Below are 57671 nucleotides of genomic sequence, written 5' to 3' on the forward strand. Positions count from 1 at the left end.
GACCTCACCAAGTCCTGGAGCTCCTCGCCGAGCACGGCCCGCAGCTTCTCCAACGCCCGCAGGCTGCGCACCCGCACCGCGCCCGGCGACACCCGCAGCACCCGGGCCGTCTCCTCCACCGAGTGGTCCTCCCAGTAGCGCAGCACCAGTACCGCCCGGTCCTTGGCCGCCAGCCGGGCCAACCCCTGCAGCAACGCGATCCGCAACTCCGGCTCACCCGCCCGCTCCGCCATCTCCGGCACCGCTTCGACCGGCTGCTCACTGGCGCTGCGCCTGCGACGGTAGGAGACGAAGGTACGGAACAGCACGGTCTGGGCGAAGGCGGCCGGCGATCCGTTCTGGTCGATCCGGCGCCAGGACCGGTACATCTTGGCCAGCGTCTCCTGGACCAGGTCCTCGGCCAGATGCCAGTCACCGGTGAGCAGGCAGGCGGTGCGGAAGAGGTGCCCGCTGCGTGCGTGTGCGAACTCCATGAAGTCCGCGGGTACTTCCCCCACCGGGTTGCCCTCCCCCTGAAACGATGTCACTCCTGATACGCCCGAACCCCCCGGGTGTGTTACAGGATGGGGCGGCTGAGCAGCCGCCGCCAGGGCGCGAACGCGGGGCATGCAGAACCGCCGGCTCGCTGGGTACGGGCAGCGAGCCGGTCGGCGGTTGCGGCTGTCGATGACGGGCCTGGCGAAGAGTCGTGTCCTACCGGCTCGAGGCGCGGCCGACCACCCCTGCCACGTCCTACTCCTCCGGCTCCCAGGCGCGGAGCAGGTCGATCAGCCCGGCGTCTCCGTCAACGTGCAGTGAGTCGGCCGGGATACGGTCGTAGCAGAAGAGGACCAACTCACTGGCCGTGCCGTGGATGGAGGCGTCGGCTTCCGATCCCTCGCCGGTCGTGGCGGCGGGCGCGGGGATGCGGGTGGCGCGTGCGCCGTCGCCGTCGACCGTGAGGCGCCAGCAGCGACCCTCGGCTGCTCAGGTGCCACTTCCTTGATCGGAGTTACACCGTTCTTCCTCACGGACCCTCGTCTGGCGCGGCACTGGCGACTGGCCCGCTCCGTTTGCGCTGACACCGCTCCGTGCGCTTGCGTGTGTCACACACACGGCCGCAGCGGCCGCGTGGACGCTTCCCCAGCCAGCCACGGAGACAGCATGACCAGGGTTCAACTCGAAGAACTGCGCGGTGTGGTCCACCCGCCCGGCAAGCTCGACAGCAGGGCGGAGCACTGGGCCGGGCGCCTCTACATGCGCTCCGTCTCGCTGCGGGTGACCCGTCTGCTGCTCAACACCCGCTGGTCGCCCAACCAGATCACCGGTGTCATGGTGGTCGCGGGCGTGCTCTCCGGGGCCGCGCTGCTGATTCCCGGACTGGCCGGGGCCCTGCTCTGCGTCCTGTTCATGCAGCTCTATCTGCTCCTCGACTGCGTGGACGGGGAAGTCGCCCGCTGGCGCCTTCAGTTCAGCCCGCTCGGGGTCTACCTGGACCGCCTCGGCGCGTATCTCGCGGACGCCGCCGTCATGATCGGCATGGGGTGCCGGGCCTCCTCGCTCGGGCTGTCGCCCTACCTGGTGGCCGGTCTGGCCGCGGCCATCGGCGTCCTGCTGCTGAAGGCCTCCTCCGACCTGGTCCACGTGGCGCGGTCGGACAGCGGGCTGGCGAAGGCCACCGACCAGTCGGTCGTGCCACGTTCCTCCGGCCTCGCCCGCCTCCGCCGCCTGGCCTCCGCCGTGGGCATTCACCGGCTGAGCAACGGAATCGAGTGCACGCTGCTGCTGCTCGTCGCGGCAGTGGTCGACATGACACTCGGCCACCTGACCGCCACCAAGGTCGCGGTCACCGCCGTCACGGCGATCGTGTGGGTCCTCGTGCCGGCGCACATCGTCTCGATCGTCGCCTCGTCACGGCTGAAGTGACGACCGGGATGAACGACTGAGGCAGCGACCGCAGGAGTCGCCGACCAGCGTTCTCGGATAGGGCCGTCGAGCCGGAGCCCGCGGATCGCTCCCGTGATCGGCCCCGGGATGTACATCCGTGGGCCGATGCCCGCGCGAGTGATCAATCGGTGGGCTGATGCCGGGTCGGCGGAGCACCTGACAGCGTTCCCCTGTGCCCACGGACTGTCCGTCGCGGCACGATTGACGATCCGTCAACGAGGAGGAACCGTGACCACCACGCCGTTCACCGGCTGGCAGGGCATGCCGCGCCGCCGCATGCTGGGAGCCGCGCTGGCCGCCGGGGCCGCCGTGCCGCTTGCCGCCGTCGTCGCCGCCGGCCCCGCGTGGGCGGACCCGGGCGCGCCGGCCGCTCCGGCCGCTCCGGGCGCGCCCGCCCCCGCCCCGACGCGGCTCACGCTGCCCGTGCCCACCGGACCGCACCCGGTGGGCACGGTCCAGCTGCACCTCGTCGACCGGTCGCGCCCGGACGCCATCGCGGGCCCCGGGCACTTCCGCGAGCTGATGGCCACCGTCTGGTACCCCGCCCGGGACGTCGAGCGGTACCCGGTGGCGCCGTGGATGCCGGCCGGCGTGCTGAAGGCGTTCCTCGCCGACGCGGGGTTCAGCTCCCTGGTCGACCTGGCGCCGGTCACCTCCGGTCACGTGGGCGCTCCCGTGCGGCGGTCGGGCCGGCGGCTGCCCGTCCTCGTGTACTCGCACGGCGCGCACAGCCACCAGGGCGACCACACGGTCATGGTCCAGGAGCTCGCCAGCCACGGCTACGCGGTCGTGACGGTGGCCCACACCTACGACACCTACACGGAGTTCCCCGACGGCCGGATCGACGTCCCGAGCGGCGACCCGAAGGCGCCCACCGCACCGAGGGACTTCGCCGCAGACCTCCGCTTCCTCCTCGACTGCGTCGAGCAGCTCGCCGCCGGGTGCAATCCGGACGTCGACCGCCGGGAGCTGCCGGCCGGGCTGCTCGGCGGCCTCGACCCCCACCGCATGGGCGCGTTCGGCTGGTCGAAGGGCGGGTCCGCCGCCGCCTGCGCGACGCTCGAGGACGAGCGCATCCGGGCCGGACTGAGCCTCGACGGCCCGATGCAGATGAACCCGCCGCTGACCGGAGAGCTGGATCGGCCGTTCATGATGATGACCGCCGTGTTCACCCGGGCCCAGGATCCGGCCGCCGCCCAGTTCTGGTCGCTCCTGCGGGGCTGGCGGCTGAACATCCAGGCCCAGGGCGCCGTCCACGTGTCGTACGGCGACGACGAGGCGCTGTTCCCGCAGGTGGCCAAGCTGTTCGGCTGGAGCGGGCAGCAGCTCCAGGACACGATCGGCACCCTCGATCCCGACCAGGCGGTGAAGATCCAGCAGGCGTACCCGCCCGCGTTCTTCGACGAGCACCTGCGTGGCCACCGTCGGGGGCACCTGCTCGACGGCCCTTCCCCGGCCTTCCCGGCGGTGACGTTCCTCCCGTGAGCTCCTAGCCGGCGGCGCCGCGGTCCGTCGACGGACCACCGCCTCAGCGCCGGGGCTCAGTGCCACCCTCGGCTTCCGCACCGCCTCTCCCGCCATCGCGGCCCGCGCCAGCAGGAGCGGCGGTGCCGATTGCCCTGAGCCAGGAGTCGAATCGGTCTCATCTACTCAGAACATCCCCTGACACCTAAAGCGGTCATCCGCTCCAAGCCGGACACGCACCGGCATTCAGGAAACCGCACCACGATGCCCCCGCACCGGCCGACCACCCCTGACCGGGCAGCACGCCCGAGGCATCACGACAAACCGCTGCAACCCACCACGAAAACAAACCGAAACTTCACCGCACACCAGCCGCCGCCCAGTACCTGACCAAAGGTGGACTGGATCCGCACCCATCCGAGTTGACGTAGTGCGGGCTGGCTCCGGGCGTTACCTGTCGGCCCTCAGTGGGCGTAGTTAGCATCTTTTAGGCCGGGCGGTCAGCGCTGCCGAATTCGGGTGGCAGATATTCTGGCCCGCACCGGCCGACTGCTGATGCCAAGGCAGTTCGTCGCGAAACCGGACGCTACGCGGTTTGAATCATGAAGAGGGCAGGTGAAGCGCTTGAGTTCGGCTTTCGAATTCAAGGATTGAATTTTCCGTCTTCTCCGGAGCTGGACTACAAGGAAACCTATGAGAATCCTTGCGCTGAGCCACGTCCCCGCCTATGGCTCGGGAAGCGGCATCTACGCCGCGCAGGTGGCAGGGATGCTGGCCCGGCACGGCCACGAAACAGCCCTGCTGACACCGGCGCACTCTCCCTACGACGTTCCTGAGGGCGTCCGGCTCAACTGGATCGGCACGCCCGGGCATGTCGGCCGGTGGACGTTCGCGACTCCGTTCCCCAGCTTCTCCGGGCACCGTGAGAGCACTCTCACGTACGACGACCTGACCCCGGGCGAGATTGCCAGTTATCTGGCCGTCGCAAGGACGGCCGTCAATGACGTGGCAGCGGAGTTCAGGCCGGATGTGATACACGTCAATCACGCGTTTCTGCTCGCCATGGTCGTCGCCGAGGCCGCCCGCTGGCCTTCGGTCGTGGTGTCCCACGGAAGCGAGTTCATGCGTCCGATGAACGGCCACCTGCAAGCGCTGCGGCAGCGGGCGCTGGACGGAGCCGGCGTCCTGGCCGCCGTCAGCGCCGCGAGCCGGGACGAACTGGCCGACCATACCGGCCGGGCACCGTCGGCGATTGCGCTGGTGCCGCCTGGATACGACCCGGAGATCTTCAGGCCGACCAGCGTCGACCGCTCGGCGGTACTGAGCCGACTGGGCATGGATCCACTGCGGCCGTGTGCCGCGTATCTCGGGCGGCTCGTCCAGTACAAGCGCGTCGGTGACCTCCTGCGGGCGGTGGCCGCCATTCCCGTTCACCTCCGCCCGGATGTCCTGATCATGGGAGACGGACCAGAGCGCGGGAAACTGGAGGAGCTCGCTGCAGCCCTGGGGCTGGGACGCATCAGGTTCCACGCGGCGACGCGCGATCCCGGACGCGTCGCCGAGGTCATGAATGCCGTGGATGCAGTGGTAATTCCGAGCGAAGACGATCCCTTTCCGATGGCCGGCATAGAGGCCATGGCCTGCGGCACGCCCGTCATTACGAGCGATCGGTGCGGGACAGCGGAGCTTGCCGCGAGCGGTCCTGGCGCGAGCTATCGGACCGGAGATGTCGACGCACTGGCCGATCTGCTGCGTGAGGCGTGCGCCGAGGACTGGAAACATGCGCGCGGCATGCTCGGCCCGGCGGCTGTCCGAGAATTCACCTGGCGTCATGCAACAGACATGCTGACCGCGCTCTACGAGCGCGCCGCCGGAGGGGTTGGCAATTGATTACTCGGTCGATAACAAACGACCAGAGGCGCGGTCTGCTCAAGGGCCTACTGCGCGGGGAGCAGTGCATACGCGTCATGGAGACCCACAACCCGATCTCCGCGATGATCGCGGAGAACGCATGCGTGATCGACGGGAACGGGCAGCCGGTTGAGTTCGATGCGTTCTGGTCGAGTTCACTCACTGATTCGAGCTCGCGCGGACTGCCGGACATCGAGGTCCTGTCTCCGCGAGCCCGCCTGGCCGGCATCGACGATGCGTTCTCGGTGACCTCGAAGCCACTGATGATGGACGCCGACACCGGCGGTCCGAGAGAGCATTTCGAGTTGTGGGTGCGCGACATCGAACGGCACGGTGTCTCGGCATTGATAATCGAGGACAAGAGCGGTCTCAAGCAGAATTCTCTCCTCGGCGCGTCGAGCCGTCAGCGGCTCGCCGACGTCGGCGAGTTCTGCGAGAAGATCGGCGCCGGCAAAGCCGCTCAGGCCACCGACGACTTCCAGATTTTCGCGCGGCTGGAGAGCCTGATCCTCGGCCATGGCATCGACGACGCGCTCATGCGCGCCGATGCCTATCTGGATGCCGGCTCGGACGGGATCATGATCCACAGTCGCAGGCACGACGGTGCGGAAGTACTCGAGTTCACGTCGCGGTTCCGCGACCGGCACCCCGAGGTGCCGCTGATCGCGGTCCCGACGGCCTACCCCGGGCTGCGCGTCGATGAGCTGGCCGAAGCCGGCGTCAACGTCGTCATCTACGCGAACCACATGCTTCGCGCGTCCCTGAAGGCCATGCAGGAGGTCTGCGAGACGATCCTGCGACACGGGCGCGCCTTGGAGGCCGAGGAGTTCTGCGCCGGACTGGAAGACATCCTCCACTTTGATCCGCCCTTGCCCGTCGATCGTGCCGGCCGGCTCACGACCTAGGTAGCGGAAACCAGCGAAGGGCGAGACAGATGAAAGCTTTGTCGGGGGACCTGCCTGAGTTCATGGGAACGCTTACGGTCGGCGGGCTGAGAGAGGCCATGCGAGCCGACGGCTTCGCCACGTTCGCCTGTCCGGACGAGGGGGCGGTTGTCGACATCGCGCAGCAGTACGGCACCGTCATGATGCACCGGGACAGCGATGACCGGGGCGTCACGCCGATCCGGGAGACCCCTGGACGCGATCCGGCGCGTGACATCGGGCTCACGACAGCGGAGCTCCTCCCCCATACCGACCGCCCCGCGATTGCGGAACCTCCCCGCGTCCTGCTGCTGTGGTGCCAGGACGCGGGGGCCGAGGGCGGCGAGGCGGTGGTCGTGCGCGCGTCGGACGTCGTACGGCACTTGGGCGAGCGGGACGCGGGCGCCCTGAGGGCGCTGTGCGATCCGGAGGCGGTGATCTTCCGGACCGGCGGCGATCAGTTCGTCAGTCCGGTGTTCAAGGTCGAGGACGGCATCGTGACGGAAGTGCGGCTCCGGTTCGACCCCTTTGTGCACTTCTCCTGCGCCGCGGCCCGCGCCCTGCCGTCGCTGGAGTCCGCCCTTAGCGACGTCGCCCTGACGTTCACCCTGCGGCCGGGAACGGGTTATGCGTTGCGCAACGACATCTGGCTCCACGGGCGGGCCGCTTACGCGGGTCCCCGTGAGATGTCGAGGGTGATGATCGCGTCATGAGCCGCTCGTCCGGATCGTACGACTACATCGTCGTCGGAAGCGGGTCGGCGGGATCAGTCCTGTCCTACCGCCTGGGACGTGCCGGGCATTCGGTGGCCGTCATCGAGGCGGGTGACCGGGGCGACGCCGAGCTGGTCGCCGACCCGCTCGCCTACGGACGATTCCGCCGGACGCGGCACGACTGGAACTACGACTCCCTCCCGCAGGCCGAGACCGACGGCCGCACCCACGTCTTCCCGCGCGGGAAGCTCTGGGGCGGATCCAGCAGCGTGAACGGCATGGTGTACATCCGGGGCGCCAGAACGGACTTCGACGCCTGGGCGCGAGCCGCGGGCGAGCAGTGGGGATGGGATCGAGCCGTCCGGGCATTCGAGGAACTCGAGGCCGAGCCGGGACAGCTCGCCGCCACGCTGCCGGGACCGGAACGGACGCTCTGGCACGAGGCGTTCCTGGCGGCATGCGCCCGGCATGGTCTGGCGGCCCGCGGGACCTTCGACGACGGAGTCCTCGACGGGGCCGGCTGGACGAGACTGACCATGCGATCGGGCCGCCGCCGCGGCGCGCATGAGGCCTTCTTGCTGCCGGCGCTCGCCACCTCGCAGGTTGACATGAACGACGAGTGCACGGCGCTGCGGGTACTGTTCGACGGCGACAGGGCCTTCGGTGTCGAATGCCGACGCGGTCGGGAGACTGTCCGTCTCACGGCGGAGCGTGAGGTGATCGTCTGCTGCGGGGCTCTCAACTCACCCCAGCTTCTGCTCCGTTCTGGCATCGGGGCGCCGGACGAGCTTTCCCTGCTCGGTATCCCGGCCGTGTCCGCGGTACCCGGGGTGGGCAGGAACCTCTCCGACCACCTGGTGACCGGAGCGGTGTTCACCGCCGATGAGGGTGTACCTGCGGGGCCGACGGCCGTGGCGGCCTTCGCGCGGTCGGGCGGCCAGGTGAGCGGCTCGGACCTTCAGCTCTGGCTGAACCGGCGCCGCCACTCGGCGGAGCACGACGCCGGCGACAGCAGCTTCACGATTCTCTGCGCCCTGGTGCGGCCGGCCAGCAGGGGGACCGTTCGGCTGGCGCCGGGTGGCGGGCACGCCCGGCCGGTTATCGATACCGGGTATCTCACCGACAAGGCCGACCTGGACGCGCTGGTCCAGGGCGTGCGACTGGCCCGCGAGCTCGGGAGGGTCGAGAGCTTCTCGTCGGTCCGCCCGGTGGAGGCCCAGCCGGGTGGCAGCCTGGTGAGCGACGACGAGCTTGCCGGGTTCGTGCGTCGATCAGTCACCGGCCAGCATCATCCGATGGGCACCTGCCGGATGGGCAGCGATGACGAGTCCGTGGTCGACCCATGTCTTCGCGTGCGCGGCGTTCATGGGCTGCGTGTCGCGGATGCCTCGGTTTTCCCCTTCCCCGTCGGGACCGGGCCGGACGCCAGCACCCAGATGGTGGCGTGGCGAGCCGCCGACCTGATCCTCAGCGGCGACTGACCGCTGTTCAGCGCAGTGACCGTCACGGCGGGCGCCCTGGTGGGTCTGCCGGTGCGGCATCAATTTCCGAGGCCGAGAGAAGGGTGTCCAGGATGGGCATGCGGGAAGCCGACCGCGATCACAATGGGTCCCTCATCATCACACTGCCGCCGGACACCGTGCGGGCGCTGGCCGCCAAAGGCGAGCGGCAGATCAGCGAGGCGGCCGACCTGTGCCGGACCGCCGAGGCTGCCCTGGAGAGCTTTCCCGGGTACGTCCGGGTCCGCGGCCTCGGCATCCTGCCTCCGGACCAGTTGGGGGACGCTCTCACCGCGCTGTCAGCCCTGTTCGGGCGCCTGATCGAACAGGATCGCGAAGGTACCGTCGTCCGGCGCGTCGAGGATCGCGGGACGAAGATCGGCGAAGGCACCCGTGCTCGGTACGCCGACTCCCGGTTCGGCGGGAGCCTGCACACCGACGGCGCGGAGCTGCCCCAGCCGGTGCCCGGCCGGTTCGCGCTACTGTGCGTCCGGCAGGCGCCCGTCGGGGGCGAGCTCAACCTGGTCCACCTCGCGCAGCTCGAGCCGCGCCTCACCGCCGCGGAACGGGCGCGCCTGCGCAGGCCTTTCCACTTCGATCGCAGGGGTGACCAGGATCCGACCGAAGCCCCGACGACAGAGAAGGCGATCCTGTTCGACGCCGGGGGAACGACCGGTGTCACGTACCTCCGTGAATATGTCGAGCTGGGCCACGAGCACCAGCACGCACCACCACTGGCGAGCGCGGATCGTGCCGCGCTCGACGCGCTCGACGCCGCCCTGGGGGCGGACGACCTCCGGCTGACGATCCGCCTGGAAGCCGGTGAGGCCGCCATCTTCGACAACCTGCGGCTGCTGCACGGCCGCACGACCTTCGAGGACGACCAGCACCGGCGCCGCCTGCTGCTGAGGACGTGGATCCAGCCCGACGACCGCGGCGAGCGGAGCAGTGCGTGATCCCGGCCGCGCGTGACGAATCGACCGGCGGCCGGCCGGCCCTTGCCGGCGCTCTCGACCGGGAGCAGCTCGGGACCGCCACCGGGTACCGCACGACGCGGTTGTGCCGATCCGCGGCGGAGGCCGAGCAGGCACGGCCCGAGCTGAGCGGCGCCGCGCCACAGGTCTTCGGCACCGGCAGGCTGCCCGAAGTGGCCGGGATCGTCGCCACCCACGGGACCGGCCGGGTACTCCTGGTGGGCAGTGACGCGGCGGTGCGGCGGTCGGGGATCGAGCGCTTCCTGCCTGCGGGGACGCGCAGGTTCAACGGCTTCAGCCCGAACCCGCGACTGCAGGACGTGCTGGACGGCTGCGACCTCGTCGCCCGCTACCAGCCCGACGTCGTGGTCGGCGTCGGCGGCGGATCCGCCATGGACGCGGCCAAGCTGGCACGCGTACTGCCGCCCGGCGACGCGGGTCGGCACGCGGTACTGCACAGCGACGTCGGCCTGCTGCGCACGGACGCGCCGGCGCTGGTGCTCGTGCCGACCGTCAGCGGATCGGGCAGCGAGGTCACCCGGTTCGCGACGGTCTACGACGACGGCCGGAAGTACTCCGTGGACCACGCACGGGTGCTCTCCACGGTTTCGATCGTGGACCCCGATCTGGCCGCGACCTGTCCACCCGCTGTGGCCTTCAGCTGCGTTCTCGACGCGCTGGCGCACGCTGTCGAGTCCTACTGGTCGTTGCGGTCCACCGCCGACTCCCGGGCACTGGCCGGCGAGGCGCTGGTCACTCTGCGGCAGATCGCCGCCGGGGGCCGCCGGCGACTGGACTCCGCGGCCCGCGTCCACATCGCGCTGTCCGCGATCCGCGCGGGCCGGGCCATCGACGTGACCCGGACAACGGCCGCCCACGCGTTCGCCTATCCGACCACGGTCCGCTTCGGTGTCCCACACGGCCTGGCCTGCGGCCTGCACCTGATCTGGCTGCTGGACCATGTGGCGTCGCTGGTGGAGACCGACTGCGTCGACCCACGAGGGGCGGAGTTCGTCACCGCCCGGCTCGACGAGATCGCTTCGCTGCTCGGAGTGGAGCACCCGAAGGAGAGCGCGCACGCGCTGGAAAGCCTGGTTGCAGCTGCCGGCTTCGCCACGCGGTTGGGTATGTACGGGGTGACGGGAGCCGACACCGCCGCCATCGTCGGTGACGGTCTCGGGTCGGTCCGAGCCGGCAACCTCCCCGTCCGCCTCCCGCCGGACGCCGCCCTCACCGCCCTGCGCGACCGGCTCTGATATGGGCCGCCGTGGTGACGGTGGGCTGGGTCCGTACCCGACCGAGTTGACACAGTCCGGGCCGGCTCGGGGGAATCCCTGTCCGTCCCGAGTGGGCGTGGTTAGCGTCTGCGGGTGTGTGGTCGCCATTCGTGGCTTCGGGTGGATGGAGGCGGGCTGTAGCGCCTCCATTGGCACTCGGTTCTTGGATTCTTCGTTGCGGCGACGCGTTTTCCCGGGCAAGGCGAGAGGTGGAGGTGATGGCCGGTGAGCGACACGAGCCTCGAGGTCGGCCGCGTTGTGGCGGCTGCCTGGAGCAGGGTCCTGAAGGTCGAGCAGGTTGATCCGGATGCGGACTTCTTCGAGCTGGGCGGCGACTCCCTGGGGGCGGCGCGGGTGTGTGCCGCGATTCAGGCCCGCACCGGCCAGTCGCTCACGCTGCGGCAGTTCGTCGCGAACCGGACGCTGCGCGGCCTGAGTTCCCTGCTGGCCTCGATGCCGCAGCGCCCGGTCTCCGCGGTCCACGTCAACGCCGGTCAGGCCGAGCAGGCCGAGCAGGCCGAGCAGGCCGAGCCGCGCACCCTGCCCGTACTGCCGGCCCAGGAGATCTACCTGCGGCGGGAGGCCTGGTCGAAGAAGTCCGGAGTGACCGACAACGGGCATGCGGTGGTGGAGACCCTGCGGTTCACCGGCACGTTGGACACCGACGCGCTCGGCACGGCGGTCACCAGGGTGGGTCGTCATCATGCGGCACTGCGGGCCAGGTTCGGCGTGGGCTCGCAGGACGACGACTACGTCATCTGGATCTCCGACGAGGACGTGTGGCTCCGGATCCACGAGACGAACGCCATCGAGTACGCGTGGAAGGCCTTCGACCAGGCCCACCGGGTCCGGCGAGATCGCCTGGCCAGGCTTCCGCTGTGCGGATTCGACCTCTATCCGCTCTCCGAGGACGATCACATTCTGATCATCTGGGTCGACCACATGGTCTCCGACAGCTGGTCTTTCGCGGTGCTGGTCGATGACCTGGCCATCCAGTACAACGCCGCGCTGAAGGGACTGGACGAGCCGCTGCGCGGTGACCTGACGTACGAGCGCTTCCACGCGGACAGGCTCGCGTGGCAGCGGTCCGACGAGGCCGCTGCCGCCCGGGCGTTCTGGCACGACGCGCTCAAGGAGGTCGGTCCCGATCCGGAGGTCGACTTCCTCGGTGCCCCGCGCGGTGACCGGCCGCCGGCCGAAGGGCAGGACGAGATTCGCGTTCCCGTCCCCCCGGCCGTCTACGCGCCGTCCGCCGCGCTGCCCGGCGCCACGCCTTATGCGGTCTTCTGTGCGGCCATGGCCATGGCGCTGGGGCGGCACAGCGGTCGGACCCACATCGGGATCATCGCGTCGGTCGCGCTGCGGCGGGATCCGGCGCTCGAGCGGCTGGTGGGCTGGGTCTCGAACTCGATCGTCATCCCCGTCGAGCTCGACCCGCGGGCCACCCTCGGCGAGTTGGCCGGCCAGGTCAGCTCGTTCGTGATCAGCGCGCAGGACTACGGCACCTACGGCCGCAACAGCCTCATTCGTGAGCTCGATCCCCTGAAGAGCGAGGTTGTCCGGCGGCACTCGGGGGCGTTCGTGGCGACCGTGTCGAGCCAGGCGGATGACGGTGACGAACCCTTCGACGGCCTCCGGACGCAGTCGCTTCCGTGGACCAGGGGCTTCTCCCGGCACGGGATCACCTGCGTCCTGTACCCGTCGGCGGCGGCCGTGGCGACAGTCGGGCTGGAAGCCGGCTGGCTCAGCGAGCAACGCCGGCGGCAGCTCGGCGACGATCTGGCGATCGCGCTGCGGATGCTTCCCGGTGAACCCGCCGCCACCGTGGGGCAGGCGTTGTCCGCGATGAGCGGCCCGGACGACTGGTTCGCCGAGGAAGCGTGAGTTCTGGGGAGGAGGGCAGGGCCGTCGGGGCCGGGACCTGCCCGCGCACGACAGCGGATCGTTGACGAGGGGTGGACAGTTATGGACGCATCTCCGGGCACGGAGAGCGAGTCCGGCGAGGGGCGAAGCGGCCCTCTTGGAGCGGTGGCGAAGATCCTGGGCACCCCGTTCTCCGCCGATCCGGTCCGCATCATTCAGACCAACTCGCTTATCCAGATGACCGGTTACGGGCTCTATACGGCGGGCAGCGCGCTGTACTTCGTACGTGCGGCCGGTATCCCCGCCGAACGCGTCGGTCTGGGCTTCTCACTGGCAGGGCTCGCCGGGCTGGCTCTGAGCGTCCGGATGGGGAGACTCGCCGACCGCCTGGGCCCGCGCGATGTCGGCATCGCCTTCGCGTTCGCCCGAGTCGCACTGCTCATCACCGCCGTACTCATCCACGGGACGGCGGCCTTCCTGATCGTGATCGTGTGCTTGGGCATCGCGGAGAACGGCAGCAGGGTCGCCCGCGGCGCGCTGGTCGCGCGTCTCGTGCCGAAGTCGGGCCGGGTGCGCACGCAGGCCATGACACGTGTGCTGACGAACGTGGGTTTCTCGATCGGCGTCGTGGTCGCCGGCGTCGCGATCGCCTTCAACACCCGCGCCGCCTACGCGTCGCTGATCCTCGGCATGGCCTTGGCGGCCTTGCTCACCGCGCTGCTCAGCTTCCGTCTGCCGCGGACCGTGGCCGACCCGGCCGGCAAGGGCGCGCGGAGCGGGCGCACCCGGTACGACTTCCCCTACATGGCCGTCTCCTTCGTGAGCAGCATGACCCTGATCGGCGACACGGTGCTCACGGTGGGACTGCCGATCTGGGTCGTCACACACACCGGCATACCGCGACCGCTCGCCGCGTGGGCGATCCTCGCCAACACGGTCCTGGTCATCGGGCTCCAGGTGAAGTTCTCCTCGCTGGGGAGCACCGTCGCCTCCGCCCGCAAGATCCAGCGCTGGGCGTTCATCGTCCTCGCGGCGGCCTGCTGCGCGGCGGCGGCCACCGACGGCCGCGGCGGCCTGCTCGGCAGCGGCCTGCTCCTGGTAACGGTCGCCCTGCTCACCCTTGGCGAGCTATGGGGAGAGAGCGCCAACTGGAGCTTTCGCTACGGCTTCGCCCAGGCCAAGGCCCAAGGGGCGTACGGCGGGATGTTCATCCTCGCCGGCTCCGCCCCGACGGTGATCGGTCCGGTTGTCGTCACGTCCCTCACCTCGCGCTTCGTCCCGGGCGGCTGGTTCGTCCTCGCGCTGCTCTTCATCGTCTGCACGGCCTTGAACGGTCCGGTGATCTCGTGGGCGGAACGCACCAGGATCCCCGACGAGGACGAGGACGAGGACGAGAGCGAAGACGCCCGGCCGGCAGCAGAGACAACCGCGGCCCCGTCCATGGAGGCGAGCTGAGATGACGGAAGACGGGCACCGCACGGAGCGGGCACCGGCGGAGCTGGCGGAGCTGGCGGAGCTGGCGGGCACCGTGCTCGGGGTACCGCCGCACGCGCTTGCCGGCTCGTCCTTCGCCGCCCTGGGCGGAACCTCGCTGCGTGCCGTTGATCTGGCCGCCCGCGCGCAGGCGGCGGGATTCGGACTGGACCTGCCCCGGCTGCTGGGGCGCGAGCCGCTGGCCGAGGTGCTCGCAACCGCGGTTCGCGTCCGCCCGGTGACGGACCCCGAAGCCGGCTGCGTGGCGGCGACCCGCACCGGGTCGAGGCCCGCGTCCGCGCTCGAGCTGCACATGCTCCTCGGTGAGGAGACGGGTACTTCGCGCGCCTGGAACCTGCAGTTCAGCGCGGACATCCGAGGCGAACTCGACCAGGGCAGGCTGGAACGCGCGATCCAGGACGTGGTCGACCGGCACGACGCGCTGCGGACCGTGTTCGAATCCGGTGACGACGGCCTGCGGGCTCGGGTGATCCGGCGGATGCGGGCACGGATCCTCTCCGGGAACCTGCCCCCGCTCGAACCCGCGGCTGTCATCGACACCGTGCACGCGATGACGAGTCGGGACGCCAACGCCCGGCTCGCGCCGTTCGTGGCCCCTCCCGTGGTCTTCTCCGTCTACCGCGCGGCTGCGGCCCGCCACATCCTCACCATCCGGATCCATCACGTCATCACCGACGGCTGGAGCATCGGCCTGCTCTGGCGCGAGGTGTTCGCCGCGTACGTCGACCCTGGCGCGGTTCATCCGCACCCGCGGATCCCGCGGTTCGGCGAGCCTCAGGAGGCCGTCGTGCGAGCGCGAGTCGCCGAGCTGGCCGGCACCCCGACCGTGCTCGAACCGGTCTGCGACACTCCCCGACCTGCGGAGTTCGACCACGTCGGAGTGCGGATACCGTTCGCGCTGGACTCGTCCGCGCGCGCCGCCTGCGAGTTGCTGGCGCGCAGCTGCGGCGTGACCCGGAACACCGTGCTGTTCGCCGCCTGGAACCTGGTGCTGGCGCGGCGCACGGGCTCGACCCGGTTCCTCGTCGGCCTGTCCTGGATGGGGCGCGATACCCCTCGGTCGCGAGAAGCCGTCGGGCTCGCGACCGCGCTGCTGCCCGTGGTCCATGACACCCAGGGCGTTCGCACTGTACGGGAGTTGCTGGAATCCACCGCCGGCCGGGTGCAGGACGCGCTCCGCAGCGCGGAGGTTCCTTTCGCCCGGCTCGTGTCCGGTCTCGTCGTGGACCGCGATCCACGACGTCCCACCCTCGTGCAATCCGCCTTCGCGGCACACGACGAGATGATTCCGCACGCTCTGTCGGTGCCCGGCCTCGAGGTGCGCCTGCATGAGGGCCACTGCGGCGGATCCGTCTTCGACGCCTTGCTCTACGTCCAGCGCTGGGAGCGGACTGCGCGGCTGTGTCTGGAGTACAGCTCCTCCGTGTACTCCGCCCGGGAAGCGGCCGAACTGGTCGCGGACTTCTCCCGCGTGCTCACCGCGATGACGCGGGACCCCGAAGGCGGCGTCGAGCTCGCGCCGCTCCCCACGGACTCCGGCCCCGAGGTCGGCCCCGTGCCGTCGTGGACCTCGCCGCCAGGGCTGTGGCACCTGTTCGAGCGGAGCGCGCGGCGCCACCTCGACGCCGAGGCGGTCGACGAGGCGGGCGTCGGCACACTGACCTATCGCGAACTGCTGGAAGCGGCCGAGGAGCAGGCCGCTCGCCTCCACGCGGCTGGGGTACGGACCGGCGACCGCGTCCTGGTCGCGGTTCCCCGCTCCGCCCGCGAGACCGTGGCGATCCTCGCGATCCTGCGGTGCGGCGCGGCGTATGTCGGCCTCGAACCCGGTCTGCCGGCATCCGTCGTGGAGCGGATGCTGCGCATCGCCGAGCCGGTCCTCATCGTGGCCGACCCGGACCGCGCGGCTGAGCTGGCAGGTCTCGCCGACGCCCCGCGCGTCGTCGGCCCCGTTGATCCTCTTGATCCTCGAAGCGATACTCGGAGCCGGGCGTCCGGGAGCGGCGTGCTGCCGCCACCGGCCGAGCCGGATCCGGAGCGGATCGCGTACATCGCCTTCACCTCGGGCACCTCGGGGACGCCGAAGGCGGTACGGATCGCGCAGCGGGGCGTGCTGCGCCTGGTCGACGGGTCCGGCATCGTCGCCGCGGACGCGGCCCGCCGGTTCCTGCGCTTCGCGCCGCTCTCCTTCGATGCCTCGACCCTTGAGATCTTCGCGCCGCTGGCCCAGGGCGGGGCGATCGTGGTGCTGCCGGATCAACACCCCACCGCGGCCGCGCTCGCCGCGTTCCTCGAGCGCTACTCGGTCACCGGACTCTGGCTCACCGCGGGCCTGTTCCGACTCGTCGCCGACCACCTGCCCGGCGCGTTCCGCCCGGTGCGGCAACTGCTCACCGGCGGGGACACGGTTCCGCCGGCCCAGGTTCGCGCCGTGCTCGAACGCTGCCCGGGCATCCGGGTGACCAACGGGTACGGTCCCACGGAGAACACGACCTTCACCACGGTCCACCACATCGACGACGCGACCGAGGTCGGCACCGTGCTGCCGATCGGCCGGCCGATCGCCGGCACCGGCGTCCTGGTCGCCGACGACGACGGCCGGCCAGTCGTGCGCGGCGCCGTCGGAGAGCTGCTCACCAGCGGGCTCGGCTTGGCGGTCGACTACGCCGGTGATCCGCAGGACACCGCCCGCCGTTTCGTCCTCGCCCCGGACGGCGTGCGCTACTACCGGACCGGCGACCTGGCGCGCTGGGACGGGAACGGTGAGCTGCGCATCCTCGGGCGCCGCGATCACCAGGTGAAGATCAGAGGCTTCCGCATCGAGCTCGACGCCGTCGGCCGAGCGCTCAGGACCCTCCCCGGCATCACCGACGCAGTCGCCGTGGCGGTCGGCGACGACGCCGCCGACCGGCGGATCGTGGCCGGACTCGTGGCCGGACGGGGCGTGACCGCGGCATCGGTGCGTGCCGCCGCGGCGGAGCTGCTTCCGGAGCATGCGATTCCAGCGCTCTGGGCCCTGGTGGGTGAACTGCCGCTCACCCGGCAGGGCAAAGTGGACGGCGCGGCACTGGTCGCCGCGGCACTCAGTACCGCTGACGCGTCGAGCAGTACCGCTGCCGCGTCGAGCGTTACCGCCGACGCGTCGGGCAGCGCGAACCAGGTGGCAGCGGAGCCCGCCACCGAGAGCCGGCTCGAGGAGCTGGAAGACCGGATCGCGCAGATCTGGGAAGAGGTTCTGGACACCGACGACTTCGGGTACGACGACCGGTTCTTCGAGGTGGGCGGCACCTCGCTGCTCGTTCCGGTCGTGCGGGAGCGGTTGCGGACGGCGTATCCCGGCTGCGAGATCAAGCTGGTCGATCTGTTCGCCCACACGACCGTCGCCGAACTGGCGGCGTTCCTCAACACACGGTCGGCGGTGGGGGCGTGACGCGGATCGCGGTCATCGGCTTCGCGGGCCGGTTCCCCGGAGCGCCCGACGTGGACACGTTCTGGGCGAATCTTCTCGAAGGACGGGAATCGATCAGCCGGTTCACCCCCGGGGAGCTCACCGAGGCCGGCGTGCCCGAACCGGAACACGCGCAGGCGGACTATGTGGCGGCGCGCGGGGTCGTGGCGGACGCGGACTGCTTCGACGCGGAGTTCTTCGGATACTCGGCGGGTGAGGCGATGCTCACCGATCCCCAGCAGCGGGTGCTCCTGGAGTGCGCCTGGCACGCGGCGGAGCATGCGGGGTACGGCGCCGGAGACCACCGGACCGGCGTCTTCGTCGGGACCGGGGAGAACAGCTACCTGGGCCTGCTGGCAGCGAGCGGTGTGCTGACCTCCGAAGACGCTCTGCGACTGGCGCTGAGCAACGCGAAGGACCACGCGGCGACCCGGATCGCCTACAAGCTGGGGCTCACCGGTCCCGCCGTGGCCGTGCAGACGGCCTGCTCCACCTCGCTGGTCGCCGTGCACCTCGCCGCGTCGAGCCTGCGCCTGGGCGACTGCGATCTCGCGCTCGCCGGTGGTGCCTCCATCCAGTTCCCGCAGATCGAGGGCTACCGGTACAGCCCGCACGGAATCCTCTCGCCCGACGGGCGGTGCCGTCCGTTCGCCGATGACGCGCACGGCACCGTTCCCGGGTCGGGCGCCGCCGTGGTCGTGCTCAAGCGGCTGGACGAGGCGCTCGCCGACGGGGACACGGTGCACGCGGTCATCCGCGGTTCAGCCGTGAACAACGACGGTTCGCGCAAGGCGGGCTATACCGCACCGAGCCCGCACGGCCAACGTGACGTCATCCTCCGAGCCCTTGACGCGGCCGAGGTGGACCCGGCGACGATCGGCTACGTCGAAGCCCACGGAACCGGAACCGAGATGGGCGACGGGATCGAAGTGCAGGCGCTCACCGAAGCCTTCGGTGTGCACACCGACTTGCGCGAGTACTGCGCGCTCGGCAGCGTCAAGTCGAACGTCGGCCACCTCGACGCCGCCGCCGGCGTCACCGGGCTCATCAAGGCCGTGCTCGCGGTGCGCGAAGGCGTGATTCCGCGCTCTCTGCACTGCGAGGTCCCGCACCGGGCGATCGCCTGGGGCGAGACCCCGTTCGTCCCCGCGCGCGGCACCACGGAGTGGCCGGTGGCGGTGGCACCCCGCCGCGCGGCGGTCAGCGCGTCCGGCATGGGGGGCACCAACGCGCACGTCATCCTCGAGCAGGCACCGGCTGACGCCCGGCCCCAGCCCCGGCTCCGGCCCCGGGACGAGCGCGCCCTCGAGGTCCCGGCCCTCATCCCGCTCTCCGGGGCCGGCGAGACCGCGGTTGCCGAGCTGCGCGATGCGTTGGCCAAGCAGTTGGCGGGCACCGGGGTGAACCTCGCCGATGCGGCCCACACGCTGCGCGTGGGACGCGCGGCGCAGCCCTGGCGGATCGCGGTGGCGGGCTCGGCGCACGACCTGCCCGCTCTGCTGCGTGCGGCCGTCGCGCGCAAGTACGCGCGCGGCACGCTGGGGTTCCTCTTCCCCGGCCAGGGGACGCAGCATCCGGGAATGGCCGAAGACCTCTACGAGGCGTTTCCGGTGTTCCGCGAGCGGTTCGACGAGTGCATGTCCGGCTTCGACCCTTCGCTCGCGTCGACCCTGAGAACACTGATGCTCCGGCGCAGCACGAACGAGGAGGACCGGGCGTCACTGAACCGGACCCGGCTCGCGCAGCCGGCGCTGTTCGCACTTGAGTACTCGGTGTGCGGCCAGCTCGAATTCTGGGGAATGCGTCCGCGGCTCCTGCTGGGACACAGCGTCGGCGAGATCACCGCCGCCTGTGTCGCCGGGGCGTTCACCCTCGCCGAAGCCCTGCGCCTGGTCGAGGCACGCGGTCGGCTGATGGACGCGTTGCCGGGCGGATCGATGCTCGCCGTGTTCGCCGGAGAGGCCGAGACCACCGCCCTGCTGCCGCGGGGTCTGCAGATCGCGGCGGTGAACGGACCGCGCTCCTGTGTCGTGGCCGGGCCGACACCGCAGGTCGGGGCCTTCGCCGAGGACGCCGCCGCACGCGGTGTCAGTACGCGCCGCCTGCGCGTTTCGCATGCGTTCCACTCCGCGATGATGGCACCCGCCGTCGACGCGTTCCGCACCGTCGCGGAGGCGGTCCACTACCGACGGCCGAGCACGCGGGTGATCTCCAACCTCACCGGAGAGCCTGTGCGGGAGTACTCGGCGCGGTACTGGGTGGAGCACCTGCTCAGCCCGGTCCGGTTCGCCGACGGTCTCGCCACGGTGCTCGCCGCGCGGCGTCCGGTCCTGATCGAGGTGGGCCCGGGCCGATCGCTGGGTCGGCTCGCCCAGGAGATCGACCCGGCCGCGAGTGATCGGTTCCTGTCCGCGCTGCCTGCTGCCGAGGCCGACGCGAGCGCCGCGGTGAGCCTGTTGCAGGCGGTGGGTTCCGCGTGGGCCACCGGGGTCGAGGTGGACTGGTCCGCCTTCGGCGCCGGCCGGCGGATCCCGCTGCCGCTCTACCCCTTCGACAGGCGCAGGCACTGGCCGCAGGACACGCACGACGAAGGGCGCCTGACGGACCGTCCCTCGGCCGCGGACCCGACGGGGGCCGCCAGGCCGACCCCGCAGGCCGGCGCCGCGGCCGAGGACACGGCCAGGAACGCGGCCGAGGACGCGGCCGAGGACGAGATCGAATCGCTGCTTCGCGCCACCTGGCACACGCTCCTCGCCGTCACCGTGGACGAGCCGGACGCCGACTTCTTCGCGCTCGGCGGAGACTCGCTGCTCGCCGTGCGGCTGCTCGCGACCATCCGGCGCGGGCTCGACCTGCGGCCGACGCTCGATCAGATCCTGAACCGCAGGACCTTTGCCGCCCAGGTCGAGCTGTTGCGCGGCCTCCAGGCGGCCGTTCCCACGACAGCGGGCCGGGAATCCGGGCCGACCACGAACACCGGTGGAAGCTGATGAATGACAATCCGGAGAATGTGCTCAGCGTCGTCGTCGACGGGCCCGGCCCCGCGCTCGTCGTCGACTTCAAGGAGTTCTCGACCAATGTCACGCTCTCCGCGGCCTTGGCCGCCGCCCACCCGGACCGGCCGCTACGCCGCATCGATGCCGTCGCGGCGGTCACCCGCGCCGGGTCCGGGCTCGAAACGGCCGCCGCCCACTGCGTGGCTCAAGTGATCGACTCCGACTGCGAACCCGGAGTCATCTTCGGCTACTGCAGTGCCGCCGGACTCGCCCTGCACCTCGCCGCCGGCCTGGAGCGCCGCGGTCTACGCCGACCGCCCGTCATCCTCGTGGAGCCGAGCTGGCCGACACCGGGGCTCGTCCGGCAGGACGTGGAGGCGTTGAGCGGCGCGGGACCGGGCGGATATCAGGGCCCGCTCGACGTGGCCTCCATCGTCTCCGCGCTGCGCGGGCAGGTCGAGCGGAACCTGCGGGCGGAGGGGCTCGAAGCCGAGGAGATCGAACTCTGCCTGGAGATCATGGCGGAGCGCCACCGTGAATGGTTCGCGTTCCTCGCGGCAGCCGAGGAGGGGGGCGTACCGCCGAACGTACTCCCGGCGGGCGTGCTGCTGGCGGACGACGGGCAGCGCTTCCCGCACCCTCGGTGGCCGACAGCGCCGATCCGCCTGGAGCGCCTGCCGGGGCGCAGCGGAGGCCTGCTGGGGCAGCCGGAGGCCATGGCGGTGATCGAGTGCCTGCGGGAGAAGGCGGTGTCCGATCCCGGTGCTCCCGATCCCGGGTACTGGTTCGGTCCCCAGGCCCGAGCGGACGACCACACCCGTGTGTCGGACCTGCTGCTCGAGGCGTTCTCGCGGACGCCGGACGCGGACGCGGTGACCGACGAGCGGGAGACGATCAGCTACGCCGAACTTCACCGACGCGCGCTGCGCCTCTCCATGGCCCTGCGGGGGCGCGGCGTGGGCCGGGAGGAGATCGTCGCGATCTGCGCGGAACGGTCGGTGTCCCTGTGCGTGGCGATCGTGGCCGTGCTGTTGGCCGACGGAGCGTACCTTCCGCTCGATCCGAGCTGGCCGAGCGCGCGTCTGGAACGGATCCTCGATGAGGCGGCGCCCCGCGTCGTGCTGGGGGACGCGCGCGGCCTGGCAGCCCTCGACCGGTCGACCCGGGCTCCGCTGCTCGGCCTCGACGGGTCCGGACCCGACGGCCGTGCGGCGGTGCCGGTCCGCGCCGAGGGTCGCGGGCCCGGCTCGCCGGTCGCCGACGACCTGGCCTACGTGCTCTACACGTCGGGGTCGACCGGCTGGCCCAAGGGCGTCGCGGTGCCGCACCGCGGCCTGGTGAACCGTCTGCGCTGGATGCAGGAGCGCTTCGGGATCGGGGTCGGCGACTCGGTGCTCCAGAAGACGCCGTACACGTTCGATGTCTCGGTCTGGGAGTTCCTCTGGCCACTGATGGCCGGGGCACGTCTGGTGATGGCACGGCCCGAAGGGCATCGGGACCCCGAGTACCTGGCCGAGGTCATCCGCTCCGAGCAGGTGACCGTCACCCACTTCGTCCCGTCGATGCTCGCGCTCTACCTCGCCGCCGTCGAACCGCACAGCTGTCCTTCGCTGCGCCAGGTGATCTGCAGCGGCGAGGCCCTGAGCCCGGCCGTCGCCAACCGCTTCACCGCATCGCACGCGGCCGAACTGCACAATCTCTACGGCCCGACCGAGGCCTCGATCGACGTGACGGCGTGGACCTGCCGACGGCCCGAGAACGAAACCTCGGTGCCGATCGGCACGCCCATCAGCGGCGTGCTGACCGCCGTGCGGGACGCGCGGGGCCGGCCGGTGACGGACGGTGGGATCGGCGAGCTCCATCTCGGCGGACCCTGCCTTGCCCGCGGCTACCTGGGCCGGGAGGACCTGACCGGCGCCGCGTTCGTCGAGGACCCCTGCGCGCCCGGTGTGCGGCTGTACCGCACCGGCGACCTGGTACGCCGGGATGCGGAAGGAGTGCTGCGGTACCACGGCCGCCTCGACCACCAGGTGAAGCTCAACGGAGTCCGGATCGAGCTCGGTGAGATCGAGTCGTGCGCCAGTGAGTACGCCGCTGTGGAGAATGCGGCGGCAGTGGTCAGGGAGGGCGCCCCCGGGTCGGTACGACTCGCGTTGTACGTGGCCCCCGAACTCGCTCCGGAGTCGGTTGCCGGACTTCGTGCCCATCTCGCGGGCCGACTGCCCGCGGCCTCGGTGCCGGCGGTCATCGTCCCCCTCGCCGAACTGCCGGTGACGCCGAACGGCAAGTGCGACCGCGCGGCGCTGCCCGATCCGCCGCGCGCGGGCAGTGGCCGGGGCGAGAGCCGGCGTCGGGCGCGGCGCCCGGACTGAGGAGGATCCGAGTCCGGCCGTGAGGCACCGAGCCGTCGTCAGGCGGCCCGTCCGGCATCCTCACGGACCGGCGAGTACGCCTGAGGCAGGCCACGACCTCCGACTCGCAGAGAGTCGTAGGCGGCCGCGACCTTGAACAGCCAGGAAACCTCCTCCGCGGGCGTCCTGGCATCCGGCGGGGGCGGGGGCGTGGCCGGGCCACCGCCTGAATGCCCACTCCCGTGCAGGACGGAGAACAGCCATGCCGCCTCCGCGCGGGCCCGTTCCGTCTCGCCGCCGGCCGCTCTCTCCGTCGCAGGCCACCCGGCGGCCGAGGGCGCTGTCACGCCCAGATCGCGCAGCACGAGCGAGGCGTCCCGGATCTCGAAAGCGCGGTGAGCCAGGTCGAGGGACCGGTCGCCGAGGGTCAGGAGGTCGCGGATCCGGCTGATCCGCGGCCCGAATGCCACGGTGGGCTCGGCCTCGATCAGGCCGGACCAGAGCGGGTACAGCCGCCACAGCGCGTACTGGTCCCTGGCGTAGCGGGCCAGCGTCCCCACCGGGGGCAGCGCCAGACCCGCGACGACGAGCAGGATGGCGATCGCCGGGAGGGCCTCGGAGATGGGATCGAACGTTCCGGGTCCCGGCACCTGGGCCTGGCTTCGCTGCTGGGCGAGGAAGATCACCCGGTAGACCGTGTAGACGAAGCCCAGGCCGGATCCGCCGGCCAGGCAGAGCACACCGGCTCGCAGCGGGCCCGGCGGAACGCTGCGTCGGTTGGACCAGAACAGCTTCGCCGACAGTACGGTCGAGCTGCCGAGGTAGGCGTAGACGATGCCCTCGTACAGCCGCACCGCCGGGTCCCCGAGGTGGGCATCGGTCACGCGGCTCGCCGGACCGTTCGGATCGTGCTTGAAGCAGAAGACGAACAGCACGGTCAGGCCCAGCGCGGCGGCCACCGCCAGCGCGATCCGCAGCCCGAACGCCACTGTGTGCCGCGGCCGTGGACCGCGATCACGTACTCCAAGATGAAGTAGCTCGATGCCAGCCCGGCGACGTGCTTGACGAGGACGGACAGGTCCGGTGATCCGGTGCAGATCCGGATGAGGTGCTACACGGCCGACGGCCTGGTCGTGAGCGAGACGGCCATCGCGGTCAGGAACCCCCACAGGAGGCGTGACGGGCGCGAGCCACTGAGCGCGGCGGGCGCCCGCCAGATCACCAGCGTCCACAGCAAGGCTGGGAGGGTGAACTGGTAGATCGTGTACATCAGTCTCCTTGCCGGCCACTCAGCCGGCATGTCGGATGGGCAAGGCTGGTCGCCGGGCGGCGCGCGGACCGCGTGCCGGTCGGGCGCCGGGTCGTCCGCCGGCAGCTCAGCGACCACGGTGCGGCCGACCGGACGGCCTGCGATCAGTCAGTTCCCGGCCAGGGCACGGCCGTCTCCACCGGCGCGCCGTACTCCACCCCCGGCACGTCCCAGCCGTACAGCTCGCGGAACTGGCGGTAGAACCACGTCGGCCCGGCCGGGTCGGCGGCCAGCGCGGTGGCGGGGTCCTCCCACAGCTTGCGGACGCCGTCCTGTGCCGCTTGCGCCATCTCCCAGTCGTCGAGCCGGATGCGGCCCTCGTCGTCCAGGTTGAGCGGCTGGGCGCCGGTGATCTGCTGCCACAGGTCCACGGCCTGGTCGGCGGTGGTGCGCCAGCCTTCCGCGCCCAGGACGTTGCGCAGCAGGGAGGTGTAGAGGGCGATGGAGGGGATGGCGGTGGAGGCCTGGGTGACGGCGGCGCCGGCGACCACGGTGAAGGCCCGGCCCCGTCCGGTCAGCAGGCCGGCGTTGAGGTCGTGTGCGGTGGCCTCCAGGTGTTCCTTGGCGGTGCCGATGGTGCCGCGCCGGTACACCGGGGCGGTGATGTCGGAGCCGACGTAGGACAGCGCGAGGGTGGTGAAGTCCTCGGCCAGCAGACCGGCGTCGGCCAGGGCGCGGCACCACAGTGCCCAGTCCTCGCCGCCCATCACCTTCACGGTCGCGGCCTGCTCCTGCTCGTCGGCGGGGGCGAGTTCGACGGTTCCGACGGTGGCGGTGCCCTCGTCGAAGAGCAGTGACGGGGAGGAGTAGGCCTCGCCGAGCGGCTTGATCACCGAGTGGTGGACCTCCCCCGTGGCCGGGTCGGTGCGGCGCGGGGAGGCCAGGGAGTAGATCAGGTAGTCCACCGGACCGTACTTCTCGGCCAGCAGCTCCAGCACCCGGGTGCGGGTGGGGTCGGCGTAGGCGTCGGCGTTGACGAAGGTGAAGTCGGCGCCGGTGTCCTCGAGGAGTTGGGCGGTGGCGGCGGTGCGGTACCAGCCGGCGGTGGCGGTGCGCCGTTCGGTGCCGGCGTTCTCGTAGGCGACGCCGACGCCGCGGATGCCGTGCCGGCGCAGCCCGGCGAGCAGGATGGACTGGCCGTAGCCGGCGCTGGTGCCCAGCACCAGGGCGACCGGGGCGCGGCCCGCGGGGCGGGCGGGTTCGATGGACTGCCACAGTCGTTCGACGGTGGTTTCGCATCCGGTGGGGTGGGAGTTGACGATCAGGTAGCCGCGCTGCTTCGGCGTGATCTGCTGCTTGCTCACTCGGTGGTGCCCTCTCCGGTGGGGTGGCCGAGCCGGGCGAGGAGCTGGTGCGGGCCGGCGGTGGTGTTCAGGTGGCCGGCTTCCTCGTCCGGGATGCCGTATTCCGGGAGCGTATCGGCGCCGGTGGCCGCCGCCTGTGCCAGAGGGTTACGGAGGATGCCCGTCGTGCTTGTAGGAGTTGTCATTGCCGCGGGTGCCCTTCGTCGGCTATCCGACCGGAGCCGGCCCGGGCTCCGGTGGACGCGCACACCGCCCGGCAGAGCCCGAGGCCGGTGGCGAGGAGCCGCAAGCATCAGCGCAGTTCGAGGGTGAGCAGCGGCTCGGCGAACACGGGCGCCGGTGCGTCGGGGCCCGCGGCAACGGCCTCCTCCAGTCGGCGGAAGCCGACCTCCAGTTCCTCGGGGCTGAGCTGCGCGAAGAACGAGAGGGTGCGCAGGCGCAGGCGTTCGAGCATGTCGCCGAGGGTGCCCGCGGACGGCTCGGTGACCGTGCCGAAGTCGGCGACGCGCCAGCCGACCGACGTGAACGTCTCGATGACCTCGTGCAGCGGCTGGAATATCGAGGCGTCCGCCTCGTAACCGCGGGGGAAGTACTCCAGCCACCACGGCCGGGGGTGGTGGTCGCTGAAGTTCGCGCGCAGCAGCAGCCGCCCGCCGGGCCTGAGCACCCTGGCCAGTTCCCGGGCCGCCCGGGGCTTGTCCTGGACGTGGTGCCAGGACAGGAACATCAGAGCGTAGTCGGCGCTGCCGGACGGCACCGGCATGTCCTCGGCGGAGCCTGCCAGGTACCGCACCTCGGGATGCTGGGACTGCGCCTGCGCGACCTCGCGCATGCGCACCGACGGCTCGACGCCGGTGACCGGCCCGAACGCCCGTGCCAGCGCGGGGGTGAACCTGCCGGTCCCCGAGCCGACGTCCAGTCCCACCAGCGGGCGCCGCTCGGGCAGCACCGCTTCGAAGGCGCTGATCCAGGTCTGCTGCTGCCGCTGGCTGACCGCGCGGCCGCGCGCGTAGTCCTGGTACTGCTCGGTGTCGTAGTCGATCGACCTCATCGAACCTCCCCTGTCGGCCGGGCGGCCGCAAGTGCCGTCCCGATATATCAACTCGATACATCGGGACGATATATGTCACCGCATCACCCCACAAGATGCCTGTGCGAACAGAGCTTCACCGACGACCCGCGCGACACAACCGCGGTCGTACCCGCCCGGTTTCCGCCGCTACAGCGTCGGCCGGCTCGCCGACGGCACGGACGGGTACCGGCCCGGCCGGAAGGTGCGGCGGTAGGTGTCCGGCGGCACGCCGACCGTGCGGTTGAAGTGCCGGCGCAGCGTTGTGGCGGTTCCCATGCCGGTGGCCGCCGCGATGGCGTCGATGCTGTCGGTGGTGGTCTCCAGCAACTCCTGGGCGTGGCGGATCCGTTGGGTCAGCAGCCACTGCAGCGGGGTGGTGCCGGTCACCGACCTGAAGTGGCGGCCCAGGTTGCGCGAGCTCATGCCCGCCTGGCGGGCCAGGTCCTCCACGGTCAGCGGACGGTCCAGTCGCTCGATCACCCAGGGGAACAGGTCGGCGAGCGGGTGGCTGTCCGGGGCGGGCACCGGGGTGGTCACGAACTGGGCCTGGCCGCCGTCCCGGTGCGGCGGCACGACCAGGCGGCGGGCGAGCGTGTTGGCGACCGACGAGCCGTGGTCGAGGCGGACGAGGTGCAGGCACAGGTCCATGGCGGCGGCTTTGCCGGCGGAGGTGAGCACGCTGCCGTTGTCCACGTAGAGGACGTCCGGATCGACCGTCACCTGGGGGTAGCGGGCCGCCAGGACGCGGGTGTGCGCCCAGTGCGTGGTCGCGCGCCGCCCGTCCAGCAGACCGGCGGCGGCCAGCACGAACGCGCCCGTGCAGAGCGAGGCCACGCGGGCGCCGGCCTCGTGGGCCGCGCGAACCGCCTCGACCAGGTCGCCGGGCGGATCCACGTCGACGTCGGCCCAGCCCGGGACGATCACCGTTTCGGCGCGCGGGAGTTGGTCGAGTCCGTGGTCGGGCTCCAGCCGGAACCGGCCGACCCGCACGGCACCCGGTCCGCAGACGGCCAGGCGGTACCAGGGGTCCGCCACGCTGGTCAGGTCAGCGCCGAAGACCTCGAGAGCCAAGGCCAGTTCGAAATGCAGCATCCCGTCGGTGACGGCCAGTGCGACAGTGTCCATGTCCGGAATTGTACGGGCGATGGCGTTCCGGACACTAGCGGCAGGGTGCCCTCCCCCGGCAAGATGATCACAACAGATCGCAACAGATCATTTCGAGTACGGGGGAGAACCCATGGGATCGGGACTCACAGTGGCGGTGTTCGGCGCGTACGGGCACACCGGGCGCTTCGTGGTGGCGCAGTTGCGGGATCGCGGGTTCGTCCCGCTCCTCTCCGGCCGCGACGCCGAGAAGCTGCGCGTACTCGCGTCCGAGACCGGATTCGACGCCCGCCCGGCGTCGGTCGATGACCCGGCCTCGCTCGACCGCGCACTGGCCGGTGCGGCGGCCGTGATCAACTGTGCCGGGCCCTTCGCCACGACGGCCGCCCCCGTGATCGAGGCGGCGCTGCGCGCCGGGATCCCGTACCTGGACGTGGCGGCCGAGATCGAGGCCAACGCCGACACGTTCACGCACTTCGGCGACCGCGCCCGCGCCGCCGGAGCAGTGGTCGTCCCGGCGATGGCCTTCTACGGCGGCCTCGGGGACCTGCTGGCCACCGCCGCGATGGGCGACTGGACGGCGGCCGACGAGGCGCACATCGCGTACGGGCTGAACAGCTGGCACCCCACCGCCGGAACGCGTACGGCCGGCGCGGTCTCCCGGCAGCGGCGGGGCGGCGGACGCGTCGTGTACACGAACGGGCGGCTGGAGCGCCGCCATGACGACCCGCCGACCCTCGAGTGGGCCTTCCCCGACCCGATGGGCCCCCGGGCCGTCATCGGGGAGTTCACGATGGCCGACGTCGTCACCGTCCCCAGCCACCTGTCCATCCCCGAAGTCCGCACCTACATGACGGTCGAGGCGGCCAGGCAGGTGTCGGCCCCGGACACGCCGACCCCAGCCGCGGTCGACGAGCACGGGCGGTCCGCGCAGACCTTCGTCGTCGACGTCGTCGTGCGCTCCGGCGACACCGAACGGCGTGCTGTGGCAAGGGGCCAGGACATCTACGCCGTCACCGCGCCACTCGTGGTGGAAGCGGTGGACCGCATCCTCACGGGACGGACCAGGACGGTCGGCGTCGCCTCCGCGGGCGAGATCTTCGACGCGCCCGACTTCATCCGCGCGCTGTCCTCGCACATCTCCCTGGAACTGCTTCCCTAGCGGGTCCGACACGGGGAAGCGCTCGCCGGTCCCGGGCGGAGTGAGCGGCGGTACTCAACGACCGCCGCTCACCGCCGCGATGGCGTCGATCGAGATGCGCCGGCCACCGGCCAGCCCGACCAGGGCCGCCGAACGTGCGGGCGGGTCCGCCGGGAACACCTCGGCGTAGGCCTGGTTGATGGCGGGCAGGTGGTCGAGGTCGGTGTAGAAGAGCGTCGTCCTGGCCAGGCTCCGCAGCGTTGTCCCCGCTGCCGTCAGGACGCGCTCCAGGTTGCGCAGCGCCTGCCGGCACTCCGCCCCCACGCCGCCCGGCGGAACGGCGCCGGTCGCGGGGTCGATGCCGGTCTGCGCGGAGACGAAGAGCAGGTCACCCACGCGCACCGCGGGTGAGTACGGGCCCTGCACCGGCAGGTCGGGGCCGGTGACGATCTCGCGGGACATGATGGCTCGGCCGCTCTCGCCGGTCTGAAGTTCCGTCATACGCAGATCAAATCACTCCGACACCGCCCGCTTCCGCGCGGTCGGGCGAGCGGTCGCCAGCGGTGGATGGGCGTCGGGCGTGGTGAACGTGTAGCCGGCGTCGATCAGCTGCGGCAGGTAGCGGCTCAGCGCGTCCACGGTCTGGGAGCGGTCGCCGCCGCTGCCGGGGGCGGGGTTGTCGTCGCCGCCCTCGGTGCCGTCGTGGTCCAGCACGATGGCGCCGGTGGCGGCACCGGCGAGGACGCGGGCGGTGATGGTGTCGGCGCCGGGGTTGGCCCAGTCGGTGGGGTCCACCGACCAGGAGATCGGGCGCAGGGCGAGGTCGGCGCAGACGGCCAGGGCGGTGTCGGTGAAGTCGCCGTAAGGGGCGCGGAAGAGCACCGGCGTGTGCCCGCTGGTCTGGGTGACGGCGTCCTGGGTGCGCTGGATCTGGTCGCGGACATCGGCGGCGGACAGGTCGCCGAGGTGGGGGTGGGACCAGCTGTGGTTGCCCAGCACGTGCCCCTCCGCGACGATCCTGCGCACGACGTCCGGGTAGCGCGCGATGTTGTCGCCGCACACGAAGAACGTCGCGTGGACGCCGTGGTCGCGCAGGATGTCGAGCACCTGCGGTGTGTACTGCGGGCTGGGGCCGTCGTCGAAGGTGAGGGCCATCACCATCGGGCCGGCGTTGACCTTGGTCTCGGGCATCGGGACCGACCGGTCCCGCGCGGCGGCCGACTGCGACGAGGCGCCGACGGCGAGCAGCGCGCCGGCGCCCACCGCGAGGAAGCGGCGGCGCGGTAGCGAACGGTGAGTCTGTGGCATCCGACCATTCTGTGCCGCGACGGCCGAACCCGGTGATCAGCCGCGCCCGTGCTGCTCCGTGCGGGGCAGAAAGCAGAAAGCAGAAAGCAGAAAGGCGACGGTCCGGCAGAGCCCGTCGGCCGTCTCCTGGCTACTGGGGTCGTTCGAAGAGCTGCAGGACGCCGCCGATCGAGAAGCAGACCGCACCGGCGAAGGTTCCCCAGTTGGCGATGCCGACGTTGACCAGGCTGCCGGTCTCCGGACGGGTGAAGGCGGCCAGCGCCGAGACCAGGAAGAGCACGGACCCGAACTGGTTGACCGCGACGATCCACCATCCGAGGCTGCGCGAGCGCCAGCACGGGCGGCCGTGGCAGACCTCGACGACCGCGAGATGCCCCGAGACCAGGAACAGCAAGCAGCCGAACAGGTCAGGGGCCCAGATCAACCGGTTCACCTGCTGGACCGTGAGGCCCTCGAGGAACGAGTCCAACAGGTTGACGCCGAACACGAGCGTCCCGACGAACAGGACGAAGGTGCTCGACCAGTCGATCCGCGCCGGCTCGAAACTCCACCACCGCCAGCCTCCCGTCACCAGGGAGTCCGTGCCGCGTGAGCGGCGCGGAGCGTTGATCGCCTGGAGCAGCGAGGCGTAGCCGCCGGTGGTGAAGAACAGACCTCCCGCGAAGTAGATCGAGGCGATCCCGGTCGCACCGGTCACCCCGAGCTCGGCGACGGCGGCACCCAGTGCGAACAGGCCACCGCCGACCGTGAACGCGACGGCAGCCACCGCGTTGAGAACGCGCAGGCGGTGCAGTGCCGTGTCGTCCGCGATGCGGGGCGTGCCCTCCGCCCCGCCGGCGGCGCGCACCCTGAGCACCCCGCGCTTGCGGGCCAGGCGCGACTCCCAGACCGCCGAACCGCCCTCGGCCAACCGCCAGGTGAGCCGGGTCGTGAACGGTCCAGCACCTTCGGCACGCTCGTCCGGTCGAACCACAAGGCGACCCTAGCCCGGCGTCCGGCGGTCGGCTGCGACCCCGGCCGGAAACCCGCTTGCGGCGCGCCCCGGCAGCCCGCTCGCGGGTACGGCGTCTGGCAACCACCGTCGGGGCCGTGGATAGTGTCCTCATGCGCGTCGACTTCGATCCCGAGGCCATGGGCGGGTCCGCCTTCTACAGGTTCATGACGTCGGTGGTGATTCCCCGCCCGATCGCCTGGATCTCCACGGTCGCGCCGGACGGCCGCACCGAGAACCTCGCCCCGCACTCGTTCTTCTCCATCGCCAGCACCGATCCTCCGATCGTGCAGTTCACTTCGATCGGCCGCAAGGACTCGCTGCGCAATGTCGAGGACACCGGGGAGTTCGTCGTCAACTTCTCGTCCGAGCCGATGCTCAAGCAGATCAGGGACACCGCCATCGACTTCCCCCGGACGGTCAGCGAGTTCGACTTCGCGGGCATCGCACGCGAACCCAGCCTGCGGGTGCGGCCGCCCAGGGTGGCCGACTCCCCCGTCGTGCTGGAGTGCCGCTCGCACTCCACCCTGCGGCTGGGCAACTCCACGCTTGTCTTCGGGCGGGTGCTCCACGCCGCCGTCCACGAGAGCTGCCTCGTGGACGGCCGGCCGAGCGCCCGGGAGCTGCGTCCGCTCACCAAGCTGGGCGGCCACGAGTGGGGCACGCTCGGCGAGATCCTGCAGCTGGCCCGCATCCCGTACGAGGAGTTGGAGCCCAAGGAGCGCGAAGGCTCCTCGGACGAAGGGCGGTAGCGCGGGCCGGCGCGGGCCAGGTCAGCGCGGGCCAGGTCAGCGCAGGCCGGCGAAGAGGTCGTCCTCCTGGTCCGGGGCGGGGACGGTGCTGAACTGCCGCACGAAGGACTCCTGGCCGAACACCCGCCGCTGGCCCTCCTCGGGCAGCCGCAGCATGAAGATGCCGTCGCTCTGGCTGGCATGGGCCTCCAGCGCCCTGCGCTTGTGGTCGACGTGCGCGGACACGTCCACGACGGTCGTGATCAGCTCGTCCGGCGTGCCGAAGTCGTCGGGCAGCTCGAAGTCACCGATGTCCACACCGCTGGCACGCAGCGACGCGAACAGCTCCACCATCCGGCTGCGCGGGATGGCCGTGTGGTAGAACTTCGCCGGTACGCCGCTCCGCCTGATCGCCTCCACCGTGATCAGGTGCGCCTGAATGTGGTCGGGGTGACCGTAGGCACCGTTCTCGTCGTAGGTCACGACGACATCCGGCCGGTAACGCTCCATCAGCTCGGCGAGCCGCCCGGCGGACTGCTCCAGCGGGATGTTGGCGAATGCCTCCGGGCGCTCGTTGGCCGCCCAGCCCACCATGCCGGAGTCGGGGTATCCGAGCAGTTCCACGACGGAGACGCCCAGCAGCTCCACCGACTCCTTCAGCTCCCGCAGCCGGAGTTCGCGGACCTGCGCCTCGTCGTGACCGGGCTCGCCGGGCTTGACGCCGCCCGGCCCGTCGCCCTGCTCCCCGTTGGTACAGGTGACCAGCACGGTGCGGATGCCCTCGGCAGCCGCGGCCGCCAGGACGCCGCCGGTGGACAGCACCTCGTCGTCGGGATGGGCGTGTACGGCCATCAGGGTCAGTTGACGGTCCATCGGTTGCAGACCTCCGAGAGAGTCCGGGAAAGCACGGTGTTCGAGTCGCTCCGTACCACCGTAAGCGGTCCGCTCCCGGGGCCGACCAGGGCACCGGCTCCCCGGCGGGCGGAACGCCGACGACCCGGTGCTGCGCGCGCCGACCGCGCTGAGACCCGCCGCCCGCCGCTGCCGCAGAGCAGCCCGGCGGCCGGGCGGCCTCGCGGGTGTCAGGCCCCCGCGGCCAGCGACAAGCCGGTGACCAGCATGGTCGTCGCGACCAGGGCGTCCAGGACGCGCCAGGAGGAGGCACGGCGGAAGAAGCCGACGAGCAGGCGGGCGCCGAAGCCCAGAGCGGCGAACCAGCAGAGGCTGGCCAGCCCGGCGCCGAGCGCGAACTGCCAGCGCAGCGTGCCGTGGGTGGCCGCGATGGAGCCGAGCAGGAGCACCGTGTCGAGGTAGACGTGCGGGTTGAGCCAGGTCATCGCGAGAGCGCTGAGCACCGCGCGGCGGCGGGAGCGGACGGCCGGCCCGCCGCCCTCCAGGCTGGAGCCCCGGAAGGCGCGGCGCGCGGCGATCACGGCATAGCAGAGCAGGAAGCCGGCACCCACCACGCGCACCGCCGTCAGCGCCGCCGGCCACGCCGTCACCAGCGCACCGAGCCCGCCCACACCGCAGACGATCAGCACCGCGTCGGAGAGCGCGCAGATCGCGACCACCGACAGCACTGCCTCCCGGCGGATGCCCTGGCGCAGCACGAAGGCGTTCTGCGCCCCGATGGCGACGATGAGCGACATGCCGGTCCCGAATCCGGCCGCGGCGGCGGTGAGCGTGTTTCCCATGGGCGCCACCGTAGGCAGCGGGCCACCATAAGGACAGCTATATCTTTTTACGTATCATTAGCAGGTGTGAAGAGCGAGCTGCCCCACGACCTGGTCCGGACCCTGCTCGCGGTCGTCGACGAAGGCACCTTCGACGCCGCCGCCGCGGCCCTGCACGTCACACCCTCCGCCGTGAGCCAGCGGATCAAGGCGCTGGAGCAGCGCGCCGGGCGGGTGCTGCTGACCCGGACCCGGCCGGTCCGGGCGACCGAATCCGGTCAGGTCGTGGTCCGCTTCGGCCGTCAGCTCGCCCGGTTGGAGGACGACGCGTGCACCGCACTCGGGCTGGCCGAGGACGAGGAGGAGGGAGTCGAGCCGTCGAGCCCCTCCTGGCTGCCCATCGCGGTCAACGCGGATTCGCTGGCGACCTGGTTCGTGCCCGCCCTGGCCTCGCTCGCCCGGGACGCACGCGTCTACGTCGACCTGCGCCGCGAGGACGAGGCACACACCACCGCCCTGCTGCGAGCGGGCGAGGTGATGGCGGCGGTCACCTCCTCGCCCCACCCGGTGGCCGGCTGCTCGTCGCGCCGGCTCGGCGCGATGGTCTACCTCCCGGTCGCCGCACCGCGGTTCGCCGCCCGTTGGTTCGACGGCGACCCGGCCCTGCTGCTGCCGCACGCCCCCGTGGTCTGCTTCGACCGCCGCGACGAGTTGCAGGACGCCTTCACCCGCGAGCTGACGGGTGGTCACAGCGCCAGCGCGCTGCGGCACTACGTCCCGTCCAGCGAGGGGTTCATCGACGCGGTGACGGCCGGCCTCGGCTGGGGCCTGGTCCCGCACAGCCAGGCCGAGCCCCGGCTGCGCCGCGGTGCGCTGGTCCGGCTCCTGCCGGACCGCACGGCCGAGGTCCCGCTCTACTGGCAGCAGTGGCGCCTCGATTCGCCCGCGCTGGCAGCTGTCGCCGGCGCGGTAGCGGCGGAGGCGGAACGGGCGTTGCGGTAGGCGGGGAAGCGGTGGGCGGGGCTTGCGGGTCAGGATCGCCCGGCGCGCCGAGCGGGCCACCCGGACGGACGTGAAGCCCGCATCTCGAACCGATGCGCGATCAAGAGACCGGTCGAGCGCCGCCTGTGGCACCCACTACTGTGTCGGAGCATGACTCCGGACGACTGGTTGGCGGACACCAGCACCTCATACGACACGGTCGCGACCAGCTACGCCGACTACATACGCGAGGCTCTGGGCGGCGCGCCGAGCCTGCGGGCGGCGCTGGCGCTGTTCGCCGACGCGGTCGCCGACGGCGGCGGTGGGCCGGTGGCGGACGTGGGATGCGGACCGGGCCACGTCACCGCCTACCTGCACGGCCTGGGCGTCGACGCGTTCGGCATCGATCTCTCGCCCGGGATGGTCGACGTGGCTCGGCGCGAACACCCTGGGCTCCGGTTCGAGGTGGGCTCGATGACGGCGCTCGACCTCGCCGACGCCTCGATCGCCGGTGCGCTCGCGTTCTGGTCGCTGATTCACATCCCCGATGAGGCGGTCCCGGCGGTCCTCTCCGGCTTCAGGCGGGTCCTGCGTCCTGGCGCACCCCTGCTGATCGGCTTTCACGTGGGTGACGGGTCGAAGTTGAAGACGCAGGGCTACGGCGGCCACCCGATGAAGGTCCACGTCCACCGGCGCCGGCCGGCCCAGCTGACCGCCTGGCTGCGCGAGGCCGGATTCACGGTCGAGACCGAAACGCTGCTCGACCCCGAGGGCAGTGCCCCGGGAGCGATCCTCTTCGCACGCCGCCCGCCGTGCGACCGCTCAGGAGGACTGTGACGACTGCCCCAGCGGACGGTACCGCTGCAGGTTCTCGCGGACTTCGTCCAGGTAGGGCTGGATGGCCCGGAGCCTGGCGCCCTGCTGCTGCACCACCCAGGTCGCGGTGCGGTAGGAGGCGGCGAGATTGAGTGCCGGGTCGCCCGGGACGCCCTGGAGGGCCGGGGCGATGGCGCAGAGCATCCGGCCGAGGGCGAGGATCGAGTCCTGCGGGGTGAACGGCGGTGCGGGGACCGTGTTCTGTCGGTCGGGCGGCAGGTAGTACCTGAGGACCCGGGGTGTCCAGCGGGCGATGCCGTACTCGTCCTTGGCCGGGTCGCTCAGCGTGGGGTCGAAGCCGCTCTCGGCCTTGAGGATGGCCGCCACCAGGGCCGGGGTGATCTCCGGCTCGGGGCACATGGTGCCGGCCTCGATGATCAGTCCCCGGTAGCGGAGCGGAATGTCGCTGTCGCCGCGCAGCCAGCGTGCCTCGTCCTGGGGCCGGGCGCGGGTGGCGAGGGCGGCCGTGCTCACCGAGACGGCGGAGTCGGCCGGCACGCAGGCGCTGAATGCCAGGGCGAGGACGGCTGCGGCGAGCAGGCCGAGGCACCGCAGCAGCGCGACCGGCCCCCCGTGGCGCTCGACGCGGCGCGACCGGGCCGGACGGTCGGACGGCCGAGCCCGAGAAGGAACCGGCGGGACGTCAGGGGGACTTGCGGCAGCGGTCGGTAGGGCGGGCCCGGCGGGTGCTGCCGGTGGGGCGGTGATGAGCTGATGAACGCCGACCCGGCGCCGCTCCCACTGCGCCGGATCACCGCCGCAGGCGGTCACGAAGGCCGCGAGCACCGCGTCGCTGGGCAGCCGGTGGCCTGCCGCGGCAGCGGCCAGCGTGGAGGCGGAGTAGTTGGTGTGTGCGGCGAGCCGACGGTAGGTCGGGCTGCCGGCCTGGCGCCGCAGCTCGCGCAGCTCACAGGCGAAGCGCGCCAGCGGGCCTTCCTGGGAGTCGAGCGGCTTCTCCTGCCGTCCCACCTGCGGCTCCTCTCATCTCTGTTGGGCTCGTCCCTGTGGTCGTCCGGGCGTTGTCCGGGCGTTGTCCGGGCGTTGTCCGGTGTTTGTCCGTCCAGGTCAGCGGGCCGTGACGGCTCGGCCCCGGTTCGGTTTGATGGGGCGCGGCGCCCCGGCTTTCTTTGTACCATCCATGACAACATCCAATCCCGTTCGCGCGTGTGGCGACGCCGCTTTCCGCCGGATCCGTCGTGTGTGGTAGTTCACACGCGCTCGGGGCGCGGGTCCTGCGCCCGGCCCGGCCTGCGGTCCCTCGCAGCCGCCCGGTTGACCTACCCCCACCACCTGGAGGATCGATCGATGTCCACCCCTTCACAGCCCGACCGCAGTGAGGTCACCCGCCGCTCGGTGCTCCGGGCCGGCGCGGGCCTGGCCGTGGGCGCCGGCGTGCTCGGCGCCACGACCGGCTCGGCCTTCGCGAGCGCCGGTGCTTCCCGCGCCGGCCTCGCGCCCCGGGCCCAGTCCGGCGCCGCGCTGTGCGACACGCCCGGCGACTCGGCGAGCGCGCAGGGCCTGGGCTCCGGAGACCTCGGCATTCCGTATTTCCGGCCGCACGACGGCTCCTGGGGCTACGTCTTCGGCGACTCCTGGGCGCACGCCGCGCAGGGCGTCCCGTACCTCGGCTCACCGGTGATGCTCAATCAGGCGAACTTCGACAGCACCGGCGGCTCGCCGATCTCGTTCAGCTGGGCGATGCCCACCGGCGGCCAGGCCAACCAGCTGTTCAACTACCAGCACCAGACGGACAACGGGTACGGCTGGGAGTTCAGCCGGATTCCCAACGACTGCATCGAGTTCGGCGGTCGCACCTACCTCCAGTACACCTCGGTCGCGACCTGGAACCCGCCGGCCGGCTACGACGGTTCACTGATGTCCGGCGTCGCCTACTCCGACGACTACGGAGTCACCTGGACCGACTACCCGTACCACTGGCCCGGCGACACCCAGGGCACCAACCAGTCGCTGTACGGCATGTGGTCGTTCGCGGGCATCGACCCCGACGGCTGGCTCTACATCTTCTCCAAGCGCTGGAACGGCACCCACCGGAACACCGCCGACGGCGGCGCGATCCAGCTGTTCCGGATCCAGCCGAACGACTTCCGGGCCGGAAACTTCGGTGCCCAGCAGAACTGGGCGTACCTCAACGGCTCCTGGCAGTGGACCACCGCGGCTGCGCCGTCGATCATCCTCTCCGGCAACAACATCGGGGAGTTCTCGGTCAAACTGATCAACGGCACCTACTGCATGAGCTACTTCGACGTGACCGACTACTCGATCTGCACCCGGACCGCGCCCCGCCCGGACGCGGTCTGGACGGCGCCCACGCCGCAGATCGTCGGCTCCAACGTCCTTCCGCCCAGCCACTGGGGCAAGCCGCAACTCCCCTACCTCTACGGCGGCTACATCCACCCGGGCAGCCTGAGCGCGACCTCGCTGACCCTGATCGTGTCCCAGTGGAACGGGCAGCAGGGGCAGTCGCCCTACCGGGTGCTGCAGTACGACGGCATCAACCCGTAGTGCCGCTTGCCAGGGGCGTGGTCCGGTAGGTCTGGCAGACTGCTCCGGTGATCGTCAGACCCGCACAGGAGCATGACTTCCCAGGCTTTCTCGCCCTGGCCGCCCAGGTCGAGCAGTGGTTCGGCCCGATGGTCGAGGATGCCGGCTTCCATGACGCCGTGGCCAAGCACATTCACCGGTCCACGGCGCTGGTCGCCGTCTCCTCGGGATCGGGCCTGCTCGGCGGGTTGCTGTTCGGCGTGAAGGCGCCGGTCCATCACGTCAACTGGCTGGTGGTCTCGGCGGAGAGTCGCGGCAGCGGCGTCGGCCGTGCGCTGATGGCCGATGCGTCACGCAGGTTCGTGCGGGGTCCGGGCAGCATCGAGGTGGTCACCTTCGGGGCCGACCACCCGGGCGCTGCGGCCAGCGGCGCTCGCGTCTTCTACGAATCGCTGGGGTTCACCCCCGCCGAGGCCGCCGAGCCGGGACCGGAAGGCGGGTCACGGCAGGTCTATCGTCGGGCCGTCACCTGAAGCACGGGGCGTCGGCCCCGGGCACGGTCCGGCCGATCGTCCTGACGATGAAGTAGCACGGCAGGCGGTCGCCTGACTCAGTCGCGGTAGGCGGTCGCCGCGATCCGGACGAGGGAGCGGATCAGCGGGTTCGGGTCGTCCCGGTTCCAGGCCGCCACCACCCGGCTCGGCGCCATGTCGACCAGCGGGACCACGGCGAGTTCCGCCGGGGGCTGGTGCCCGAGCACGGTCATCCCGACCGTGCCGTTCCAGAGCACGGCCTGCACGCATTCCTGGACCGCGCGGACCACCGGGCCCTGGCGGGGCGAGCCGCCGTTCCAGTACGACTGCCAGCTGGGGTCGGTGCCCTGCGGGAACTGGAACCAGTGGCGGTCGGCCAGGTCGGCCAGCGTCAGCCGGTCGCGGCGGGCCAGCGGATCGTCGGCGCGCAGCAGCGCTCCCACCGGGTCGGTGCGCAGTGTTCGCACGGTCAGACCGGTCTCGTCGAACGGCCCGCGGGTCAGCGCGACGTCGACCAGCCGGGCGCGCAGCCCGCAGGTGGGATCGGTCAGGTCGGTCTCGCGGACGCGGACCTCGACGCCCGGGTGCCGCCGGCGGTAGGCGGCGGCCAGCCGGGTCGCGCCCGGGTCGGTGCTGCCGCCCAGGATGCCGACCGTGACGGTCGCGGCACCGGCCGCCACGGCCACCCGTTCGCGTACCCGGTCGGCCTGCTCGAGCAGGGCGCGCGCCTCGTCGAGCAGCAGCGCCCCCACCGCGGTGAGCGCGACACCGGCGGACGACCGGTCGAACAGCGTGGCGCCGAGCTCGGTCTCCAGCTGCTTGATCGCCCGGCTCAGCGGCGGCTGGCTCATGTGCAGCCGCAAGGCGGCCCGGCCGAAGTGGAGTTCCTCGGCGACCGCCACGAAGTAGCGCAGCGTGCGTAGCTCCATGGCGCAACGATACCCGCACGGTATCGACCGCACGGAACGGGTCTTGGACGGCCACCGTGCCCCGGCGGTGGAATCGAGGCATGACCAACGAACCGAGAAGCAGTCAGCCGAGCACCAGCGAGCCGAGCACCGGTGCGCCGAAGTCCGACCCCGCCGTGTCGGTGGTCGGTCCGGGCGACGGCGAGACGATCTTCCTGGGCACCACGCGACTGCGCGTCCTCGAGGACGGCAGCAACACCGGGCACCGCCTCGGGCTCGCCGAGGCGGTCCTCGCGCCGCACACGCCCGGACCGCCGCAGCATCGCCACGCCCAGCACGACGAGGGCTTCTACGTCATCTCCGGCACGGTGCGGTTCACGGTCGGAGACCAGGACCACGACGCGACGGCCGGCACGCTCGTGATGGTCCCGCCCGGCGCCCCGCACACCTTCGCCAACCTGACCGACCAACCGGCCGTCATGCTCAGCACGTTCACGCCGGACCTGTACGTGCGGTACTTCCGGGACCTGCGGGACATGATCGCCGGCGGCCAGGCGCTGACGCCGCAGGCGAGCATCCGCGTGATGAGCCGTTACGCCACCGAGCCCGCCACCGACTTCGCCACCGACGTCGCCCCGACCGGTAGCCGTGGACGGGCATCGTGAACGTCGCCTACTGGATCGCCGCCGGCCTGCTCGCTCCGTTCTACCTCTACAGCGGAACGCTGAAGGTGGCGCGCAGCCGCGAGCGGCTCCGGCCGATGATGGCCTGGGTGGACAGCACGCCGATGCCGGTTGTCAGGGCCGTCGGGATGATCGAAGTGCTCGGCGCGGCCGGGCTGGTCCTCCCGCCGCTGACCGGCATCACACCCTGGCTGGCCCTGGCCGCCGCCATCGGGTTCGTGGTCCTGCAGATCGGCGCGGCCGGGGTTCACCTGGCCCGGGGGGACCGCCAGGTCGCCCTCAACATCACGCTCGTGCTGGCTGCGGCCGCGGCCAGCTGGCCGGCCACGACCTGGCTGTGACTCGCACGGCCGTTCAGCAGGGCAGGGCTTTCGTCGACCGGCCGGCTCGGTGCCGGGCAACCCCATCAGGGGCGCCCGGCACGGCCTGCGGCACGCCGGCGCTGGGGCCGGCCGTCAGGCAGTCGGCCTGGGAGGTGTTCAGCCGGCGACGATGCCGGACGCGGCGATGCTGACCTTCGCGCGGGTCGAGCCGCTCTGGGTGCCCAGCGACTCGATCTTCTTCACCAGGTCCTCGCCCTCGGTGACCTCGCCGAAGACGACGTGCTTGCCGTCCAGCCAGGAGGTGACGATGGTGGTGATGAAGAACTGGGAGCCGTTGGTGTTGCGGCCCGCGTTCGCCATGGAGAGCAGGAACGGGCGGTCGTGCTTGAGCTGGAAGTTCTCGTCCTCGAACTTCGCGCCGTAGATGCTCTTGCCGCCGGTGCCGTTGCCCGCGGTGAAGTCACCGCCCTGCAGCATGAAGTCCGGGATGACGCGGTGGAACGAGGAACCGGCGTAGCCGAAGCCGTGCTCGCCGGTGGCCAGCTCCCGGAAGTTCCGGGCGGTCTTGGGCACGACGTCGTCGTAGAGCTTGAAGACGATCCGGCCCGCGGGCTCGTCGTCGATGGTGATGTCGAAGAAGACGTTGTCAGACATACGACGATCATGGCAGAAAACAGAAGCGCGGAGTAACAGCGGGTGCGGCTCAGCGCAGGCCGAGACAGGGCAGCCAGGCCCGTGAGGCGCCGTGCCCCGCGGTGAGCAGCGCGCACAGCGGGCCCGCCGCTCCCCCGAGCAGTCCCATTCCTTCCCCGCCGAGAGCTTCCACGGCGGGCAGGCGGGCCAGCAGGTGGGCGAGCAGGTGTGCCCGCAGCGCGGTCGCGGCGGGCAGGGCGGCGTGGCGGGCGAAGGCGTCGGCCACCGCCAGCACGCCCGCGGCCCCGTGGCAGAGGGCCAGCAGGTCGGCCGGGCGGTCGCCGAAGAGGTGGAAACTCTCGTCGTACCGCTCGGCGAGTGTGCTGAAGGCCACTTCCGCCCAGGCTGCCGTCTCCCGGTCGCCCATCGCGTCCGCCGCGTCCCACAGCGCCCAGGACACCCCGGGGGTGCCGTAGCACCAGGCCTGGCGGGCGCGCGCTCCGGCCGCCGGTGGGCCGTCGAGTCCGGCGCCGTCCCAGGTGCGGATGGAGCGGGCGTCGTCGAAGGACTGCCGCATCAGCCACCGGGTCGCACGGCGCAGGGCCTGCGTCAGCTCGGGGCGCGGGCCGAGCCGGCGCAGCGCCGCGGTGAGCGCGGCGACGACTCCGGCGGTGCCGTGGCCCATGCCGGTGTTGATCCGTCCGTCCAGCCAGGCCAGCTGCGGGTGGTCGGCGTACTGCGCCGTCCGCAGCCGTGGCAGCTCGTCGGCGTCGCACAGCCCGGTCAAGTGGTCGGCGAACGGGCGGAGTTCGGCCGGGGTCGGACTGGTGCCCGCGCTCAGGGCGAGCAGCATCCCGGAGGGCCCGACGATCAGGTCGTAGTCCGGGAAGGCGACCTGCCCGCCTCGCCAGCCGCGGGCCGGGGCGGTGCGGACCAGGTGGTCGCGCAGCCGGTCGGCGACCGGGTCCAGCTCCGGGTGCACCCGGGCGCCCAGGCGCAGGCCGACCAGCGTTCCGGCCAGGCCGCCGTCGTACAGCCCGCAGTGGCCCGGTCCCCGGCCGGCGGTGCGGGCCCACACCGCCACGGCACGGCTCGCGGACCGCTCGGTCCGCGGCTCTCCGGCCGCGTGCAGCAGGGATGCCAGGACGGGGATGCCCGGATCGGAGGGGTGCTCGGCGGCTGCCAGGCCCTCGCGGGGGCGGGCGGACCAGGCGTCGAGGAGCCGGGCCGCGAGATCGGTGACGGTGGCGCCGGTGCCGGTGCCGGTGGTGCTGGTGTCCTCGGCGTTCTCGGTGCGCTGCGGCACGGTGCCTCCCTCGGAACGACGGGTCGGCGCCCCGCCCTCGCGGCCGTACGGGCCGGGCGGGGCGCCGGTGGTGCGGCCGTCACGGGCCGCTGTCCGGGTGAACCGGCTGAGGGGGTTCCCTCAGCGCGTCTGACGGGGCATCAACAGATGACGCCGCTGCAGGCGAGCACGGTGTCGCAGATGAGCACCGTGCACACGCCGCTGCAGCCCCCGCTGCTGGCCTCGGGCGTCGGCAGGGTGGTCTCGGTGATACGCGCGTCCAGGTCGCCGATCAGGGCGTCGAGGTCGGTGAGCGCCGTGGTGTCGGGCATGGTTGTCCTCCTTCAGGAGCGGTGATGTGGGCCGCCCCGGCGGCCCGCTCGCTGGGAGCGGGCACCCCGGGGACGTCGGGTTCGCCGCGCAGTGCGGCGGCTGCGAGCGCCGCGAGTTCCTCGGCGCCCTGGTCGTACGGAAGTCGGAGCAGCAGCTGGGCGGCGACGGCGGCACCGTGCTGCAGGGGGTCGTGGAGCAGCAGGTCGCCGGGGGCCGGCAGCATCTCCTCGACCAGCAGGTCCGTGCCGGGCTGCTCCACGCCGGGCTGCTGGGTGCCGGGCTGCTGGGCGCGGATCCGCTCCAGCTGGGAGATGGCGGTCAGCGCCGCGAAGTCCACGGGCACCGGTTTCGCCTGGGGCACGGCGCGCACGAACGCGAAGCGCGGCAGCCCGAGGGTGCGCCGTATCCCGGTGAGAGCCCGTGCCTTGGCCAGCTCGCTGTCGCCGGGCCGCCAGAGCAGGGCGCGTGGCACGCGCCAGGTCGCGGGACTGATGACCAGGGTGCCACCGACGGTCAGCCGGGGCAGGCGGTCGGTGCCGGGGAACGCCTCGGCCAGGCCGTCCAGGCGGATCACGCGCGAGGCCGCGGGGTGGCCTGCGGGCAGCAGCAGTCGGACCAAGGCGTCGTAGGGCGGCAGCGGCGTGCGGGTGGCGTGGTGGACGGGCAGCAGCCGGCGCCCGTCGGCCTCGGCGATGAGCTGCCCGCCGCCGCGTCGCAGGGTGATGCGGTCCAGCGGCAGGTAGCGGGCCGTCAGACCGGCTGGTCCCTGGTACGGCGCGGGGTCGGGATCCCCCGTCCACCAGCCGGTGATGACGGGCCGTCGTACGGCGTTGGCGGCGCGCCCGGCCAGCGGCGGCACCAGCAGCTCGACGAAGCGCGCCCCGGACAGCCGCTCCACGGCGGTCAGGAAGGCCTGGTAGCGCTGGAGGTTGTCGTAGCCGCCGTACAGCGTGTGCAGCGCGCCGGCGAACCGGGCGTCCAGCACGCCCGCCGGCGAGGCGGTCTCCAGTACCGCGACCGGCCCGGGGCCCGGCAGGGGGCGGAGCAGGCAGTCCAGCGGCCAGGGCGGCAGCGCTGTTCGGGCCGGTGGCGCGCCGAGCGTGTCCAGCAGCTCGTCGTCCAGGTCCACCTGTCCGGCGCCGGCTCGGGCGGACAGGTGGGCCAGCAGCCTGGCGTAACCGGAGCCGGGCGTCTCGGCGGGGTGCCAGCCCGCGTACCGGCGCAGGGCCTGCGGCGCGGGCGGCGGGCAGGGGCCGTCGGGCAGCCGGCGCGCGAGGATCTCGCCGAGCGGACACGGCCGTTCGGTGAGCTGCGCCAGCTCCGCGGGCAGCCGGCCGGCGTCCGGTGCCGCGAGCCGGTCGGCTTCCCGCAACCACGCCACGCGAGCGGCGATGCCCAGGCCCCGCTGCACCTGGCGGGCGGCTGCCGCGGGTACGGCGGCGGCGACGGTGCGGTAGGAATCGGTGAACCACGGGCGGGAGTTGTCGACGGGGGCGGCTGCTGCTGGTGCCGTTGCTGTTGTTGTTGCTGCTGGTGTCGCTGTTGTGCCGGGGTCGCCGCTGGTCACCGGTACCGGCCACGGAAGGGTGCCGAGTGCGCGGACGTCCTCGGCGGCGAGCCACCCCGTGCTGTGGCGGCGCGGGGCCACGCTGACCTGAAGGACGCCGAGTTCGAGCAGGTGCGCGAGGAAGCCGCGGAGCACCGCGCGCCCCGGAGCCGCCGACCCGCTCGCCGCCGTGCCCAGCAGGCCCGCTTCGAGGTCGCCCAACGGGCGCGGGCCGTCGGCCAGGAGGGCGAGCACGCCCTCCAGCGGGCGGGTGCGCCGCAGGACGACCTGCCGCATCCGGCCGCGTTCGCGCGGGTCGATCACCCAGCAGCGCAGCACGCCGGTGCCGGATCCGGTGCCCGACGGCTGAAGGAAGTGCAGCGGCGCCGGGGCCAGCAGGAGGTCCGGGTCGGCGGTCCGCAGGTCCGGGGCGCCGAGCCGAACGCGCACCAGGTGGACGTTCTCCACGGCCTCGGCCGCCACCGCACCGAGGGCCGTGCCGGGCGGGACGAGCCGCTGCCCCGTGCCGTCGGCCTCGTCTTCCGCCAAGGTGACCGGCAGCAGGGCGACCTGGCCGATCCAGCCGCGCGGGGTTGTCTTCGCCGCCGCCCGGCCGAGCGCCCGCCACAGGTACGCCCCGCGTTTGCGCAGCCGCTTGCCGCTCCAGGACTCGCCCGCGGCCAGCCGCCCGGCCACGTCCGCGACGACTTCGGGGTCGACCTCGTCCAGGAAGGCCCGCATGACCGGGGACCCGCAGACCAGGGACCAGCCCAGCGCTCCCACCCGCTCGCGCTCGGCCGCCACCGCACCCTCCAGCCGCCGCAGCGCGGCGACGGCCGACTCGGCCTCGCGGGCCAGCCGTGCGGCCTCCGCGGCGAGGTCCCGGGCGGCGGGCAACCGGTCCAGCAGCCGGCAGTCGGCCGGGCCGGGCACGGCGCCGGAGTGCAGCCGGCGGCGCAGCGCCAGCACGGCGCGGCGGTCGGCGGGCGTGAGGCCGGGGTGCGGCACGACGGTGCTGCCCAGCCGGTCGGCCAGCCCACGGGCGTGTTCAGCTCGCTGTTCGTCACGCAGAGCGTGGTCGGCGACCTGGGCGAACAGCTCCGGGTTGCCTGCCGCCGCCCACGCCCGCAACGGCATGCCGGCCACGCGGAGCAGCGCCGTGCCGCCGATCACCGGGTCGTCGTGCATGTCAGAACCTCCCGTCACCGGCGAGCGCGTGGGTCAGCAGGCTCTGTCGGGCCAGGGACAGCCGCCCGCGGTTCCAGTGGAAGATGACGTGGTAGGCGGCGGCGCGGCGCGGACCGACCAGCGCGTCACCGGACTCGAAGTACCCGGTGCGCCATCGCTCGGCGGCCCGGCGCACGGCGTCCCCGTGCGCCTCCACTGCTGCCCGCCGCTGCGGCGGCAGCGGGGCGAGCAGGCCAGGGCCGCCGGCCTGCCAGGCCGCGAGGATGCCGGCGGCGGCACGCCGGGCGTCGTCGTCCGGGTCGACGCCCAGCCGGCGCCCGGTCTCGTCCTGTACCACCTGCCAGACCCCGCGGTACTCCCAGCCGACGACGCCGAGACCGCGGAGGAGTCGACCGAGGAGGTACAGGGACAGCCGCCAGTCCGCGACCGGCTCGACCGGCGCCGGCCGGCCCGGCGCCGCGACGGCGGTGTCGTGGTGGTCGAGCCAGGCCAAGGAGTCCGCCGTGAACAGCTCGTGCACGTATCGCATCGACAGCGGGCCGCCGAAGAGATAGGTCTCCGGCTCGTACCGTCCGCACCGCGGCGGACTCAGTTGTCCGTCCAATTCGCGGAATCGGCAGGCCAGTTCCTGGCGCAGCAGCTCGACATCCGGGCCGCCGGCCTCGAATCGGACCCGCAGTCCCGGCGACTTGTGCATGAAGAAGAAGGAACGCACCGCGTCGGCGGCGATCAACTCGCGAGCCGTGGCCGCGATGACGCGGTACGTCCGGCGCCAGGCGGTCGGGCCCGGCGCGAGGTTGAACTGCACCCAGCCGGCCTCCGGCAGATCGTCGCGCAGCGCGGACAGGCCGGCCGTCAGAAAGGTGCGGCGGGCGGCCTCGTAGCCCGGGCCGGCGGAATCGATCGGCACCGTGCGTGGACGAATGTCGCGCGCGTCCCGGAGACAGTCGGCCAGTAGGCGTTCGACCTCCACCATGGCACCGTGCCTCCTTGTGATTACTGCTTCACTCCTGGTATTTCCGCAATTCCTCCCACCTGAAAACTGATGACAAATCTTCATATGATGAACAAGGTTGCGCCCGGTGCACACGCGAGGCGCCCCGCGCCGGAGGCGCACCCTGCGGGCACACTGCTTTCCGATATCGGCGGACCGGTCAGCAGGAGAGGTTGCCGCCGCCGACGTCGGTGCCCAGGACGCCGACGAACTTCTTGTAGAGGTTGATCCGGTCGTTGCGCTCGTCCGGGTTCTTGCCGTTGCACTCCAGGTCGCCGTTGATGCTGCGGATCGTCTCACCGAAGCCCTTGCCGTTGACCATCGCGTCGTGCGCGGTCATCGTCCCGGCGCCCCGCTGGCTGTTCCAGAACCAGAGGCCGGTCTTCCAGGACACGGCGGAGTCCTGCTCGACCTGGTACGGCTTGTTCAGCAGGTCGAGGTGCAGGGCGTCGCCGGCCGCCTTGTAGTTGAAGTTCCAGCTGAGCTGCAGCGGGCCGCGCCCGTAGTAGGCGCTCTGGCCGGCCGGACAGCCGTAGGACTGGCCGGCGTCGCAGTAGTGGCTGTAGTTGGCCCTGTTCTGCTCGACCACGTACTTCAGACCCTGCGTCTCGTGGCTCACGTAAGGCTTCAAGGGCGAATCAATGGCGCCAGCATGGCACGAATTCGGCTCAAAGCAGCGTGAACTGACGGTGGATCACCCGCTGAAGAGCATTCGGTCTGGCGGGTTGACGACCCGACGGCCGGACGCGCGCACCGCAGCCGCCACCCGGCCACGCGGTCCCCGACCGGCCGCCGGTCAGCCACGGCGAGAGGTGCGGCAGCCGGGTCGCCAGGTCGGACCTGCGGACATCGCCGGCCACCGGCGCGGAGGCCGGCTCGGGCAAGGGCGGCGCGGCGCGGGGCGGCAGCCGTTCCGCCCCCGCGACAGGGCTGACCTGGTAGAACGCCATCGGCGTGTTAGCCTGACCGGCGGCCGGATCCGAGCGCCACGGCGGGCGGAAACCGGCAGCGCGTCAGGAGCGAAGTCGGTGACGCCCGCACCCCGGGCCATTCCGACGCTGTCCCGCAACTGTGACGGTCCCCTCGTGGGACCCAGCCAGGTCGCCTCCCCGCGCTGACGACATCAACCTCGTGGGAAGGCTGATCCGTTCCTGGCGTGCGTGTGCGTTCGCACGCCCTCGGCCGGCGCGATCAGCTGTCTTCCCCTTCAGTGGAGAGAGCGGCGAACATGCGCCTTCGGCACCGGCACGACCGGAGCGGACCTGCGGTCCGGAACCTGGCAGCGGCAACCACGGCCCTCGCGGTCGCGGCCGTACTCGCCGGCTGCGGTTCGGGCACCTCCACCGCCGCCAAGTCCTCGACGTCCGCCTCCGCCGCCCCGGCAGCGGCCTCGTTCCCGGTCACGGTCCCCGCGGCGAACGGCCAGGTCACCGTCAAGACCGAGCCGAAGCGGATCGTGTCGCTCTCCCCGACCGCCACCGAGGACCTGTACGCGGTGGGCGCGGGCAAGCAGGTCGTCGCCGTCGACTCCAGCTCGAACTACCCCGCCGGCGTCCCGGTGACCAGCCTCAGCGGCGTCACCCCGAACGTCGAGGCGATCATCAAGTACTCGCCCGACCTCGTCGTCGCCTCGGCCGACTCCGGCGGCCTGGTGGCGGGACTGACCAAGGTGGGCGTGCCGGTGCTGATCGAGCCCGCGGCCGCGCAGCTGAACGACGCCTACCAGCAGATCGCGCAGTTGGGCACGGCCACCGGCCACGGCGCGCAGGCCGAGCAGACCGTGGCCACCATGAAGTCCCAGATCGCCGCCGACGTGCAGCAGGCCGGTGCCGGTCACAAGGGCCAGAGCTACTACTGGGAGCTGAGCGCGAATCCGTACTACTCGGCGACCTCCAAGACGTTCATCGGGCAGGTCGTCTCGCTGTTCGGTCTGAGCAACATCGCCGACGCCGCCGACAAGGCCTCGGACGGCGGGTACCCGGAGCTGTCGCAGGAGTACATCGTCACCGCGAAGCCCCAGTTGGTCCTCCTCGCGGACAACGGCGCCTCGGACGGCGGGCAGTCCCCCGACGTCGTGGCCAAGCGTCCGGGCTGGTCCGAGATCCCGGCGGTGAAGAACAACCAGATCGTGGGTCTGGACGACGACATCGCCTCCCGCTGGGGCCCGCGTCTGCCGCAGCTGGTCGCGCAGATCGGGCAGGCGCTGGAGAAGGCCCCCACGTCGTGAACCCCAGCCGATCGGGCCGCCGGTGAGCCGGGCCCGCCGCACCGTTCGCGGCTACGGCACCGCGGTGGCCTTCCTGGCCGCCGCGGTGCTGGTCAGCGCCCTGGTGGGCGCGGCGAACCTCAATCCGCTCGCCACCGTCACCGCCCTGCTGGACCGGCTCCCGTTCGTCGACCTGCACTCGGGCCTCAGCCCGCTCGACCGCGCGGTGCTGTTCCAGATCCGGATGCCGCGGATCGTGCTCGGCGCGCTCGTGGGCGGCCTGCTCTCCCTCGCGGGCGCCGGCTACCAGGGCGTGTTCCGCAATCCGCTGGTCGACTCCGGCCTGCTCGGCGCCTCGGCCGGCGCGGGCCTGGGCGCGACGATCGCGATCGTCTACCTGGGCGGGGCCGCGGGCGCGTCCGTGCCGGTGGCCGCCTTCGTCGGGTCCCTGGTCGGGGTCGCGGTGGCCTACCTGACGGGAGCCGCCGGCGGTCCCGGCACCGCGACGCTGCTGCTGGCCGGCCTGGCCGTGGGAATGTTCCTGACGGCGATCCAGACCTTCGTGCTCCAGCGCTCCACCCAGGACATCCAGCAGGTCTACTCCTGGCTGCTCGGCTCGCTGGCCGTCGCCGACTGGCACCGGGTCGTCGAGATCCTCCCCTACACGGCGGTCAGCACCCTGATCGTCCTGGTCCACGGCCGGCACCTCGACGTGCTCTCGGTCGGCGACGAGGAAGCCCACACCCTCGGCATGCGCCCCGGCCGGGTCCGGCTCCTGGTGGTGGCGGCCTGCGCGCTGGCAGCCGCCACGGCTGTCGCCGTCAGCGGTCTGATCGGCTTCGTCGGCATCATCGTGCCGCACGCGGTACGGAGGCTGGCGGGCACCTCCTACCGCACGGTGCTCCCGCTGTCCCTGCTGTACGGCGCCGGATTCCTGGTGCTCGCGGACACCGTGGCCCGCACCGTCCTGGCCCCCGGGGAGCTGCCGATCGGCGTGGTCACCGCCCTGATCGGATCACCGGTGTTCATCTGGATCCTGCGCACCACCCGGTCGGTGCGCACATGAGCGCGCTCACCCTGACCGGCCTCGAGGTGGACCTGGACGGCACGCCCGTGGTCCGCGGCGTCTCCTGCGCCATCGACTCCGCGGGCTGGCTCGCCATCATCGGACCCAACGGCGCCGGCAAGTCCACCGTGCTGCGCGCCGTCGCCGGGCTGCTGCCGCACCGCGGCCTGGTCACCCTCGACGGGGCCGACACCCGGGCGCTGCGCGGCCGGGAGCTCGCCAGACTGCTCGCCTTCGTGCCCCAGTACCCGGTACTGCCGCCCGACATGACGGTGGCGGAGTACGTGCTGCTCGGCCGCACCCCCTACCTCGGCTACCTCGCCGGGCCGGGCCGCCAGGACCGGCTCGTCGCCGAGAGCGCGGCCGCCCGGCTGGACGTCGCGCGCTTCACCGGCCGGCGGCTGGCCACCCTGTCCGGCGGGGAGCGCCAACGGGTCGTGCTCGCCCGCGCGCTGGCGCAGGAACCCCGGATGCTGGTGCTCGACGAGCCGACGGCCGCCCTCGACATCGGCCACCAGCAGCAGGTCCTGGAGCTGGTCGACGAACTGCGCCGCGAACAGGGCCTGACGGTCGTCACCACCCTCCACGACCTGACCACGGCGGGCCAGTACGCCGACCGACTGGTGCTGATCGAGGCCGGACTGGTCAAGGCCAGCGGCACGGCGCCGGCGGTTCTCACCGAAGAGCTGATCTCCGCCGTCTACGCGGCACGCGTCCAGGTCACCACGGACAGCCGCGGACTCCCGGTGGTCACCCCCCTGCGCGGACCGGTCACCGGGACCGGGGCATAGCGGCTCCTGCCCTGAGGCCCCACCTCGACGCTGCCGCTCTGCCGCGCTCTCCCCCGGCCGACCGCACCGGCCGGGCCCACCGCTGAGCGGTGGGCCCGGCACGGGTGCTGACGTACCGTCAGGAGCTGCCCGCCGCGGCGGCGCTCGTGCGGAACTGCTCGAAGGCGTCCTGGACCTGGCGCGCCTGACTGTCCGCGCCGTAGGCGTTGGGGTGCACGAAGGTACACGCCTCGCCGTTGCCGGGGATCTGGCTGCAGAGGGCGGACGGGGGATCCGTCTGGTCCCCCTGGCCGGTGAGGTCGTCCCTGACCCCGTACATCCACTTCTGGGGCCCCTCGGCCGCGCACACGCCGTGGTCGACACTGGGCCCGTAGGTGTCGACGTAGGTCGCGCCGTTGTCGTCGGCCTGCTGGGCGATCAGGGCGTTGAGCTGGCGCTCCACACCGTCCAGCCAGGGCATGTCGCCCTTGGCGATGGTCCCGAGCTGGCGCCAGACATTCCAGGAGCAGCCGCTGTTGTCCGGAACGATGGCCGGGTAGCCGACCACCGCGACCTTGGCGTTCGGCGCCCGGTCCCGGATCGCGGTCATCATCTGCCCGAACTCGTCGTCGAGTTGGGCGAACTTTCCGGCCAGCCAGTCACGGCCTTCGCCCGTGGTGTAGTAGTTCTTGCAGGGGGTGCCGAAGCCGAGCGTGTTCAGGCCCCGCTCCAGGCACTGGGTCACGATGTCGCCGAAGCCGAGGGTGTTGCCGCCGATGCCGACGCTCACGTAGTCGGTGTCGGCATGGAGGCGCTCGATCTGGGCGGGCCGGTCCGCCCAGCCGCCCGCGGGCGGCACCGAGGGCGGGCCGTAGAGCTTCGAGGCCGGCTGCGGGCCCAGGATGCCGTCCTGCACCTCGGCGGCGCCGCAGGTGGCGTCGACGAGGTTCAGCCCCAGCCCCTCGGCGACCTGGTGCGGGTAGTCCCGGTAGGAGCGGCCGCAGCCGTCACCGGGGTTCCACGGCCGGACGAAGACGTTGGCGCTGTACGAGTCGCCGAGGGCGACGTAGTTCGGCGGCCCGGCGTCGGCGGCGCGGGCCGCCGAGACCGGGGTGAACACCGAGAGTGCGGCGGTGAGTGCGGTTGCTGTGGCGAGTGAGGCTCGGACGGTGGCGGGCAGACGGAATCCGGACATGCGATCGCCCCTTCGGGTACGTACCGGGGACTCCCCACCGGCACGGTTACCCAATGTAGGAACGCGACGACTTCGGGTGAGCATGTTCGTACCGGGATCACTCCCACGGGGTACCCGCCCGGAAACCGGTGCGAGTGGCCGTTCGGCAGGGGTCCGTACGTACGATGCCGACCTGGAACCACCCGGGCCGGGCCGTGCTGACGCCCCGTCACCGCCGCTCCCCGGGGGGCTGCCCGCTGGTGGGCGCCGTCAACTGCACCGAAGACGTCGTCGGACAGCCGACGGCCCGGGGTCCGGCGTGGCGTGCCGGGCTCAGGCAGAGCCAAGGCCCTTGCCGTTGGGGCCGAAGGTCCCGTTCGGGCCCCGAGCGCGGCGGGCAGGGAGAAGGAGTCAGCAGTTGCGGGTCCACCCGCGCGCCCGCCCCCTCACTCCTCCCGAAGGGAGGACCTCGTGACCACTCCCCCGGAGTGCTTCAGCCAGGTGGAGTTGCGCTACACCCCGCAGTCGCCCGCCCTCGCCCGGCGCTACACAGGCACCGTGCTCAACCGCTGGCAGGTCCCACCCGAGGTCGTCGACACCGCGCGGCTGCTGGTATCCGAACTGAGCGGAGCGCCCCACCCCGGGAAGACCGTGTGGCTCGTGCTGCAACTGCCCTACCCGGAGGACCGGCAGCTGGAGACCGGTGAGCACCAAGGAGCGGCCCGCCGGGGACTGTCAGAGGACGAACGGGATCAGCATCTTGGTCGACCGCTTGTACTCCGGGTACGCGTCGGGGAACCGCTCTGTCAGGTAACGCTCCTCCATCGCCGCGCTGTAGACGAAGTACGCGCCGAGCAGCACCGCCAGCACCAGCCAGTACACGCTGACCGCGACCCCCGTGCCGATCATCGCGAGGAGGATCCCGGAGTAGATGGGGTGGCGGACGAACCGGTAGGGACCGGTGGTCACCAGTTCCGGATCGACCTTGTGAGTCATCGGCATCCCCCAGTTGCGGCCGATGTACACCCTGGCCCAGACGGCCAGCGCGAGCCCCAGCACGAACAGCACCAGGCCGATGCCCTCCAGCCACGCGTCGCGGTTGAGCCCGAGGCCGCGCATCGCCCGGGTGCGCAGCAGGACGACGACGAGGACCAGGATCACCACGCGGACGAGCGCACCGCGACGCCACGCGGCGGTCCCCGACTTCACGCCGAAGGAGGCGATCAGCCAGTAGAGCCAGAACAGGGCCCAGCCGACGAAGATGACAGCGGCGACGACCTTCATGAGCCTCTGCTCCCGGTTGCTCGGACGCTCAGTTGCTCGGACGCTCGGTTACCCGGACGCTCTCCCCCCAGCGTAGGGCGCTCGTGGCGGCCGCGATGCACCAGGCCGCGCGACCGGGCTCCCTCAGCGCCGCCACCGCCGCTGCTCCGCCATCCGGCGCCGGACGACGAGCAGGTCGATCACCGCGACGACGGTGGACACGGCGCACAGCACGGCCAGGCCCGTGTAGAACGCGCGATCGGCGCTCGGCGCGGGCAGCGCGTTCGCCGCGAGCAGTGCGAAGACGACGGTCCCGAGCAGGAAGAGCGGAGCGAAGATCCGGCCCAGCAGCCGCCGGGCCGGCAGGTCACTGCGCGCCATCCGGGGCTCGGCACCAGTGCGCCGCCACCGCCGGGCGGCGGCCCGGGAACGGCGGTCGGCCGCCACGGCTCTCCAGTACTCGCCGAGGCGGTTCCACCCGTGGTGCGGCTCGTGGTGCGACTGCGACACCTTCTCGTCGGCCTTCCATGCGATGCGGCCATCACCGGTCCCCTACCCGGTTGCCGGCCGACGATGCGGGCATCCGGAGTCAGGGTCGGGGGCGGGGTGAGCTGCGCGTCGGGTGGGCCGGGTGGCGGCGCTGTGCGAGCGCGGCCCTCCAAGCTGAGCCGCGGCGGGTGTGGCCGCCAGGAGCACCGGGGTCACCGCGGTCATGGCGGCGACAGCGGAGGTGCGTCGGTCCGTCGGTGGATCCTGCCTCTCTCGAACTCCCGGAAATATCGGGCCGGTTGACCTCAACCCGATGGGTGACCAGCTGCGCGTCAGCGCGCGGGCCGCAGCGGCTGCGGAGCAGCGCCGCTCAGCGGACGGGCCCCTGCCGTGACCGGCTGGTCGTAGGTCCGACGGATACTGGTGCCGCTCAGGCTGACGTCGAGGCCGTAGACGTGCAGCGAGACGGTCCTGTCCGTGGTGGCGTTGCGGACCCGGTGGATGTCGCCGGGTGGCGTGACGTAGGTGACGGCACCTTCGCGGTGGACCGTGGTGCTGACGGGGACCAGGACGGTGCGGCCGCCCTCCGTCGCCAGCCGGTAGACGGTCTCCTCCTCGGCACCCAGGTAGGTGCCGACCACGCACCAGGAGGCGTGGTCGTGGATGCTGGTCGCCTGGCCGGGCAGCCAGACCAGGGCGACCACCGAGAAGGAGCCGTCGGGCTCGGCGTGCAGCAGGTGCTGGCGGTAGCCGTGCGGATCGGGCTCCAGCTGGGCCGGAAGCAGCAGGTCGGCGTGGCGCAGAAAGGGGGCCAGGCGGGCGGCGACCCGCTGGGCGCACTCCTCGGCGTTCGAGGCGGCGCTCAGTTCGGTCCGGATGGCGGCCGTCAGCTCGATGAGGATCGCGGTCATGGTCAGACCGTCACGGCGGTCAGCCGCGGCGCGGCGACCAGCGCCGCGAGCTCGGCGATGCCGGCCGCGTCGTGGACGGCCGAGCGCGGCACCACCAGGTCCGGCTGACGGGCGGTCAGCACGTGGTCCCGGGCCAGGCGGGCCCGCCCGCCCCCGGTGACGTTGAGCAGCACGGGTGCCCCGGTGTCGAGCCGCCCCGCCTGGGCGGCCTCCCGCAGCGCCGCGAGTGCGACCCCGGCGGCCGGCTCGATGTCGATCCCCTCCAGCTCGAGGAAGGTGTCCATCGCGGCCTGAGCCGCCTGCGCAGTGGCCGTGAAGACCTGGCCCGCGCTCTGGGTCAGCGCGTCGTACAGGCCGCCGCGCACGTCGTAGGGCGGTCGGCGGTTGGTCAGCTCCGGCGCGAACGCCCGCTCGGTGGCCAGTCGTTGGTCCTGCTCGCCGCCGGTCTCCCAGAGGCGTTCGCCGGTCTGCCAGGCCTGGTGGACCGGGGCGTACGCGTCGTTCTGGGCCAGCAGCAGGTGCGGCAGCGGTCCGGGTCGGCGACATCGCAGCCGCAGCGCCGCCTCGTGCGCCGCGATGGCCCCGGCCCCGCTGCCGATGGCCTGGACGTAGTACGCGGGCAGCGCTCCGATCGCCTCCACCGCCGCGAGCAGCACGGTGCCCAGGCCGTCGCGCCGTCCGACGTTCTTCGTGCCGCCCTCTGGTGTGAAGCCGGGCAGCTCGGCGAGCGCGTCGCCGAGCGCGATCGCGTCCGCGTAGTCCGCCCCGTCGACCGCGATGACGCGCACCCATGGGGATCCGAGCGTGCGGGTGCGCAGCCGCGGCACGGCGGAGGACGGCACGACGATGACCACCGGGACCTGCTGGCGGGTGCAGAGCTCGGCGAACGCGGCGGCGGTGTTGCCGGCGGAGGTGACCACCAGGGTGCCGGCGTCCTCGGGGATCCGGCCCAGCACGGTGGCGGCTTCGAGTTCCTTGAAGGTGCCGGTCATCAGGTCGCCGCCGCGCTCGGGCCAGTAGCCGTTGAAGGCGATCCACAGCTCGTCCAGCCCGAGCGAGGCGGCCAGGCGCTCGCTGCGGTAGACCGTGCTGCGGCCGGTGCCGGCCAGGGTCCGGCGTACCGGCAGCCAGTCGCGGTAGCGGAAGACGCCGCTCGCGGCCGGGTCGGGCGTGAACTCGGTGGCCTGGTAGTCGGTCTGCCACAGTCCGGGCCCGTGCGGGCCGGGGCAGCCGAGCGTCAGGCCGTCATCGGCCCGCCGGTGCCCGCAGCCGGAGCAGACGAGGCGGTAGTGGGACGCGTCGGTCGAATCACCGTGCATGGGGCTGGGGTTCACTCTCGGTGTGGTCGGTGCGTCGGACATCCCGCCGTGCGGAGCCGGCCGCGGGCTGGGGTCGGGCCGCTGTCCGCGCGGTCGGCCCGGACCGGGCCCGGCACCCGCGGACGGCGCGGCTCAGGCCATCGCGCGCACCAGGCCGGCCGGCCGCATGTCGGTCCAGTGGACCTCCACGTGGTCCAGGCAGTCCTGGCGTCCGGCCGGTCCGTGCGAGGCGGTCCAGCCTGCGGGCACCTCGGCGAAAGCGGGCCAGAGGGAGTGCTGGCCCTCCTCGTTCACCAGGACCAGGTAGCTGCCCTCGGCGTCCTCGAACGGGTTCGTCATCGACGTGTCCTCTCATCGGAGCCCCCGGAAGGCGCTGAACAGGGGTCAGCGGCCGGCGGGTCGTGCTTGCTTGGAATCGCGGGCCGGGATCGGACGGGCCACGCGCAGTCAGATCGGGTGCGGGGCAGGCGGACCGGGCCCCGGCCGCCCCCGTCGTCCGGGCTGGAGCGGCCCGGCGCGGTGGGGTGCACTCGCAACCCAGAGCTTGCGGGGCGGGACGTAACGGCGGATCGCGATCACGTAAACGCGAGATGAATTCAGCATTCATAGTCCCGCCCTGCATTCGGGCCCCAATGGTTTTTGAGCGACCCTCAGTTGTCATCGGCTGACGAGTGTGGTTAGCCTGCAGCCGGCGAAGTACAACGCGATAGTTCGCGGTGCCGACATCGTCAGGGCAGCGTTGAACTACGAACAGCCAAGAAGGACGACCGTGCTGAACGGCCCACCCGCACAAAACGCTCTCACGGAACTCGAACTGGCGGGTCTGCACGATTCGCTGGCATCGCCGGTCAGCGAATCGATGAACTTCCTCAACGAGATCGCGCACCGGTTCCCCGATGCCATATCCCTGGCGGCCGGGCGGCCGTTCGAGGGCCTCTTCGACCTGGACGACGTCCACCGGTACTTCGACACCTACCGCCGGCACCTCACCGCGCGGCTGGGCGGCGACGAGGAGGCGGTGCGCCGCACGCTGCTGCAGTACGGGCGCACCAAGGGCATCATCCACGAGCTGATCGCCGAACACCTGCGGGTGGACGAGGACATCACCGCGGACCCGCAGGCCCTGGTCGTCACGGTCGGCTGCCAGGAGGCGCTCTACCTGACGCTGCGTGCGCTGCGCCGCTCTGACCAGGACGTGCTGCTGGCCGTGACCCCCAGCTACGTCGGGGTGCACGGCGCGGCCAGCCTGGTCGACATGCCGGTGCTGCCGGTCCGCGAGTCACCCGAGGGCATCGACCTGGACGACCTGCGGGCCCAGGCGGCGCGCGCCCGGGCGGCCGGGCTCAACCCCCGGGCCTGCTACGTGATCCCCGACTTCGCCAACCCGAGCGGGATCCGGCTGAGCCTCGAGGCACGGCAGCGGCTGCTGCGCATCGCCGCCGAGGAGGACCTCCTCCTCCTGGAGGACAACCCGTACGGCCTGTTCGGCGACCGGGCGCCCGCCGGTCCCCCGACCCTCAAGGCCCTGGACGACACCGCCCGGGTCGTCTACCTGGGGTCGTTCGCCAAGACCGGCCTGCCCGGCGCCCGGGTCGGCTACGTGCTGGCCGACCAGCGGGTTCCCGGTACGGACGGCCCGCTGGCCGACCAGCTGGCCAAGATCAAGAGCATGTTGACGGTCAACACCTCGCCGATCGCGCAGGCGGTCATCGGCGGCAAGCTGCTGGCCCACGGGTACAGCCTGCGGGCCGCCAACGCCCGCGAGACGGAGCACTACCGGAGCAACCTCGCGCAGGTCCTGGCCGGTCTCCAGGCACGCTTCGGCAGCACCGAGGGCGTCTCCTGGAACGCGCCCTCCGGCGGGTTCTTCCTGCTGCTCACCGTCCCCTTCCCGGTCGGCGACGAGTTGCTCGAGCTCAGCGCCGAGAAGTTCCGGGTGCTGTGGACGCCGGTGCACCACTTCTACGCCGACGCGCAGCCGCGCAATGTCATGCGGCTCTCCTTCAGCCACCTTCGGCCGAAAGAAATCGAAGAAGGATTGAACCGACTGGCGGACTTCATCCGTTATAGGCCGAGCACCTGATGGACAACCGGAAAGACACGGAGGCCGCACCGCCGATGGAGAATTACCCGCCGCTCCGCAGGAGCAAGCCGAGAAGCTGGGGGTGGACGTACCGATGACGGCCACCGCAACCGCCCCGGCCCGGATCGTCGGT

The 57671-nt window shown here is 72.0% G+C and carries 51 protein-coding genes and 1 pseudogene (2 of these 52 only partly in view); 26 read left to right on the forward strand and 26 right to left on the reverse strand.

Annotation, left to right across the window (positions count from 1 at the left end):
- A protein-coding gene (locus OG403_RS01085) for a SigE family RNA polymerase sigma factor (RefSeq protein ID WP_329560593.1) crosses the window boundary here: on the reverse strand, positions 1-497 show its 5' portion. Its footprint begins 7 nt before the window's first position; the window shows 497 of its 504 coding nt (coding positions 1-497); its start codon is at positions 495-497; the stop codon falls past the left edge of the window.
- A gap of 646 nt (positions 498-1143) precedes the next feature.
- On the opposite strand from OG403_RS01085, the gene OG403_RS01095 reads away from it, so the two are divergent.
- The 13 genes from OG403_RS01095 (at position 1144) to OG403_RS01155 (ending at position 22860) form a co-directional block, all read left to right on the forward strand.
- Positions 1144-1905 (forward strand): CDP-alcohol phosphatidyltransferase family protein, encoded by a 762-nt coding sequence (locus OG403_RS01095; protein ID WP_329560595.1) that lies wholly within the window; start codon positions 1144-1146, stop codon positions 1903-1905.
- A gap of 249 nt (positions 1906-2154) precedes the next feature.
- A complete protein-coding gene (locus OG403_RS01100) occupies positions 2155-3411 on the forward strand; it encodes an alpha/beta hydrolase family protein (RefSeq protein WP_329560597.1) in 1257 nt (418 codons plus the stop codon).
- A gap of 672 nt (positions 3412-4083) precedes the next feature.
- The gene (locus OG403_RS01105) at positions 4084-5280 is read left to right on the forward strand and encodes a glycosyltransferase (RefSeq protein WP_329560599.1); all 1197 of its coding nucleotides are present in this window, start codon (positions 4084-4086) and stop codon (positions 5278-5280) included.
- On the forward strand, positions 5277-6206 hold the full coding sequence (gene aepX, locus OG403_RS01110) for a phosphoenolpyruvate mutase (RefSeq protein WP_329560601.1): 930 nt from the start codon (positions 5277-5279) through the stop codon (positions 6204-6206). The genes OG403_RS01105 and aepX overlap by 4 nt, the downstream gene beginning before the upstream one ends.
- 29 nt (positions 6207-6235) lie before the next feature.
- The gene (locus OG403_RS01115; RefSeq protein WP_329560602.1) at positions 6236-6937 is read left to right on the forward strand and encodes a TauD/TfdA family dioxygenase; all 702 of its coding nucleotides are present in this window, start codon (positions 6236-6238) and stop codon (positions 6935-6937) included.
- Complete coding sequence (locus tag OG403_RS01120) at positions 6934-8418, forward strand: GMC family oxidoreductase (protein ID WP_329560603.1); 1485 nt, start codon at positions 6934-6936, stop codon at positions 8416-8418. The genes OG403_RS01115 and OG403_RS01120 overlap by 4 nt, the downstream gene beginning before the upstream one ends.
- 98 nt (positions 8419-8516) lie before the next feature.
- Positions 8517-9392, forward strand: a complete 876-nt coding sequence (locus OG403_RS01125) for a TauD/TfdA family dioxygenase (protein WP_329560605.1) — start codon at positions 8517-8519, stop codon at positions 9390-9392.
- Positions 9389-10666, forward strand: a complete 1278-nt coding sequence (locus OG403_RS01130; protein ID WP_329560607.1) for an iron-containing alcohol dehydrogenase — start codon at positions 9389-9391, stop codon at positions 10664-10666. The genes OG403_RS01125 and OG403_RS01130 overlap by 4 nt, the downstream gene beginning before the upstream one ends.
- 246 nt (positions 10667-10912) lie before the next feature.
- Complete coding sequence (locus OG403_RS01135) at positions 10913-12571, forward strand: condensation domain-containing protein (protein WP_329560608.1); 1659 nt, start codon at positions 10913-10915, stop codon at positions 12569-12571.
- A 144-nt stretch (positions 12572-12715) separates the two neighbouring features.
- Positions 12716-14005, forward strand: coding sequence for an MFS transporter (locus tag OG403_RS01140; RefSeq protein WP_329560610.1), 1290 nt, complete (start codon positions 12716-12718; stop codon positions 14003-14005).
- Between the two features lies 1 nt (position 14006).
- Complete coding sequence (locus OG403_RS01145; RefSeq protein ID WP_329560611.1) at positions 14007-17474, forward strand: non-ribosomal peptide synthetase; 3468 nt, start codon at positions 14007-14009, stop codon at positions 17472-17474.
- Positions 17471-20482: a type I polyketide synthase gene (locus tag OG403_RS01150; protein WP_329560612.1), complete on the forward strand. Its 3012-nt coding sequence runs from the start codon at positions 17471-17473 to the stop codon at positions 20480-20482. The genes OG403_RS01145 and OG403_RS01150 overlap by 4 nt, the downstream gene beginning before the upstream one ends.
- Positions 20482-22860 (forward strand): amino acid adenylation domain-containing protein, encoded by a 2379-nt coding sequence (locus OG403_RS01155; protein ID WP_329560614.1) that lies wholly within the window; start codon positions 20482-20484, stop codon positions 22858-22860. The genes OG403_RS01150 and OG403_RS01155 overlap by 1 nt, the downstream gene beginning before the upstream one ends.
- A 38-nt stretch (positions 22861-22898) precedes the next feature.
- Here the strand turns inward: OG403_RS01155 and OG403_RS01160 are convergent, their stop codons facing one another.
- The 6 genes from OG403_RS01160 to OG403_RS01185 all read right to left on the reverse strand — a co-directional run bounded on the left by OG403_RS01160 (position 22899) and on the right by OG403_RS01185 (position 27649).
- Positions 22899-24008, reverse strand: a complete 1110-nt coding sequence (locus OG403_RS01160; protein ID WP_329572041.1) for an MAB_1171c family putative transporter — start codon at positions 24006-24008, stop codon at positions 22899-22901.
- A complete protein-coding gene (locus OG403_RS01165; protein ID WP_329572720.1) occupies positions 23951-24109 on the reverse strand; it encodes a hypothetical protein in 159 nt (52 codons plus the stop codon). The genes OG403_RS01160 and OG403_RS01165 overlap by 58 nt, the downstream gene beginning before the upstream one ends.
- A gap of 143 nt (positions 24110-24252) precedes the next feature.
- Entirely contained in the window at positions 24253-25452 is a 1200-nt protein-coding gene (locus OG403_RS01170; RefSeq protein ID WP_329560616.1) for an enoyl-[acyl-carrier-protein] reductase FabV, read from the reverse strand.
- Complete coding sequence (locus tag OG403_RS01175) at positions 25449-25637, reverse strand: hypothetical protein (RefSeq protein ID WP_329560617.1); 189 nt, start codon at positions 25635-25637, stop codon at positions 25449-25451. Before OG403_RS01175 ends, OG403_RS01170 begins: the two co-directional genes overlap by 4 nt.
- A 107-nt stretch (positions 25638-25744) precedes the next feature.
- Positions 25745-26503 carry a class I SAM-dependent methyltransferase gene (locus tag OG403_RS01180; protein ID WP_329560618.1) on the reverse strand — a complete coding sequence of 253 codons (759 nt, stop codon included), beginning with the start codon at positions 26501-26503 and terminating at the stop codon, positions 25745-25747.
- Between the two features lie 168 nt (positions 26504-26671).
- The gene (locus OG403_RS01185) at positions 26672-27649 is read right to left on the reverse strand and encodes a helix-turn-helix domain-containing protein (RefSeq protein ID WP_329560619.1); all 978 of its coding nucleotides are present in this window, start codon (positions 27647-27649) and stop codon (positions 26672-26674) included.
- 112 nt (positions 27650-27761) lie between these two features.
- Here OG403_RS01185 and OG403_RS01190 point away from each other — a divergent pair, with 112 nt between their 5' ends.
- Positions 27762-28790, forward strand: a complete 1029-nt coding sequence (locus OG403_RS01190; protein WP_329560621.1) for a saccharopine dehydrogenase family protein — start codon at positions 27762-27764, stop codon at positions 28788-28790.
- Between the two features lie 54 nt (positions 28791-28844).
- On the opposite strand, the gene OG403_RS01195 is transcribed toward OG403_RS01190, so the two are convergent.
- From OG403_RS01195 to OG403_RS01205, 3 genes are all read right to left on the reverse strand, one after another.
- The gene (locus OG403_RS01195; protein WP_329560623.1) at positions 28845-29270 is read right to left on the reverse strand and encodes a RidA family protein; all 426 of its coding nucleotides are present in this window, start codon (positions 29268-29270) and stop codon (positions 28845-28847) included.
- Positions 29271-29282: 12 nt separating this feature from the next.
- Positions 29283-30077 carry a polysaccharide deacetylase family protein gene (locus OG403_RS01200; protein ID WP_329560624.1) on the reverse strand — a complete coding sequence of 265 codons (795 nt, stop codon included), beginning with the start codon at positions 30075-30077 and terminating at the stop codon, positions 29283-29285.
- Between the two features lie 130 nt (positions 30078-30207).
- Complete coding sequence (locus OG403_RS01205) at positions 30208-31050, reverse strand: hypothetical protein (RefSeq protein WP_329560626.1); 843 nt, start codon at positions 31048-31050, stop codon at positions 30208-30210.
- 131 nt (positions 31051-31181) lie between these two features.
- On the opposite strand from OG403_RS01205, the gene OG403_RS01210 reads away from it, so the two are divergent.
- Positions 31182-31820 carry a flavin reductase family protein gene (locus OG403_RS01210; RefSeq protein WP_329560628.1) on the forward strand — a complete coding sequence of 213 codons (639 nt, stop codon included), beginning with the start codon at positions 31182-31184 and terminating at the stop codon, positions 31818-31820.
- A 36-nt stretch (positions 31821-31856) separates the two neighbouring features.
- Here OG403_RS01210 and OG403_RS01215 read toward each other — a convergent pair whose 3' ends face one another.
- Both OG403_RS01215 and OG403_RS01220 read right to left on the reverse strand, forming a co-directional pair.
- Positions 31857-32672, reverse strand: a complete 816-nt coding sequence (locus OG403_RS01215; protein ID WP_329560630.1) for a PIG-L family deacetylase — start codon at positions 32670-32672, stop codon at positions 31857-31859.
- A 209-nt stretch (positions 32673-32881) separates the two neighbouring features.
- Complete coding sequence (locus tag OG403_RS01220) at positions 32882-33493, reverse strand: LysE/ArgO family amino acid transporter (protein ID WP_329560632.1); 612 nt, start codon at positions 33491-33493, stop codon at positions 32882-32884.
- 66 nt (positions 33494-33559) lie between these two features.
- On the opposite strand from OG403_RS01220, the gene OG403_RS01225 reads away from it, so the two are divergent.
- A complete protein-coding gene (locus OG403_RS01225) occupies positions 33560-34474 on the forward strand; it encodes a LysR family transcriptional regulator ArgP (RefSeq protein ID WP_329560634.1) in 915 nt (304 codons plus the stop codon).
- A 150-nt stretch (positions 34475-34624) separates the two neighbouring features.
- Positions 34625-35290, forward strand: a complete 666-nt coding sequence (locus tag OG403_RS01230; protein ID WP_329560636.1) for a class I SAM-dependent methyltransferase — start codon at positions 34625-34627, stop codon at positions 35288-35290.
- Here OG403_RS01230 and OG403_RS01235 read toward each other — a convergent pair.
- The gene (locus OG403_RS01235) at positions 35276-36298 is read right to left on the reverse strand and encodes a helix-turn-helix domain-containing protein (RefSeq protein WP_329560638.1); all 1023 of its coding nucleotides are present in this window, start codon (positions 36296-36298) and stop codon (positions 35276-35278) included. The genes OG403_RS01230 and OG403_RS01235 overlap by 15 nt on opposite strands.
- Positions 36299-36634: 336 nt before the next feature.
- Here OG403_RS01235 and OG403_RS01240 point away from each other — a divergent pair, with 336 nt between their 5' ends.
- Positions 36635-37852, forward strand: a complete 1218-nt coding sequence (locus OG403_RS01240) for a DUF4185 domain-containing protein (RefSeq protein WP_329560640.1) — start codon at positions 36635-36637, stop codon at positions 37850-37852.
- 47 nt (positions 37853-37899) lie between these two features.
- Positions 37900-38364: a GNAT family N-acetyltransferase gene (locus OG403_RS01245; protein ID WP_329560642.1), complete on the forward strand. Its 465-nt coding sequence runs from the start codon at positions 37900-37902 to the stop codon at positions 38362-38364.
- 77 nt (positions 38365-38441) lie between these two features.
- On the opposite strand, the gene OG403_RS01250 is transcribed toward OG403_RS01245, so the two are convergent.
- Entirely contained in the window at positions 38442-39293 is an 852-nt protein-coding gene (locus OG403_RS01250) for a LysR substrate-binding domain-containing protein (protein ID WP_329560643.1), read from the reverse strand.
- Positions 39294-39373: 80 nt separating this feature from the next.
- Between OG403_RS01250 and OG403_RS01255 the strand changes: the two genes are divergently transcribed.
- Positions 39374-39937, forward strand: a complete 564-nt coding sequence (locus tag OG403_RS01255) for a cupin domain-containing protein (protein WP_329560644.1) — start codon at positions 39374-39376, stop codon at positions 39935-39937.
- On the forward strand, positions 39934-40296 hold the full coding sequence (locus OG403_RS01260; RefSeq protein WP_329560646.1) for a DoxX family protein: 363 nt from the start codon (positions 39934-39936) through the stop codon (positions 40294-40296). Before OG403_RS01255 ends, OG403_RS01260 begins: the two co-directional genes overlap by 4 nt.
- A 138-nt stretch (positions 40297-40434) precedes the next feature.
- On the opposite strand, the gene OG403_RS01265 is transcribed toward OG403_RS01260, so the two are convergent.
- From OG403_RS01265 to OG403_RS01290, 6 genes and pseudogenes are all read right to left on the reverse strand, one after another.
- On the reverse strand, positions 40435-40932 hold the full coding sequence (locus tag OG403_RS01265; RefSeq protein WP_329560647.1) for a peptidylprolyl isomerase: 498 nt from the start codon (positions 40930-40932) through the stop codon (positions 40435-40437).
- A 49-nt stretch (positions 40933-40981) separates the two neighbouring features.
- Complete coding sequence (locus tag OG403_RS01270) at positions 40982-42217, reverse strand: lanthionine synthetase LanC family protein (protein ID WP_329560649.1); 1236 nt, start codon at positions 42215-42217, stop codon at positions 40982-40984.
- A gap of 140 nt (positions 42218-42357) precedes the next feature.
- Entirely contained in the window at positions 42358-42528 is a 171-nt protein-coding gene (locus tag OG403_RS01275; protein WP_329560651.1) for a hypothetical protein, read from the reverse strand.
- Positions 42489-45263, reverse strand: coding sequence for a lantibiotic dehydratase (locus tag OG403_RS01280; protein WP_329560652.1), 2775 nt, complete (start codon positions 45261-45263; stop codon positions 42489-42491). The genes OG403_RS01275 and OG403_RS01280 overlap by 40 nt, the downstream gene beginning before the upstream one ends.
- Position 45264: 1 nt before the next feature.
- A complete protein-coding gene (locus tag OG403_RS01285; RefSeq protein WP_329560653.1) occupies positions 45265-46239 on the reverse strand; it encodes a thiopeptide-type bacteriocin biosynthesis protein in 975 nt (324 codons plus the stop codon).
- Positions 46240-46417: 178 nt separating this feature from the next.
- Positions 46418-46876: pseudogene (locus OG403_RS01290) on the reverse strand (chitinase); the annotation flags it as partial.
- Between the two features lie 609 nt (positions 46877-47485).
- On the opposite strand from OG403_RS01290, the gene OG403_RS01295 reads away from it, so the two are divergent.
- From OG403_RS01295 to OG403_RS01305, 3 genes are read left to right on the forward strand one after another with little or no spacing between them, the layout of a single operon-like run.
- A complete protein-coding gene (locus tag OG403_RS01295) occupies positions 47486-48484 on the forward strand; it encodes an ABC transporter substrate-binding protein (protein ID WP_329560654.1) in 999 nt (332 codons plus the stop codon).
- Between the two features lie 22 nt (positions 48485-48506).
- Complete coding sequence (locus OG403_RS01300) at positions 48507-49529, forward strand: FecCD family ABC transporter permease (RefSeq protein WP_329560656.1); 1023 nt, start codon at positions 48507-48509, stop codon at positions 49527-49529.
- Complete coding sequence (locus OG403_RS01305) at positions 49526-50320, forward strand: ABC transporter ATP-binding protein (RefSeq protein WP_329560658.1); 795 nt, start codon at positions 49526-49528, stop codon at positions 50318-50320. The genes OG403_RS01300 and OG403_RS01305 overlap by 4 nt, the downstream gene beginning before the upstream one ends.
- A gap of 118 nt (positions 50321-50438) precedes the next feature.
- On the opposite strand, the gene OG403_RS01310 is transcribed toward OG403_RS01305, so the two are convergent.
- The 6 genes from OG403_RS01310 to OG403_RS01335 form a co-directional block, all read right to left on the reverse strand.
- Positions 50439-51494 (reverse strand): SGNH/GDSL hydrolase family protein, encoded by a 1056-nt coding sequence (locus OG403_RS01310; RefSeq protein WP_329560660.1) that lies wholly within the window; start codon positions 51492-51494, stop codon positions 50439-50441.
- 714 nt (positions 51495-52208) lie between these two features.
- Positions 52209-52757: a methyltransferase family protein gene (locus OG403_RS01315; RefSeq protein ID WP_329560662.1), complete on the reverse strand. Its 549-nt coding sequence runs from the start codon at positions 52755-52757 to the stop codon at positions 52209-52211.
- Between the two features lie 123 nt (positions 52758-52880).
- A complete protein-coding gene (locus OG403_RS01320; RefSeq protein ID WP_329560664.1) occupies positions 52881-53246 on the reverse strand; it encodes a hypothetical protein in 366 nt (121 codons plus the stop codon).
- A gap of 311 nt (positions 53247-53557) precedes the next feature.
- A complete protein-coding gene (locus OG403_RS01325; protein WP_329560666.1) occupies positions 53558-54136 on the reverse strand; it encodes a cysteine dioxygenase family protein in 579 nt (192 codons plus the stop codon).
- Between the two features lie 2 nt (positions 54137-54138).
- On the reverse strand, positions 54139-55455 hold the full coding sequence (locus OG403_RS01330) for a cysteate synthase (RefSeq protein WP_329560668.1): 1317 nt from the start codon (positions 55453-55455) through the stop codon (positions 54139-54141).
- A gap of 132 nt (positions 55456-55587) precedes the next feature.
- A complete protein-coding gene (locus tag OG403_RS01335; RefSeq protein ID WP_329560670.1) occupies positions 55588-55794 on the reverse strand; it encodes an MbtH family protein in 207 nt (68 codons plus the stop codon).
- A 520-nt stretch (positions 55795-56314) separates the two neighbouring features.
- On the opposite strand from OG403_RS01335, the gene OG403_RS01340 reads away from it, so the two are divergent.
- The gene (locus tag OG403_RS01340; protein WP_329560672.1) at positions 56315-57538 is read left to right on the forward strand and encodes an aminotransferase-like domain-containing protein; all 1224 of its coding nucleotides are present in this window, start codon (positions 56315-56317) and stop codon (positions 57536-57538) included.
- 94 nt (positions 57539-57632) lie between these two features.
- Positions 57633-57671: the 5' end (the start) of a 3,5-dihydroxyphenylacetyl-CoA synthase DpgA gene (gene dpgA, locus OG403_RS01345; protein ID WP_329560674.1), read on the forward strand. 1041 nt of this gene lie beyond the right edge of the window; 39 of the gene's 1080 nt are visible here — the first part of the coding sequence; the start codon lies at positions 57633-57635; the stop codon falls past the right edge of the window.

The sequence above is a fragment of the Kitasatospora sp. NBC_01266 genome (assembly GCF_036242395.1).
Taxonomy (GTDB): Bacteria; Actinomycetota; Actinomycetes; order Streptomycetales; family Streptomycetaceae; genus Kitasatospora.

Coding starts and splice junctions, on each gene's coding strand:
- OG403_RS01250 (WP_329560643.1), bottom strand. CDS start 39,293: ATGGAGCTACGCACGCTGCGCTACTTCGTGGCGGTCGCCGAGGAACTC.
- OG403_RS01315 (WP_329560662.1), bottom strand. CDS start 52,757: ATGAAGGTCGTCGCCGCTGTCATCTTCGTCGGCTGGGCCCTGTTCTGG.
- OG403_RS01115 (WP_329560602.1), top strand. CDS start 6,236: ATGAAAGCTTTGTCGGGGGACCTGCCTGAGTTCATGGGAACGCTTACG.
- OG403_RS01305 (WP_329560658.1), top strand. CDS start 49,526: ATGAGCGCGCTCACCCTGACCGGCCTCGAGGTGGACCTGGACGGCACG.
- OG403_RS01095 (WP_329560595.1), top strand. CDS start 1,144: ATGACCAGGGTTCAACTCGAAGAACTGCGCGGTGTGGTCCACCCGCCC.
- OG403_RS01240 (WP_329560640.1), top strand. CDS start 36,635: ATGTCCACCCCTTCACAGCCCGACCGCAGTGAGGTCACCCGCCGCTCG.
- OG403_RS01210 (WP_329560628.1), top strand. CDS start 31,182: ATGCGCGTCGACTTCGATCCCGAGGCCATGGGCGGGTCCGCCTTCTAC.
- OG403_RS01215 (WP_329560630.1), bottom strand. CDS start 32,672: ATGGACCGTCAACTGACCCTGATGGCCGTACACGCCCATCCCGACGAC.
- OG403_RS01200 (WP_329560624.1), bottom strand. CDS start 30,077: ATGCCACAGACTCACCGTTCGCTACCGCGCCGCCGCTTCCTCGCGGTG.
- OG403_RS01265 (WP_329560647.1), bottom strand. CDS start 40,932: ATGTCTGACAACGTCTTCTTCGACATCACCATCGACGACGAGCCCGCG.
- OG403_RS01145 (WP_329560611.1), top strand. CDS start 14,007: ATGACGGAAGACGGGCACCGCACGGAGCGGGCACCGGCGGAGCTGGCG.
- OG403_RS01255 (WP_329560644.1), top strand. CDS start 39,374: ATGACCAACGAACCGAGAAGCAGTCAGCCGAGCACCAGCGAGCCGAGC.
- OG403_RS01125 (WP_329560605.1), top strand. CDS start 8,517: ATGCGGGAAGCCGACCGCGATCACAATGGGTCCCTCATCATCACACTG.
- OG403_RS01295 (WP_329560654.1), top strand. CDS start 47,486: ATGCGCCTTCGGCACCGGCACGACCGGAGCGGACCTGCGGTCCGGAAC.
- OG403_RS01275 (WP_329560651.1), bottom strand. CDS start 42,528: ATGCCCGACACCACGGCGCTCACCGACCTCGACGCCCTGATCGGCGAC.
- OG403_RS01175 (WP_329560617.1), bottom strand. CDS start 25,637: ATGACAACTCCTACAAGCACGACGGGCATCCTCCGTAACCCTCTGGCA.
- OG403_RS01285 (WP_329560653.1), bottom strand. CDS start 46,239: ATGGTGGAGGTCGAACGCCTACTGGCCGACTGTCTCCGGGACGCGCGC.
- OG403_RS01220 (WP_329560632.1), bottom strand. CDS start 33,493: ATGGGAAACACGCTCACCGCCGCCGCGGCCGGATTCGGGACCGGCATG.
- OG403_RS01195 (WP_329560623.1), bottom strand. CDS start 29,270: ATGACGGAACTTCAGACCGGCGAGAGCGGCCGAGCCATCATGTCCCGC.
- OG403_RS01180 (WP_329560618.1), bottom strand. CDS start 26,503: ATGAGGTCGATCGACTACGACACCGAGCAGTACCAGGACTACGCGCGC.
- OG403_RS01105 (WP_329560599.1), top strand. CDS start 4,084: ATGAGAATCCTTGCGCTGAGCCACGTCCCCGCCTATGGCTCGGGAAGC.
- OG403_RS01330 (WP_329560668.1), bottom strand. CDS start 55,455: ATGCACGGTGATTCGACCGACGCGTCCCACTACCGCCTCGTCTGCTCC.
- OG403_RS01280 (WP_329560652.1), bottom strand. CDS start 45,263: ATGCACGACGACCCGGTGATCGGCGGCACGGCGCTGCTCCGCGTGGCC.
- OG403_RS01325 (WP_329560666.1), bottom strand. CDS start 54,136: ATGACCGCGATCCTCATCGAGCTGACGGCCGCCATCCGGACCGAACTG.
- OG403_RS01230 (WP_329560636.1), top strand. CDS start 34,625: ATGACTCCGGACGACTGGTTGGCGGACACCAGCACCTCATACGACACG.
- OG403_RS01340 (WP_329560672.1), top strand. CDS start 56,315: ATGAACTTCCTCAACGAGATCGCGCACCGGTTCCCCGATGCCATATCC.
- OG403_RS01165 (WP_329572720.1), bottom strand. CDS start 24,109: ATGTACACGATCTACCAGTTCACCCTCCCAGCCTTGCTGTGGACGCTG.
- OG403_RS01335 (WP_329560670.1), bottom strand. CDS start 55,794: ATGACGAACCCGTTCGAGGACGCCGAGGGCAGCTACCTGGTCCTGGTG.
- OG403_RS01190 (WP_329560621.1), top strand. CDS start 27,762: ATGGGATCGGGACTCACAGTGGCGGTGTTCGGCGCGTACGGGCACACC.
- OG403_RS01155 (WP_329560614.1), top strand. CDS start 20,482: ATGAATGACAATCCGGAGAATGTGCTCAGCGTCGTCGTCGACGGGCCC.
- OG403_RS01185 (WP_329560619.1), bottom strand. CDS start 27,649: ATGGACACTGTCGCACTGGCCGTCACCGACGGGATGCTGCATTTCGAA.
- OG403_RS01310 (WP_329560660.1), bottom strand. CDS start 51,494: ATGTCCGGATTCCGTCTGCCCGCCACCGTCCGAGCCTCACTCGCCACA.
- OG403_RS01120 (WP_329560603.1), top strand. CDS start 6,934: ATGAGCCGCTCGTCCGGATCGTACGACTACATCGTCGTCGGAAGCGGG.